Origin of the sequence: Actinomyces succiniciruminis (assembly GCF_900002405.1) — a bacterium.
GTDB lineage: Bacteria > Actinomycetota > Actinomycetes > Actinomycetales > Actinomycetaceae > Actinomyces > Actinomyces succiniciruminis.
On the sequence record NZ_LK995482.1, the window covers coordinates 1 to 52,561 of the forward strand.

Sequence of the window (52,561 nt, forward strand, 5' to 3'; positions counted from 1 at the left end):
ATGTCCTGAGGCAGAACTGTCACCGATGTCCTGAGACATCACAATGCGCCCAGCACCCGCAAACCTCCAAAACTCGTGTACTTGAGGCGAAAGCGTGTTTCAGACGGCCGTCCGTCAGCGCTGCACACGGGCGCCGCCCCCGGCGGCGAGGCGCAGAACCTCGGCCTTGGTGGCCATGCTCGTATCGCCGGGCGTGGTCATCGCCAGGGCGCCGTGAGCCGCGCCGTACTCGACGGCGGTGGCCAGGTCGCCGGTGTCGATGAGCCCGTAGATCAGCCCGGAGGCGAAGGAGTCGCCGCCGCCAACGCGGTCGAGGATCTCCAGCCCCGGCCGCTGGGTGGAGCGCACGAAACCGTCCTGCCGCGACCAGGCGATCGCCGACCAGTCGTTGACCGTGGCGGTACGCACCTGGCGCAGGGTAGTGGCGGCGACCTTGAAGTTGTCGAAGTCGGCAGTGACCCGCTCGATCATGCGCTCGAAGGCGGTGGTGTCCAGCTTGGACAGGTTGGCGTCCACGCCCTCCACCTCGTAACCGAGGGAGGCGGTGAAGTCCTCCTCGTTACCGATCATGACGTCCACCAGGCGCGCCAGGCGCCGATTAACCTCCTGGGCCCGCTCAATGCCACCGATCCCCTTCCACAGGGAGGGCCGGTAGTTCAGGTCGTAGGAGACGATCGTGCCGTGGCGGCGGGCGGCACTCATGGCGGCCTGGGCGACCTCGGCCGCTGACTCGGACAGAGCGGCGAAAATGCCGCCGGTGTGCAGCCAGCGCACCCCGAGGGTGCCGAACAGATACTCGAAGTCGACGTCGTCGGCCCGCAGTTGGGCGATGGCGGTGTTCCCGCGGTCGGACACGCCGACGGCGCCCCGCACCCCGAAGCCGCGCTCGGTGAAGTTCAACCCGTTGCGGACGGTACGGCCGATGCCGTCGTACGGCGCCCAGGTGATCATGGGGTCGACGCCGCCGGCCAGAATCATGCCCTCGATCAGGTGGCCGACCTCGTTGTCCGCGAGCGCGGTGACCACGCCGGCACGCAGGCCGAAGCAGCGGGACAGACCGCGGGCGACGTTGTATTCGCCGCCGCCCTCCCACGCCTCGAAGCGTCTGGCGGTGCGTACTCGCCCCTCGCCCGGGTCCAGGCGCAGCATCACCTCACCCAGGGAGACGACGTCGTAGCGGCACTCCTCGGCGGGGCGCAGGGTCACCGGCCCGGTGGCAGTGGTTTCGCTGACGGTGCTCATCGGCCGCACTCCTTCGCGATGGCAATGGCCTGGGCGGACAGGCGGGTGATCTGCTTCCAGTCGCCCGCGGCGACCAGGTCCTTCTTCACCATCCAGGAGCCGCCGCAGGCGCGGATCACGTCGACAGACAGGTAGTCGGCCAGGTTGTCGGCGTTGACGCCGCCGGTGGGCACGAAGCCCAAGCCGGGGAACGCGGCGGAAAGCGCCTTGATTGCGGGCACGCCGCCGTTGACCGAGGCCGGGAAGAACTTGACGGTGTCGATGCCGAGCTCGAGGGCGGCCATGATCCAGGAGGCGTCCGAGCAGGCGGGCAGCGAGAGGACACCGGCGTCCTGGGTGGCGCGCACGACGTCGGCGCTGAATCCTGGCGACACGATGTACTTCGCGCCGGCGGCGACGGCGGCTTCGACCTGCGCGGTGTTGATGACGGTTCCGGCACCGACAGTGAGGCCCTCGACCTCCTGCATGGCGCGGATGGCGTCGGCACCCGCGGCGGTGCGGAAGGTTACCTCCGCCGTGGTGATGCCACCGGCGACCAGCGCCTTGCCGACGTTCACGCCGTCCTCGGCGGAATCGACGACGACGACCGGCACTACCGGGTTGGCGGCCAGCAGCGCGGCGAGCGACGACTGTGCGGCGGTATCGTCTCGGGCGGGTGTTTCAATCGTTCCTGTCATTACATTTACCTCTCTGCACCCGCTGATCCGTAGGCGCGTGGTTGCGATTGGTTCCGGCACGGAACTTATGCCGGTTTCAGAATGCTACTCATGCCACCAGATCGACCGACCTCGGCATGTAACTTCGACCGACCTCGGAAGTTATTCCGACCGACCTCGAGGGTTGGAGGCGGGGCGGGACTTGAGTTTGGCGGTGGCCTCATACAGGCCGTTGATGTAGGTGGCTCCCAGGGCGCGGTCGTACAGCGGGTAGCCGGGGCGGCCGGTCTCGCCCCAGATCATGCGGCCGTGGTCGGGGCGCACGTAGACGTCGGGGCAGGTGTCGTAGATGGCCTCGACGATGGCGGCCATGTCCAGGCTGCCGTCGGCGGACAGGTGCTGCGCCTCTTGGAAGTGCTTGGGGCCCAGGTGCTTGACATTGCGCACGTGGGCGGCGGCGATGCTGCCGCGCCCACCGAATTCGCGGAAGATCGCGGGCACGTCGTTGTCCGGGTTGGAGCCGAGGGACCCGGAGCACACGCACAGGGAGTTGGCCGGGGAGTCGACCAGGCCCACGATGGCGTCCAGATCGTCCCGGTTCTTGCACACGCGCGGCAGGCCGAACAGGTCCCAGGCGGGGTCATCGGGGTGGACCGCCAGGCGGATGCCGACCCTTTCACAGGTGGGGATGACGCCCTGAAGGAAGTAGCGGTAGTGCTCGCGCATTCGGGCGTGGTCGATGCCCTCGTACAGGGCGAGCACCTCCTCCAGCCGGCCCAGCCGCTCGGGCTCCCAGCCGGGCAGGGTCAGCCCGCCGGAGGCGCGCTCGGTCATGGCGACGATCTCGCGCGGTCCCATGCCCTCGACGTCGGCGTGGTTGTAGTACAGGCAGGTGGAGCCGTCCTCGTTGCGGTGGTACAACTCGGTGCGCAACCAGTCGAACACCGGCATGAAGTTGTAAATGACCACCTTGATGCCGAACGCCGCCAGGTTCTCCAAGGTCTGGCAGTAGTTGGCGATGTAGGCGTCACGGCTGGGCAGTCCCAGCTTGATGTCCTCGTGGACATTGACGGACTCGATCACCTCACACTCGAGGCCCTGGGCATGTACCCGATCCACCAGGGCGCCGATGTCCTCCCGGCTCCAGACCTCGCCCGCGGCGTACTGGTCCAACACCCCCATGATGCCGGTCATGCCGGGTATCTGGCGCACATGCTCCAGGGGGATCGGGTCGTAGGCCTCCCCATACCAGCGGAAGGTCATCTTCATGGCAGCATCTCCTCCTCGATGGTGGTGCGCACGGCGCCGGGGCCGGCGAGTAGTCGCGCCAGCAGTGTCTCGATCTTGACGGCCAGCGGGGTGGTGTACAGGTCCAGGGCGAACAGGGTCGGGTCGGACAGGATGGGTCGCAGTGCGGCGTGGATGGCCGCGGCGTCGGAGCTCCCGCCCAGGGACAGACCGGCCACGTGGGCGTGCAGCTCCTCATAGCGCGGATCGGAGGACGGCGTGAAGGGCGCACCGTCGTCGGCAATGCCCGTCAGATAGCGGCACCACAGGGCGATCACCAGCGGGATGGCCGTCAGGCCGCCCAGGTCCAGGCCGCGTTCGCGGTAGCGCAGCAGGGTCTGTCCGAAGCGGATCGGCAGCTTCTGCGAGGTGTCCATGGCGATGCGGGCCGGGTCGTCGGGCAGGTAGGGGTTGGTGAAGCGGGTTCCCAGGACCTCGGTGAGGAAATCCGCGGGGGCTACGACGCCGGGATCGGAGACCACCGGCAGGCCCTCGTCCCAGCCCAGGCGGCTGACCAGCGCTTCCAGGGCCGGGTCGCGCATCTCCGCATCAATCGTGGGCATCCGCAGTAGGCAGCCGGCGACGGCGAGAGCCGTGTGCAGCGGGTTGAGGCAGGTGGTGACCTTCATGTTCTCGAACTTGTCGCACACCTCGCGTGCGACCACGTGGGCGCCGGCCTGTTCGAAGGGCGGGCGGGCGGCGGCGAAGGCGTCCTCAATGATCAGGTACTCGGTGGGTTCGGCGTTGACGAAGCCGGCCATCGCGGTGCGTCCACGGGTGGCCAGCGCCATGTCGGTGAAGCCGAGCCGGGCCAGGTCGTCACTGACGGCCGGGCTGGGTCGCGGGGTGATCTTGTCGATGACGGTGATGGGGAAGGCGACGCGGGTCGGGTCGGCCAGCCAGGCGAGGAAACTCTCCGCCGCGGAGCCGGCCTGCACCCAGCCGCGGGCGATGACGGTGATCGCCTCTCGCAGCCGGTCGCCGTTGTGGCTGAAGTTGTCGCAGCTCATCAGGGTGATGGGGGCGCCGCCCGCCTCGTAGCGGGTCAGCAGAAGGGCCGCGAGCACCGCCATGGCGTGGGGCTGGTAACCGTGGGGATCGGTGGCGACGGCGTCGGCGAGCTCCGGCAGGAGTCGGCCGGCGCCGTCGTGAACGGCGTAGCCCTTCTCGGTGATGGTCAGGGAGACAAGCGTGACCTCTGGATCGGCGGCGAGTGCGAACAGACGGGCGAGGTCGCCCTCGCGGCGGGTGACCAGGGCCTCGCACACCCCGGCGATGGCGCGCAGATCGCGGCCGCCGTCGGGATTGAGGATGACCGAGAGGGTGAGTAGGTCGTGGGTACCGAGCCGGGCGTTGAAGCCGGCCGGGTCGGTGGTGACGACGGCGGTAATGGGCCAGTGGTGTCCGGCGGCGATGAGGTCGTCGGCGATGCGTGCCAGGAAGACGCGGAAGATATTGCCGGCACCCAGGTGGAGCCAGCGCGGATGGCGTCTCCCCGCGGCCTGCATGGCGGCGACGTCGAAGCCGGGCGTGACGACACCCGCGTCCCGGAACGCGTCCCGATCCTGCAGACCCTCTATGGTCAGTTTCATGGGCGGATCGGCTCCTTTGCTGCGGACGCTGCTGAATGCAGATTCTCTCCCGGACGGCAGCGACATCCCCAGTTGCCACGAGTTGCCAAAGACCACCCGACCGCCGTGGAGCCCTCCGGAGCCTGGGAGGCGTGCTACCGCCCCTCTGCTACGAGCTTTTGTGCTCTGCTGTGCACCTATTTGCCACACACCAGGGTGCAAAAGCTCGAAACAGATGACAAAAGCTCGCAGTAGGCGCTGGAGCAGGAAGTGCCTTCAGGCACGGACGCCGTCGGCCGCACCTTCACCCTCTGCTTCAAGTGGCAACAAACGGCAACTCGTAGGCGGATCAGGGACTAAGTTGTGGGATGGCAATGTAGTTCACCACACACGCCCCCGCAGAATCCACGCTCCACGACGGCGCGGTGGAGCAGGCCTCTGCGGGCGACAGACAAGGGAGCCCGCATGCTGTCCGTACGCAATTCCGCCTCGCGCACAGTCGTGTCCCTCGACGGGGTGTGGCGCTTCCAGCTCGACCCGGAGGACCGCGGTCAGGCCGAGCGTTGGTTCGCCACACCCCTGCCCGCACCGCGCCCCATGCCGGTGCCCGCCTCCTACAACGACATCACCATCGCCCCCGAGGTCCACGACCACGTGGGTCCTGCATGGTACGAGCGCGAGGCCGTCGCCCCGCACAATCTGGGCGAGGACCGACTGGTTCTACGTTTCGGCTCCGTGACCCATGAGGCGCGTGTGTGGGTCGACGGCGTCGAGGTTGCCCAGCACACGGGCGGTTACCTTCCTTTCGAGGCCGACATCACCGACCATGTGACGGCTGGGCGCGACTTCCGCATCACCGTGCGCGTGGACAATCGACTGTCCTGGCAGTCCATCCCCGTGGGCTTCCTCGCGGAGGACGCCCAGGGACGCACCGTGCAGCGTTACTTCCACGACTTCTTCAACTACGCGGGCATCCACCGCTCGGTCGTGCTCTATACCCGGCCGCGGATCGCCGTCACCGACGTCACCATCGTCACCGACTACGCCACCGGCCCCGAGGGCACCGCCGGACGCGTCACCTACACCGTTGAGGCGGAGGGCGCCGAGCACGTCCACGTCGTCGTCAAGGATGCCGCCGGTGCGGAGGTCGCCCATGCCGAAGGCGCCGCCGGGACGCTCACCATCGACAACGTAAACCTATGGCAGCCCGGTTCCGGCTACCTGTACACGCTGGAGGTGCACGCCCGCGGCTCCGCGGACGGCGGCGCGGGTGAGGACGTCTACCCGCAGCGCTTCGGCGTGCGCACCGTGACGGTGCGCGACTCGCAGTTCCTCATCAACGGGGAGCCGTTCTACTTCCGCGGCTACGGCCGTCACGAGGACAACCTGGTCCGAGGCAAGGGACACGATCCTGCGCTCATGGTCCATGACTTCGAGCTGATGGAGTGGCAGGGCGCGAACTCCTTCCGCACCTCCCACTACCCCTACGCCGAGGAGGTCATGGACTACGCCGATGAACGCGGCTTCGTGGTGATCGACGAAACGGCGGCGGTCGGACTTAACACGGCCATCATCGGCGGCTTCTTCGGGGGCGATCCGATTCCCTTGTTCAGCGAGGACCACGTGAACGCACATACGCAGGCGGCTCACGCCGACCACATCCGCGAGTTGATCGCCCGAGACAAGAATCACCCGTGCGTAGTGCTGTGGTCGCTGGCCAACGAGCCGGAGAGCAACACCGAGGCCTCATTGCGATACTTCGAGCCTCTTGCCGCCGCGGCCCGGGAAGCGGACCCGACCCGACCGGTCGGCTATGTCAATGTGATGATGGGACAGCCCGCCCAGGAGCGGGTGGTTGACCTGTTCGACGTGGTCATGCTCAACCGTTACTACGGCTGGTACGTGAACAACGGCGACCTGCCGGCCGCCGAGGCGGGACTGCGAGCGGAGATCGACGCCTGGATCGAGCGGGCACCGGGCAAGCCGATCCTGTTCACCGAGTATGGGGCCGACACGCTGTCCGGTATGCGGGATCTGCTGCGCCGCCCGTGGTCCGAGGAGTTTCAGGTGGACCTGCTGGCCATGTACCACCGCGTCTTCGACGCCTACCCGCAGATCGTGGGTGAGCAGATGTGGAATTTCGCCGACTTCCAGACCGGGACCGGCACCACCCGAGTCGGCGGCAACAAGAAGGGCATGTTCACCCGGTCGCGCGAACCCAAGCAGAATGCCTTCGTGGTGCGAGACCGTTGGCTGGGCAAGCGGCGCAGCCACGAGTGTTGACCCGCTCACTCGCTTCGGACGCCCGGCCGCGACAATGCAGCACCGCCCGCCACTCGGAAAGGAGCACGCTTGCCAACCACAGTCTCGGACGACGACACCACCGCCTTAGCCGACGTCGACAATGCCTCGACGCGTCCACAGGGCGCAGAGGAGCGCGGGCGCGACAAGCCCATCACGATCTACGACATCGCCGCCGCGGCCGGGGTGGCGCCATCGACCGTGTCCCGCGCGCTGACCCGCCCCGGCCGGGTGTCCGCCGAGACCGCCGACCGCATCCACGCCGTCGCCGAACAGTTGGGCTACAAGCGCACTCGGCCCCGCCGTCCCGCCGACTCCGCGGAGGAAACCTATGTGATCGCGCTGGCGATCGCCGACGTCGGCAACCCCTTCTTCAGCCGGGTCATGATCGGCCTGCAGGAGTCGGCACGCGCCAACGGGTACACGGTGCTGCTGGTCGATTCCCGGGAGAACGCCGCCGAGGAGAGGGCCGCCATCGGGAAGGTACTGCACCTGATCGACGGGATCGTCCTGGCCTCCTCCCGCATGAGCAACTCGGCGATCCAACAGTTCAACCGGGCCGTGCCCGTGGTGTCGCTGAACCGGCAGGTTCCCGGCGTCACCTCGATCCTGTCGGACTCCGTACAGGGGATGCGCGCCGTCGTCGAGCACCTGGCCGCCCACGGGCATAGCGAGCTGACCTACCTGGCGGGGCCGCCGGACTCATGGTCCAACGGCACTCGCTGGGAGGGGCTGACCCGCGCCTGTCATGCCCTCGGCCTGCGCCCGCGCCGGATCGGGCCCTTCTCCCCCACCATCGGCGGTGGACTGCACGCCTTGGAGACGTGGGGCCGCCACCCGACCAGTGCCGTTGTCGGCTACAACGACCTCCTGGCGATCGGCTTCATGAAGGCGGCGGTCGCTCGCGGCCTGCGTGTGCCCGAGGATGTATCGATCATCGGCGTGGACAACGTGGACCTGTCCGCCCTGACCAACCCGGGGCTCACCTCCTTGGCGGCCGGGTCGCGGCGGCTGGGCATGCGGGCGGCGACGGCGATCGTCGGGCACCTGCGCCACCGGTCCCAGCCGCAGCCGGCGGTCACCATGCTGGAGATGTCCCTGCAGGAGAGGGAGAGCGTCGGACCGGCGCCCGTGGCGCCACCCGTCCTGCCGCCCGTCACCTGAGCCCGGCCTCCCCCACCCGATGACGGCGCCCCGCGCGGGGCAGTCCGCAATCGGCATCGTCGTCGGCCGCCATGCCCCAGTATCAGCACCAGTTACCAAGGAGCCCGTCGTGTCCGCCCCAGTCCAGCCACTGACCCTTAGCCCCGACCGGCTGCTGCCCGTCGACCCGGCCACCCGCGCGGTGGCCCGCGAACTCCTGGCGGAGGTGGCCGACGCGCCGATCATCTCCCCGCACGGGCACGTCCCACCCGAGTGGCTGGCCCAGGACGTCTCCTTCGCCGACCCCACCAGCCTGTTGCTCACTCCGGACCACTACACCAACCGTTTACTGCACTCCTTGGGCGGGGTGGAACTGGAGCAACTGGGTGTCCCGGTGGGCAGCGAATTGAGCCCGAAGAGGTCACGGGCGGCATTCCGGCTGCTGTGCGAGCACTGGCACCTGCTGGCCGGTACCCCGGTACAGACCTGGTTCACCGAGGTCTTTCACGACGTGTTCGGAGTGCGGGTTCGACCGTCGGCCGCCACCGCGGACGCGATCTACGACCAGATCGACGCCGCCCTGCGCACGGAGCCGTTCACGGCGCGGGCACTGTACGAGCGTTTCAACATCGCGGTGCTGGCGACGACGGACGATCCGTGCTCGGACTTGGCCGCCCACCGCGCCCTGGCCGCCGACCCGGATTGGAACGGCCGGGTGATCCCGACGTTCCGCCCCGACGCCTATCTGGAGCCGGCCCGGCCCGGCTGGCGGGAGTTGACCGAGGCGCTGGGACAGGCGGCCGACCAGGAGGTTTCCACCTATGCCGGGCACGTCGAGGCGATGCGGCGCCGACGGGTCTTCTTCAAGGCCTGTGGCGCGGTCTCCTCGGATCACTCGCATGCGGATGCGGGCACACAGCGGCTGGAGGACGCGGAGGCGGAGGTGCTGTACGCGCGCGCCCTGGCGGGACGGATCGACTCCGCCGACGCCGCCCGGCTGCGTCGCCACATGGTGAACGACCAGGCGCGGCTGGCGGTGGACGACGGGTTGGTGATGACGCTGCACCCGGCCGTGTACCGCAATCACGACTCCGGGGCACTGTCCCGGTACGGTGCGGACGTGGGCGGGGACATTCCCACCTCGGTGGAGTTCACGCGTGCCCTACAGCCGCTGTTGGACGCCTACGGCAACGCCGACGGCTTCCACCTGATCCCCTTCACCATGGACGAGACGGTCTACTCCCGCGAACTGGCGCCGCTGGCAGGCTGGTACCGAGCCGTGTACGTGGGGGTGCCGTGGTGGTTCATCGACGAGCCGGATGCGATCACGCGCTTCCGGGAGACGACGACGGGTTCGGCGACCTTCTACAAGACCTCCGGCTTCATCGACGACACCCGGGCCTTCTGCTCGATTCCGGCGCGCCACGGCATTGCCCGCCGCTGCGACGCGGGCTTCCTCGCGCGACTGGTGGTCGAGCACCGGCTGGGTATGGATGAGGCGGTGGCCGTGGCCCGCGATCTGGTGGACGCGATCCCCCGCCGCGCCTTCAAACTGGACTGAGGCGTGCCGGTGCCGAATCGGCGGCGCGCTACCGCTGCGGGGGAGCAACCCGACGCGATCATCCGGCCGCCACACCTCCCGGCAGCTCCAGCCTCACCGTCTCCTCGCCGTCGGCCCGCACGCACGTCCCGCCGGCCTCCAGCCGCCACGGCCCGCGAGCACCGTCGGCCCGCGCGGTGATCACGCCGTCCCGGCAGGCGACTCGGAAGGCGACCGCCGCATACCCGTCGTGCGCAGGCACCACCACCTCGCGCTCGTCGCCGTCGGTCAGGCCGAAGCAGCGCAGGGTGAGGTCGGCGGCCCAGTCGTCCTCCGGCCGTTCCACCCGTCCCGTCACGGGCAGTACGCTCCCCTGCCGCACGTACAGCGGCAGGGTGTCCAGGCCGTAGCGCTCGCGCACCCACCGCGGCCCAGCCACCGTCGTCCCATCCCACCAGGAGGTCCAGGTGCCTTCGGGCAGGTAGACCTCCACCTCGCCGTCGGCGTCCATCACGGGCGCCACCAGTAGGGCCTCCCCGAGCATGTACTGGGTGTCGACGTCCCGGGCCCCGGGGTCGTCGGGGAATTCCAGGAACATGGGCCGCATCATCGGCACCCCCGTGGCGTGCGCCTGCGCCGCCAACCGGTACAGGTAGGGCATGAGCGACAGCCGCAGGCGGATGAACCGGCGGGCCACCTCGACCGCCTCGTCGTCGAAGGCCCAGGGCACGCGCACCGAGTTCGAGCCGTGCAGCCGGGCATGGGAGGACAGCAGTCCGAAGGCCAGCCAGCGCTTGAACACGCCCGGGTCCGGGGTGCCCTCGAAACCGCCGATGTCGTGGCTCCAATAGGCGAAGCCGGAGGCGCACAGGGACAGACCGCCGCGCAGCGTCTCCCCCATGGAGGCGTAGGTGGACTCGTTGTCGCCGCCCCAGTGCACGGGGAACTGCTGTCCACCCGCCGTGGCCGAGCGGGCGAACAGGACCGGATCCCCCTGGCCGCGCTGCTCGCGCAGCAGCTCGAAGACGGTGCGGTTGTACAACTGTGTGTAGTAGTTGTGCATCTTCTCCGGGTCGGAGCCGTCATGCCAGGCGATGCCCCGTACCGGGATCCGCTCCCCGAAGTCGGTTTTGAAGCAGTCCACACCCATGTCCAGCAGCACCTGGAGTTTCTCCCGGTACCAGGCGACGGCCTCCGGGTTGGTGAAGTCGACCAGGGCCATGCCCGCCTGCCACAGATCGGTCTGCCACACATCACCGTCGGTGGTGCGCACCAGGTAGCCGCGCGCGGCACCCTCATCGAACAATGCCGAGCGCTGGGCGATATAAGGGTTGATCCACACGCATACGCGCAGGCCGCGGGCCTTGATGCGCTCCAGCATGCCGGCCGGGTCGGGGAAGGTCGCGGGGTCCCACACGAAGTCGCACCAGTGAAAGCCACGCATCCAGAAGGTGTCGAAGTGGAACACGCTCAGCGGCAGGCCCCGCTGCTCCATGCCGTCAATGAATGACATGACGGTCTGTTCGTCGTAGTCGGTGGTGAAAGAGGTGGTCAGCCACAGTCCGAAGGACCAGGTGGGCACCATCGGGGCACGGCCGGTCAGCGCCGTGTACCGCCGCAGCACGTCCTTCGGGGTGGGCCCATCGATCACGTAGTAGGTCAGGCGCTCGCCCTCCACCGAGAACTGGACGCGGGTGGTGATCTCGCTGCCAACCTCGAATGACACCCCGCCGGCCTCGGCGACGAATACCCCGTAGCCGGCGCTGGTGAGGTAGAAGGGGATGTTCTTGTAGGCCTGCTCGGAGGCGGTGCCGCCGTCCTCGTTCCAGATGTCCACGCTCTGGCCGTTTTTGGTGAAGGCGCCGAAGCGCTCCCCCAGCCCGTAGACCCGCTCCCCCGGGCGCAGGGAGAGCTGTTCGCGCATGTAGGCGGTCCCGTCCGGCCCGACGACGTGGGCGACGGCGCGCGGCAGGCTCGCCGTGAGCGGGCGTCCGGCGGAGCTGAAGGCAGCCGTCCAGTCCTCCCCCTCCCGCAGGGTCACGGCCAGCGCGCCGGCCCGCAGGGTGACGCCGCCCGCCGCCTGCTCGACCTCGCCCCGATAGTCCTCCGTCGTAGCTACCGCGAAATGCGGCCCGCGGTCACGCACGCCCCGGTGGTTGACCAGCTCCACCTTGATGACGCCGTCGGCGACGGCGGTGAAGGTAACCGAGAGCAGGCCCACATTGAGCGTATCGCCGCGGGAGGAGACGGGCCGAACGGGCGCGTAGGCATGAACAGTGCTGGTGGCACTGCCGGTGCCGTCGACGCTATCGACGTCCACGGACAGATCCAGCAGCCCGCGGGCCTTTTCCACTGTGTAACCGGAACGGTCGAGCCAATAGCCGTTGGAGAACTTCATGGCGGGTTCCTTTACTTGACCGCGCCGGCGGTGACGCCGCGGGTCAGGGTGCGCTGGAAGAAGAGGAAGAACAGGAAGGTCGGAACAAGCGAGACGAGGGCGCCGGCGTTGAGTGTGGGCACATCGAGCATGCGGTCCCCCTGCAGGCTGGACAGGGCGATCGGCACGGTCTGGTTGTCATTGCTGGTGAGCATCACCAGGGGAATGAAGAACTCGTTCCAGGTCCAAATGAAGAAGAAGATCGCGAGCACGCTCATGGTGGGGCGGACGATCGGGTAGACCACCCGCCACAGGATCTGCCAGCGGCTGGCGCCGTCGAGCTCGGCCGCCTCCAGCAGAGCGCGTGGGAAGGTGCCCAGCACGGAGGAGAGCAGGTAGGTGCCGAAGGCCGACTGGATGACGGTGAAGATGATGACGATCGACCACGGGTTGTCCGTGAGCCCGGTCTTCTGCGCCATGGTGAACAGGGGGTAGATCAGCCCCTCCTGCGGCAGCATGTTGGCGATCATGAACACGGCCACGATCCAGGCGCGTCCCCGTACCCGGCCCACGCCGATGGCGTAGGCGTTCAGCAGGGAAAGCAGCGTACCGGCCACGGCTACCAGCGCCGAGGTCCAGATGGAGTTCCACAGCTTGACGGGGAAGTTGACCCGTTGCCAGAAGTAGGCCAGACCGTCGGTGTAGATCTGCTTCGGCAGGGACAGCGGACTGCCGCCGGAGTAGTCGGCCGGAGATTTGAAGGCGTTGATGACCATCAGCAGGAACGGGGCCACCATGAGCAGCGCGAACAGGCCGACGACGGCGAGCACGATCCAGCGCCCGGCGCCCCGATGGAAGCGGTCCTTCCTGCGAGTGGCCGTGCCCGGTTTCGGCGCCGGGGCGCGTTTGGTTGCGCCCGCCGCACGAGTGGCCACAGATGCTGAGCTGAGGACGGTGTCGGACATGTCAGCGTCCCTCCTCCTCGCGGCGAGCACTGCGGTTCTGGAAGACCTGGATGACGCCGGCGATGACGATGATGACGATTGTGAGCACGGTTGAGATGGCGGCGCCGTAGCCGACCTTCGACTTGTCGAAGAAGTTCAGGTAGGAGTAGTAGCTCGGCACCAGGGTGGAGCTCTCCGGACCGCCACGGGTGAGCACGTATATGGGCGCGAACACCTTCAGCGCCGCGATGGTGCAGGTGAGCACGATCACGAAGGTCTCCGGCCGGATCTGCGGCACGGTGATGGCGCGGAAGCGCGCGAACCAGCCCGCGCCGTCGAGCTCGGCCGCCTCGTACAACTCCGGGTCCACCCGCTGCAGGGCGGACATGAAGATGACGGTCGGGTAGCCGATCTGGATCCAGATGAGCACGAACATGACCGAGCCCAACGCCGTCGAGGTGGAACCCAGCCAGTTGGGCGGGTCGGTGACACCCAGGCCGCGCAGAATCGTGTTGACCGCCCCCGTCTGGGAGTTGAGGATCCAGTTCCACACGATGCCGGCCACGGAGATCGGCAGGATCTGCGGCAGGTAGTACATGGCGCGCAGCGTCGCGGCGGTACGAGAGCCGAAGTGCTTGCCTATGTAGTCGAACAGGACGGCAGCCAGCACCAGCCCGATGAGCGTCGGGATGATGACCATGGCCACGATCATCGACAACGAGTTGCGGAAGGACGCCCAGAACTTCGCGTCATCCAGCAGCTGGGCATAATTGTCCAGCCCGATGAACCGCATCGGCGACATGCCGCCCTTCCAGCTGTTGAGCGAGTACCAGACGTTGAGAGCCAGCGGCACCAGAATGATGATGGTGAAGCAGACCGCTCCCGGAATGAGGTAGGGCAGGTAGGCCAGACTCCGCGATCTGCGGCGCGAGGGCCGTTCGGTTCGGACGCGCACGGTCAGCCCTCAATGCCCATATCGGCCTTGCCCTCGTCATATGCGGAGCGCAGGTCGGCAAGGACCTCGTCACCGGTCTTGGAACCGTTGATGAGGGACTGCATGGCGGAGACGATCTGGTCGTAGAAGCCCGCCACCGGCCAGTCCGGGTAGAAGGCCAGGCCGTCCTGCTCGTTGACCTGAGCGAAGTTCTCGGTCATGGTGCGGGTCTTCTCGTCCTCAATGGCGGAGGGGTCGCCACTCACCGGCAGCCCGCCCTTCTCGCCGAGGATCGCCTGGACCTCATCGGACAGGGTGATGTCGATGAAGTCGTAGGCGAGTTCCTTGTTCTTGGCGTTGGTCGGCACCACCCACAGGTTCCCGGAGGAGCCCGGGAACAGTTCCGTGCCCGGGAAGAGGAACTGGTCCCAGTTCTTGTCGGCCATGTCCCCGACGATCCGCCCGAACCACCAGGAGCCGGAGACGAACATGGGATAGCTGCCGTTGATGAATGCGGTGCCGGCGTCCTCGGCGGTCAGGCCGGCGGAGTCGGCGGCGACGTACCCCTTGTCGATCCATTCCACGAGCTTGTCGGTTCCGGCCTTGATCGGGTCGGCGGTCCAGTCGACGTCGCCTTCGAAGAGCTGGTAGGCGTTGACGAAGGAGCGGTCGGCGTGGGCGAGAACCAGCTGGTACCAGAGCTGCCCCATGGGGTACTCCGAGCCGGCCTCGGCCAGCGGGATCTGCCCGGCGGCGACGAAGGCGTCACATACGGCCTCGAACTCCTCCAGGGTGGTCGGCACACTGAGCCCCTGGGCGTCGAACATGTCCTGGTTGTAGTAGACGAACACGTACTCGCCGTAGTTGGGGACCCCGTACCAGTCGCCGTCTCCCATGAGCCCGTCCTCGGTGTAGCGGGCCGTGGTCTGCAACGAGGCCGCGAGCTTGGCGTCCCAGCCACGTTCGGTCGCCTGCTCGGTCAGCGGCTCAATGAGTCCCTGGGAGGCGAGCTGTCCGGAGGTTGAGTTGCCCTTGTTGTACTCCATGATGTCCGGGACGTCGTCTCCGGTCAGCACGATCTTGGCGTTCTTCTGCAGCTGCTCGAAGGTCTGGTCCTCGATCTTGACGGTGACCTCGGGGTGCTGCTCCTTGAAGATCTCGATCGCACGGGCCCAGGCCTGTCCCATGGCGGAGTCGTCGGACTCGTAGTCCCAGATGGTGAAGGTGTCCGATCCCCCTCCGGATGACCCGGAGGAGCCGCAAGCGGACAGTGTCGGGCCGAGCAGGCCGGTGGCGGCCGCGGCGGCCAGGAGGGCGTTGAAGTTCCTGCGCTTCATCATGATGTTTCCTCTTCATTGAGTGCGGGCACTCCGCTGGGGAGTGGCGATGGGGCCCGACGCCGGTGGGCGCCGGGAGATTGTGGGTTTCAGCGGGCTGTATTCAGCTGCTGCTCTTCTCGCGCGGATGGCTGCCTTCCAGGTCGGCTCCCGGGGCGGGGCCGAGGCTCTCGCCCTCGACCACCGAGCAGGTCACCAGCTGGTGGCAGTCGGCCGGGTCGAGGCGCTCGTCGAGGATGGCCAGCAGGGCGCGGGCGGCGAAGGCGCCCATGCGCTCGCCGGGCGCATGCGTCGTCGTCAGGACGGGAGTTGTCATGGCACCGAGCGTCGGGGAGGAGACCGCGCCGACCACGGAGATATCCCGGGGAACCCTTAGTCCTTGCGCCTGCAGTCCGGCGAGCAGTCCGAGGGAGGCCATGTCATTCATGACCACCACCCCGGTGGGAGGTTCCTCCAGTGCGGCCAGTTCGCGGGCAAGCGCCTGACCCGCCTGGGGACTGGCGTCGCAGTGGAAGGCGAGCGGCTCCAACGCACGGTTATTCATCGCCCGCAGGTATCCCTGTCTTCCCCTTACCGCCGGCCCATAGCCCGTCTCCGCCTGGGATGCAGGACGTCCAATGAAGGCGATGCGGCGGTGACCGAGGCGATACAGCTCGCCGACGGCGTCGTCGACGGTGCGCTCGAAGTCGATATCTACGTATGCCAGGCCCGTAGGATCGGCGGTGCGTCCAACCATGACGAATGGCAGCCGGGCACGTTTGAGTGCGGCGACTCGCGGATCGTCCACCTCCACTTCGACGAGCAGCACGCCGTCGGCCTTGCCCTGCCGCACCAGCGCCACCAACTCCGCGCCCGCCTCAGCCTCCTCCAACGGCCAGACGGCAAGGCTGTAGCCGTGGCGGGCGGCCTCGTGCTGAGCGCCACGGACGATCTCGAAGACCGTCTCACCCATCGCGGTGTCGAAGCGCGGAAAGGTCATGGCCAAGGTGTGGGAACGGTGGCTGGCGAGCCCGCGCGCCATGGCGTTCGGCTGGTAGTTGAGTTCCTCCATTGCAGCACGGACGCGCCGGGCGGTCTCCGGAGCCACCGGACGCGCACCTGAAAGGGTGTAGGAGACGGTTGACACGGCAACGTTGGCCCGTCGGGCAACATCCTGCATGGTCGCCATGTCTGTCTCCTCGATCCGATCGGCGTATCCGCGTCCCGGCGCTGTCCTTGCCACGCACAGGCAGCACCGGAAGCACCCGGCCACTGCCCGACCTACGCTCGCGAACCACTACGCGCGTCGGATCTCGTTGACATTCCAACGTTCGAAGCGTTTCGTCGAAGCGCTTCGAATAGTGTGCAACGTCCCCTCGGCCGGGGTCAACGCGACGGCGAAAAGATCGAAATTTCGATGTCTGGCACTTCACCCCTGCGGCGGTCCCGGGAACACCACCTCGCCCGCGAGATCGGCTATTCACGCCCCAGCGTCTCGCGGCTACTCAATCGCGCCCGTGAACAGGGGATCGTGCAAGTCACCATCTCCCACCCGCTCGAACACATCTTGTCGGTGGAGAAGCGCCTGCGCGAGAGACTGCCACTCAAGGCGGTCCGGGTCGCCGAAGTCAACGGAACCGATGTGATCGGCGCCGTCGGACAAGCCGCCGCCGAGCTGCTGGTCGACTCGGTCGCGAACGGGCAGGTTGTCGCCGTCGGCAACGGACGCTCCATACAGGCCGCCGCCCAGCGCATCCCGCAAATACCGCGAGTGGACTGCACAATCGTTCAGCTACTCGGTTCGATTCCAGGCGGCCTGCCCTCCTGGGGCCGCGACGCGCCGACCATCTGCACCCGCATTGCCAGCCAGCTTGGCGCCAAGGTGTCCCGCATGCCGGTTCCATTGATCGTGGACGATCCCTCGCTGTTGCTGCCGCTCATGCGCGAGGAGAAGGTAGCCACCACGCTGGCTTTGGCTGCGCGCGCCGACGTGGCGCTCGTCGGCGTGGCCGGGGTGGAGGCGAAGGGCGCGGGTAACATCCTGGCCGAGTACCTCACGCCGAACGTACGTGAGGCCATTCGTGCGGGTGGCGCAGTGGGACACATCCTCGATCACCATTACGACGCCTATGGCAATCCCGTTCCCACGCCGCTGACCCCGCGCACACTGGCGCTGCCCCTGGATGAGTTGCGGCGCATCCCACTGGTCATCGGGGCGGCCGGCGGTGAGGACAAGGTGGAGGCGATTGTCGGAGCAGTGCGCGGCGGCATCCTGAGCGCGCTGGCCACCGACTACCAGACCGCCCTGTCAATCCTCGACATGCTCTGAACCGGAGGCCACCCGCGTACCGGGCCGGGAGGGATCAGAGCAAGTATGCGGTTGGGCGTTGCCGGGACTGAGTCATCTCACATCGCAAGCCATCGGTGCCAGCGCATGTTCACCGATCACCGCACTAATCCGTATCCACCTGTGGAACCGCTGCGCGCTTACGGTGGTAGAGCAGGTAGGCACCTACGCGGGCGCGCAGGCTCGGGCGCACCTCGTGCGGCCAGCGACGGGCGACGTAGGAGATGGCGTCGTCCACTTCGAGCCGCTGCGTGGAATTGCCGACGCGTACCCATAGTTCGGTGCCACCATTGCCCTTCGGGCCCTTGAGGTACACGGGGACGGGCGAGGGCGGCACCGTCACCCGGCACACCTCGCCGGCCCCGTCGGTGGCCGGGGCGAAGTCCAGGCGCGGCAGCGCCGCGGCGTTTGTACCCAGCCGCACTCGCCACAGGCTGCGTAGGAACAGCTCGAAGCGGTCGGCGTCGGGCTGGCGCAGAGTGGCGTAGTCCGGGGCCAGGCCGATCAGGCGCCCGTCGTCGTCGCCGCCCAGCAGCAGGGTGCCTCCCCGGGAGTTGAGGAAGGCGGCCACGGTCTTGGCCACCACCGTTTCCATGGCATCGTCGCGCTTGCCGGTGTGCATGTTCACGCGGGCGGAGGACTTCAGCTCCAGCCGTTCCGACTCACCCCGCCGGGCCACCTCGGCGATCGGGTCCAGCGGCGGCTCATGCTGGATGCGGGTTATTACCAGCGCGGTTATTCCCACGACGATTACCGCGACTACGACGGCCGAGGCCAGCATCCGCGGCGCCCACAGATAGTCCTCGTTGAACAGCCAGGCACCACCGGCGAACCCTGCCCACAGGCCGATCAGGGCAGTGAGGGTGGCCGTGGAGTTAGAGATCTGGGCTCGACGCCGTACCAGGTGAGAGGCGAAGCGACCGGCCAGATAGGCGACCAGCAGCGCCACCGGCTGAATGAGGACGGCGAACAGTAGCACCGGGCTGCGCGGTGCCGGCGGGAGGGCGGTGGCGTTAAGCGGCAGGACGCTAAGCAGGCCTGTGAAAGCGAAGGGCATAGTGCCTCAGCGTAGGCGCAGTGTGTCAAGCAGCGGGCTTGCAGGCGCAGGGCGAGCACAGTGATCAAAGGACTCCACACCAGGATTCCGACGCCCTGGAGCGTCTTGCCGAGGATCTCCCCGGACAGTCCAGCGGAGTACATGTCAGCGGCATCGAAGAGGTTCACTCCGGCACCCCGTGCGATATCGATTTGCCGACGAGCCCCGTCGAGGCGGACCCTGCCGACGTTGCGGGCGAACCCGGTTCTGCCGAAGCCCATGGTGCCCGGGGTAATCGTCGAGACCCGCAGGCCACTCTGTCCCACTGCCTGTATTACATGACATATACGGCACACCTCATCCGCGGGGGCGGAAGAGAAATCACAACCTCCCTTCCATCGTTTGTCTAGTCGCGATACATTTACCCCGATGCAGGACCTCATGTGCGTGCCGCCCGAAGGGCACCCGCCCCGGACACACACGCACCGATGTGCAGCAGCACGTCTTGATAGCCCGCCCCGCCAGCGGGGATGATGCGTTCAGCGACTCCGGCGGACACACCACTGGCCGGACGAACACCAAGCACAGCGCCCGTCGCACAGACAACCGACAAAGGAGTTAGTCAATGACCACCGAGCCCCTCGCGCTCACCGACCTCGACCTCAAGGCCATCAACGTCGCCAAGGCGCTGGCCGCCGACGCCGTGGAGGCGGCGGGATCCGGTCACCCCGGCACTGCGATCTCGTTGGCGCCCGTGGCTCACCTGCTCTACCAGCACGAGCTGCGCCACGACCCCGCCGACCCGAACTGGCTCGGCCGCGACCGCTTCGTCCTGTCTGCCGGGCATGCCTCCCTGCTGCAGTACTGCCAGCTGTTCCTGACCGGCTACGACATCCCGGTGGAGGGCTTCACCCACTTCCGCTCCTCCGCCGGCCTGCCCGGACACCCCGAGTACGGGCACACCCCCGGCATCGAGACCACCACCGGTCCGCTGGGCGCGGGCTTCTCCAACGCCGTCGGCCTGGCCATGGCAGCCCGCCGCGAGCACGGCCTGTTCGAGCCCGATGCCGCCGACGGCGCCTCCCTGTTCGACCACTTCGTCTACACGATCATGGGCGACGGGTGCATGCAGGAGGGCGTCGCCTCCGAGGCCGCCTCCCTGGCCGGCACCCTGCAGCTGGGCAACCTGATCGCCATCTACGACGACAACGACATCTCCATCGAGGGCGACACCGACATCTCCTTCACCGAGGACCCCTCTGCCCGTTTCGAGGCCTACGGCTGGCAGGTGCTCGACGTCGACTGGAAGGCCGGCGGCACCTACCACGAGGACCTGCAGGCCCTGCACGAGGCGCTGGTGACCGCCCGCGCCGAGACCAAGCGGCCCACCATGATCCGCCTGCACACGATCATCGCCTGGCCCTCCCCCACCAAGCAGGGGTCGGAGTCCTCCCACGGCGCCAAGCTCGGCGCCGAGGAGCTGGCCGGGCTGAAGACCGCCCTGGCCCTGGACCCGCAGGCGACCTTCCAGCTGCCCGACGACGTCATCGCCTTCACCCGCTCGCACGCCGCCGAGCGCGCCGCGGCCGCCCGCGCCGACTGGGACGCCCGCCTGAACACCTGGCAGCAGAACTCCCCCGAGCAGGCCGCCCTGTTGGAGCGCCTGCGCGCCGGCAAGCTGGATGAGGGCCTGGAGGCCGCACTGCCGGTGTGGGAGGTCGGGGACGCCCTGGCCACCCGCGCCGCTTCCGGCAAGACGCTGACGGCCCTGGCGCCGGTCGCCCCGGAGCTGTGGGGCGGCTCGGCCGACCTGGCCGGCTCGAACAACACCACCATGGCCGGTGAGCCCTCCTTCCTGCCCACCGACCTGGCCCAGGCCGACGGCGACGGACCCTACGGGCGCACGCTGCACTTCGGCATCCGCGAGCACGCCATGGGCGGGATCCTCAACGGCATCGCCCTGGACCGCCTGACCCGCCCGTACGGCGGCACCTTCATGGTGTTCTCCGACTACATGCGTCCCGCCGTGCGCCTGGCGGCGCTGATGGGCCTGGGCTCCATCTTCGTCTGGACGCACGACTCCATCGGCGTGGGCGAGGACGGCCCCACCCACCAGCCGATCGAGCACCTGGCCGCGCTGCGCGCCATCCCCGGACTCGCCGTCGTCCGTCCCGCCGACGCCAATGAGACGGCAGCCGCCTGGGCGGAGATCCTGCGCCGCCCGGAGGGCCCGGCCGGAATCGTGCTGTCTCGGCAGAACCTGACCGTGCACGCCGACGCCGAGACCGCCCGCGCCGGCGTCGGCCGTGGCGCCTACGTGCTGGCCGAGGCCACCGACGCCGCCGGCGCCGAGGTCGCCCCCGCGGCGATCCTGATCGCCACCGGCTCCGAGGTGGGCGTGGCCATGGACGCCCGCGAGGTGCTGCAGGCCGAGGGCACGCCCACCCGCGTGGTCTCGGCACCCTGCCTGGAGTGGTTCGCCCAGCAGGACGAGGCCTACCGGGCCTCGGTGCTGCCCGAGGCGGGCGTGCGGGTCTCGGTGGAGGCGGGCATTGCCATGGGTTGGCGTGAGGTGGTCGGCGCAGACGGTGAGATCGTCTCCCTGGACCACTTCGGCGCCTCTGCGCCCGGCGCGCAGCTGTTCGAGGAATACGGCTTCACCGGCGAGGCGGTGGCGGCGCGGGTACGCGACGCCCTCGCTCGCGCCTGACGAACCACTCCCTCACTTCGCTGAGGCGCGGGCGGACCACCTTTGCCGGCGGTTCGCCCGCGCCTGACGAACGTCCGCCATGGCGTGGGTGAGCCACCTGCCTCAGCCGGTGCGCTCGCCCACGCCCGTTCGGCATGTCTACCCACCCGGTCTCGACGCTCCCGCTCAAGACGCACCGGGCCGCATTCCACGACCCCCGGCGATGTTCCACGACCTTGGTGTACGTTGCACGACCCCGGGGTGGTCGTGGAAAGCACACCGAGGTCGTGCAGTGCGGCCCGAGGTCGTGAAATGCGACCCCCGACCGCGGAACGCGCCGGGCACCGCCGGTGTGCCCGCACCTAGGTCGTGTTGTGTAAGTCGTTTGTGCCGGCGGGGCGGTGCTGGCGATGTGGATGGTGGTCTGATAGCGGATGGCGAGTTCGTCGTATCTGGTGGCTACGGGGCTCCAGTTTGAGCGGGCTGTGTGCGCTCGTCGAGGGGGCGAGTGGGTCTTGCACCGCCCCGGTTGGACCGCCAACGCCCCGGTTGGACCGCCACCGCCCCGGTTGGACCGCCAACGCCCCGGTTGGACCGCCAACGCCCCGTTGGACCGCTGTAACCGGCGGCTACGGCGGTCCAACGGGGGAACAGGGGTCCAACTGACAGGCTCAACAGCCACACACCGCCACCCAACCGCGCACCGCCACCCAAGCACTTACACAACAGGACCTAGTAGCAGGCGAGCGGCCCCGACGGGCCCTCGATCACCCGGATGGGGGTGCCGAAGACGGCGGTGAGCACGTCGTCACGCATGATGTCCGCCGGCGGGCCGAAGCGGAATACGCCGCCGTCCTTCAGGGCGCAGATGCGGTCGGCGTAGCGGGCCGCGAAGTTGATGTCATGCAGCACGATCAGCACGGTGCGGCCGAACTCCTTCGCGGCGCGCTCCAGGTGGTTCATCATCTCCACGCTGTGGGCGATGTCGAGGTTGTTCAGGGGCTCGTCCAGCAGCACATAGTCGGTCTCCTGACACAGCACCATGGCCACATAGGCGCGCTGCCGCTGCCCGCCGGAGAGTTCGTCCAGATGGCGGCGCTCCAAGTCGCCCAGACCGAAGAAGTCGATGTAGCGGGAGATGATGCGCTCGTCGTCGGCAGTGAGCCGCCCGTGGGAGTAGGGGAAGCGCCCGAAGCCCACCAGCTGACGCACGGTGAGCCGGGTGATGAAGTGGTTCTCCTGCCGCAGGATGGACAGCACCCGGGCCAGGTCCGCCGACTTGGTGGAGGACACATCCAGCCCGGCCACACGCACGGCACCCTCGTCAATCCCCAGCAGCCGCCCCACCATGGTCAACAGCGTGGACTTGCCGGCGCCGTTAGGACCGATGAAGGCGGTGATCCCGCCGGCGGGCAGCTCCAGGCTGACCGGCCCGATGGAAACCTCGGAGTTGTAGACCTTCCGCACCCGGTCCAGCTCAATCACAGGCGCCCCTTTCTGAGCACGACGACGAGGAACACCGAGCCGCCCACCAGCTCGATGATGATGGAGACGACGCCCTGGGCGTAGAACACGTGCCGCATGACGAAGTAGGCGCCCGTGAGCACGAGCAGTCCCAGGCTGGCGGCCATGGGGAACAGGTAGCGGTGGTCGTAGGTGCCCGACAGCTGGTAGGACAGGGTCGCCACCAGGAAGCCGAGGAAGGTCATGGGGCCGACCAGCGCCGTCGAGGTGGCCATGAGCACCGAGACCAGCACCAGCACGCCGATTGTGGCGCGGGTGTGGTGCAGCCCCAGAGTGGTGGCGGCGTCCCGCCCCAGGGCGAGCACATCGAGCCGGCGCGAGTACGCCAGCAGGGCGGCACTCGTCACCACCGCCAGGGGGATGGCGATCGGGTAGTAGTCGGGGTCGGCATTGGCGATGGAGCCGAACAGTCGGGCGGAGAGCAGGTCGAACTCGCTGGGCGTGAGCAGGCGCTGCATGAAGGTGGTCAGGCTCCCCAGGGCCGAGCCGATCACGACGCCGATCAGCAGCATCGAGTACAGGTTGCGCGCGCCGCCGGTCAGCAGCCAGGAGTACAGCAGTAGGGACAGCCCCACCATGAGCGCCAGCCGCAGGGCGAACATGGGCGCGGTGCGGGTGGCGGTCAGGCCGGTGGCCCCGAAGAAGAAGATGGTGGCGGTCTGGATGGCCCGGTACAGGGACTCGAATCCCATGAGCGACGGCGTGATGATGCGGTTGCCGGTTGCGGTCTGGAAGGCGACGGTGGCCATGGCCTGGCATACGGCCACCACGATCATGGCGACTACGGCGTCCAGGCGCCGCTGGGCGATGAGCCAGAAGCCGCGGCTGCCCGGTTCCATCGGGTTCTTCCACACCAGCAGGCCGACGGCGAAGCAGACCGCCAGGCCCGTGACCGCCAGGTAGGTCAGCCACCAGCGACGGCGGGCGGAGGAGTTCGGGAAGGCGCCGGAGCGGCGGACGACGGCGGGGCTGCGCGTGGCCACGTCGGCGTCCGTGGGGGCACCCGGCGTCGTACCCGTGTCGGCGCTGGGCGTCGTTGCGTCGGTATCGAGACGGCCAGTTGGGGGTGCGGCCGAGGCATTGTGGCTCATGCTCATCCCTTCCCGGTCTGGCGGATGATCAGGGCGATGAACACCGCGGCCCCCACCAGGCCGAGTATCACGGCCACCGGGATCTCGAAGGGGGCGATGATGGTACGAGCGAGCAGGTCGCAGGCGGTGATCAAGCCGATCCCCACCAGGCACACCCAGGGCAGGTTGGAGCGCAGGTCGTCCCCACGGCGCATGGACACCAGGTTTGGGACGATCAACCCCAGGAAGGGCAGCGAGCCGACCACCACGGTGACGGTGCCGGTGGCCACGGCCACCAGAGCGGTGCCGATCAGCACCGTGCGCCGGTAGTCGACGCCGATGTTCGTGGCGACGTCCTCCCCCAGGCCGACGGCGGTCAGGTGGTCGGCGTAGTAGAAGATCGCGGCCACGACCGCTACCACGATCCACAACACCTCGTACTGGCCCCGGTACACCGACGTGAAGCTGCCCTGGAACCACACGCCCAGGGATTGCAGCATGTCGGTGCGCAGCGCGAAGAAGGTGGACACCGCGCTGACCACCGCCCCCAGCATCATGCCGATGATCGGCACCAGCAGGGAGGAACGGAGGGAGACCCGGCGCAACAGCAGAAAGAACACCATGGTGCCGATGAATGAGGCGGTGACGGCGCCGGCCATTCGCCCCAACACGCTGGCTCGGGGGAAGACCACCATCACCGTCAACAGGCCCAGGCCGGCCCATTCGGTGGTGCCGGTGGTGGTCGGCTCCACGAAGCGGTTCTGGGTGATCAGCTGCATGACCAGGCCGGACATGCTCATGGCGGCCCCGGCCAAAACCAGCGCGAGCGTGCGGGGGACGCGGACGTTGCGGAACATCTCCCAGCCGTCCGCGTGGGACAGAATCGAGTACTGGCCGGTGGCCAGGCTCAGCGCCAGCAGGGCCAGCACCGCCAGCAGCCCGACCGCGAGCCCCCGGCTGACCAGGGGCTCGCGGGTGCGGGCAGCAGCGTCAGCAGCGCGACCAGCTGGTGCTTCTGACCTAGAGAGCTGCCGGGTGCTCAGTTCTGTGCACCTTCGAAGGCGTCAGCGATCGAGTTGAGGATCTCGGTGTAGGTGATGATCGACTCGTTGGTGTAGGTGTCATCCGGGGCGTAGACGATCTGCTCGGAGGTCACCGCCGTGACGTTCTGCAGCGCGGCGTTGCCCGCGATCACATCCGCGGCGGGCGTGTAGTCCGGCTCGTCCGCGGTGATGGCGGCGTCGCGGTCCATGACGAGGATCCAGTCCGGGTTGGACTCGGCGATCTGCTCCACAGAGACGTCGTCGCCCTGGTGGTCATCGGTGGATCCCTCTACCTCGAGGGCGGGCTCCAGGCCGAGCAGGTCGAACAGCGGCCCCCAGGTGCGTCCGGTGGTGGGCCCGGAGTAGCCGATCTCTCCGCCGGAGACGATCACGGCCATGACCGTGGAGGAGCCGTCGTAGGCATTCTTGGCGCGCTCCAGGGCGTCCTCGAAGTCGGCGATGAGCTGATCGGCCTCGGCCTCCTTGCCGAACACCTGCCCCAGGGCGGTCACCTGGCGCTCGAGTTCGGCGTCGAAGGACTCGCCGTCGCGGGGCTCGAGGTCTAGCAGGGCGGCATCGGGGGTCAGCTCGGCGATCGAGTCGTACTGGTCGGAGAAGCGCTGGCCGACGATCACCAGGTCGGGTTCGGCCGCCGCCAGGGCCTCCAGGTCGGGCTCACGGTGGTTGCCGATGTCGGCGACGTCGTCGCCGTCATAGGCGGTGATGGACGACGGGACGAGCTGTTTGGGGGCGGCGACCAGCGGCACGCCCCAGTCGGCCAGCACCTCGAAGGTGCGGTTGTCGGTGGAGGCCGCCCGCTGGACGGGCAGGGACACCTCGACGCTGCCGTGGTTGTCCTCGATGGTGACCGAGGATGCCTGGGACACGGAGGCAGAGGCGGTGTCTGAGGCCGCGGAGGTGGACGCGGAATCGGTGCTGCCGGAGCAGCCGGCGAGGGCGAGGCTCACGGTCGCCGACAGGGCCAGGAGCGCAGGGAGCTTACGAGACATGTCTTCCTTCGGGATGGTAGGGCTCGCGCGGCACGGTCCACGCGAGAGGCACAGGCTTCCGCCGACCACTAAACTTAGGTCAGGTTCACCTATGTATGGCTAACCTATGTCGCCGTGGAGGCGAACGGCAAGCCCTATCTCGCCCCGAGGCCGCTCGAAGCAACCGCCGAGGTCGGTAGAAGTTACATACCGAAATCGGTAGAAGTTACACGCCGAGGTCGGTTGATATGGCGGCGCGCCGGTTCATGATGCCGTGGCCGAGGCGCCGGCACTCGCGGTCGCGTTCGCCGACGCCGTTGCGACGCTCCGGCTCGCCTCGACGGCGGCGACGATGTCGGGCACGTGGTTCTCGCAGCACCACGGCAGTGACAGTGGGGAGGCCGCCGCCAGGCTCATGGCGGCGACCTCATCGCTGACGAACAGGGCGGTGCCGTTGGCGACGGCCGGAATTTCGGCCAACTGGGGGTCCGCCTTGACGGCGTCCACGGCGTCGTCGCCATCCACCTGAGCCCACAACAGATCGGCTTCCAACTCCCCGGCCTCGCTAAGCGGGTAGTTCGCGGCGACCGCTCCCGCGGCTCCCTCCGCCGCCTGGGCTGCGGGGGCGAGGGTCAATCCCAGTTGCCGCAGCACCTGGGACCGCGTATCGACCTCGGTGTACACGGTGATGGAGGGACCGCTCGCATCTAGCGCGACCGCCGCGTAGGTGGCGCCGGACAGGGCCGGATTCAGGGTACGGGCGGTGGTCAGCACATCGGTGGTGGTGTTGACCAGGGCCTCGGCCGCGGCGGAACGCCCCAGCGCCCTGCCGACGGCGACGGTCACCGCCTCCCAGGAGGCCTCGTAGGCGGAGGCGTCGGCCGGGTAGGCCAGGGTCGGGGCGACGGCGGACAGGCGCGCGTATTCGTCCTCACTCATGCCCGAGTGCACGCCGAGGATCAGGTCGGGCTCAAGCGCGCCGACCGCGTCGACGTCGACGTCGTGCGCCGCGGCGTACAGGGTGGGCGCGGCGGCGGTGTCCCAGCCGGCCCCCAGCGCTTCGAGACCTGCGGTGGTCCAGGGGTAGGCCTCCTCGCCGTCGGCACCCGCAGTGACGGCGGGCATACCCAGGGGGACCACGCCGAGGGAGATGACCACATCGGCGTCGACGGTGGAGATGGCCACGATGCGAGTCGGCTCGGCCGCGATCGTGGTGGAGCCGTAGGTGTGGGCGATGGTTATGGGGAAGGATTCGGTGGCGCCCTGTGAGGCGTTGCCCGCGGCGGCAGAAGGGCCCGCCGTGCTGCTGCCGTCGGACGCACAGGCCGCCAGCAGTACGGCGGCGCCCGTGGCGGCGGCCCCGGCCAGGAGGGTGCGACGGCTCAGTCGGCGGGCGTGGGTGGAGTCGGCCAAAGACGGTCATCCCTTCGGTCGCGGCCCCGGCGCCGGGCGTCCGGGGCTCGGTCTAGGGCATTTTCCTATGCCGCCCACCTACCCGGCAAGGCACCGAGGCGACCGCCATTGCCCTCGGCGCGCCGAGATCGGGGACTACTCCGCGCAAGTGGGCCCGCGCGCACCGCAGCGGGCCGACCTCGGGTTACGGGCAGGTCCCGGGGCACGGGGCCGTGCCGACCTACGGCCAGGTCCCGAGCTACAACCAGGTGCTGGCAGCCGGCCCGCCCATGCCGCCCGCCCAACCCACGGCGTCCGCGCAGGCGCAGCCCTCCGCGCACGGATACGGCGTCGGCGGGTACGACCGACGGCGTCCTGAAGCGGCCCGAATTCATGTCGGGGGCTCCCGGTAGCCTGCCGCCATGGCCACCATGAAGACAGCGAAGGCACACACCGCCTACGTGTGCACCGAGTGCGGCTGGTCCAGCCCCAAGTGGCTCGGTCAGTGTCGCGAGTGCCGCGCCTGGGGCACGTTGGAGGAGTTCGTAGAGTCGGCCGCGGGCGGAATCGGCTCCCCCGGGCGCGTCCCCATGGCGGCCGCGCCGATTCGCCCCGCCGTCGCCGCGCGCCCCATCGCGGAAGTCAGCGCGGAGGAGGCCCGCGCCCGCCCCACCGGGGTGGGCGAGCTGGACCGGGTTCTGGGCGGCGGCGTCGTGCCAGGGGCCGTGGTGCTGCTGGCAGGAGAGCCCGGCGTCGGCAAGTCCACGCTGCTGCTGGATGTCGCCGCGAAGGCGGCCGCGGCCTCCCGTGAGCGCGGGCAGGGGCCGGTGCTGTATGTGACCGGGGAGGAGTCGGCCAGCCAGGTGCGGCTGCGCGCAGAGCGCATCGACGCCATCGACCCGGCGCTGCTGCTCGCCGCCGAGACCGAGCTGGGCGCGCTCCTCGGGCACGTGCAGGCCACCGCGCCGTCGCTGCTGATTGTGGACTCGATCCAGACCATCGCCTCCGCTCAGGTCGAGGGCGGCGCGGGCGGCATCACCCAGGTGCGGGCGGTGACGAGTGCCCTCATCCAGGTGGCCAAGGAGCGGGCCATCCCGGTGCTGCTGGTGGGGCACGTGACCAAGGACGGCGGTATTGCGGGGCCGCGTGTGCTGGAGCACCTGGTGGACGTCGTCTGCCAGTTCGAGGGAGACCGGCATGCGCGGCTGCGGCTGCTGCGGGCGGTGAAGAACCGCTATGGCCCCACCGATGAGGTCGGCTGTTTCGACCTGGGCGAGCGCGGCATTGTCGGCCTGGCCGACCCCTCGGGTCTGTTCCTGTCGGCGGCGCGCAGCGAGGTGCCCGGCACCTGCGCCACGGTGACGCTGGAGGGGCGCCGCCCCATGCCGGTGGAGATTCAGGCGCTGGTGGCCGGGACCGCCGCCGGCTCACCGCGGCGCACCACCTCCGGGGTGGACCACTCCCGGGTGGCGATGGCACTGGCGGTGCTGGCTGCCCGGCTGCGAGTGGACACCTCCACCACCGACGTGTATGTATCCACGGTGGGCGGGGCGCGGGCGGTGGAGCCGGCCACGGACCTGGCGGTGGCGATCGCCGTCGTCTCCGCCGCACAGAACCTGCCCACTCCCCCCGGCCTGGTGGCCTTCGGGGAGGTCGGCCTGACCGGGGAGGTGCGGGCGACGGTGGGTGTGCAGCGACGCCTGGCGGAGGCTGCGCGCCTCGGCTTCGACCGGGCCATCGTGCCGTTGGCCGGCTCTAAGGAGCTGCGCGGCGTCGACGGCATGCGCGTGCTGCCGGTTACGCACCTGAGCGAAGCCATCGGCGCCGCCCTGCCCCGCGGCTGAGCCCCGGCAACTCCGGCACGTACAGACCACCCGCCAAACGCGGGCGGGCGAGTAAGGCGCGACCTGTTTCACGGCGGCCGGCCGCCCCGGGCGGTTAGCATGATGCGGCATCGGTCCGAGGCCCACGCCAGTCGGCGCGCTCGGACCACCCCCAGGAGAGACCCATGACCGAAACCCCCGTCAACCTGCTGCGCGAGACCCTCGCACTCGTCGCCCCCGGCACCGTTCTGCGCGACGGTCTGGAGCGCATTCTGCGCGGGCGCACCGGGGCGATCATCGTGCTCGGCTTCGACGAGACGGTGGAGGCGATCTCCTCGGGCGGCTTTCGGCTCGACGTCGAGTTGACCGCGGCGCGACTGCGGGAGCTGGCCAAAATGGACGGGGCCGTGATCGTGGATCGGGCCAACAACCGCATCCGGCGCGCCAACGTGCAGCTGTTGCCCAACGCCTCCATCGAAACCGCCGAGGCCGGCATGCGTCACCGCACCGCCGAGCGCGTGGCGCGGCAGACCGGGCACCCGGTGATCTCGGTGAGCCAGTCCATGCGGATCATCTCCCTGTACGTGGACGGGCGCCGACACGTGATCGAGCCGAGCGAGGCGATTCTGGCGCGCGCCAACCAGGCGCTGGCCACGCTGGAGCGCTACAAGGCGCGCCTGGACAAGATCTCCGGTGGCCTGGACGCCCTGGAGATCGAGGACCTGGTGACGGTACGCGACGTCACCGCCGTGCTGCAGCTGTTGGAGATGGTCAGTCGCATCGCCTCCGACATCGACGGCTACGTGGTCGAGCTGGGCACCGATGGGCGGCTGCTCGCCCTGCAGGTGGAGGAGCTGACCCGCGGGCTCATGGCCGAGCGCGACTTCCTGCTGACCGACTACCTGCCGCAGGGACTGGACACGGCCACGGTGGACGCGCGCCTGAAGTGGGTGGGCTCCCCCGCCCTGCTGGACCTGGCCATGGTGGCCCGCGCAATGGGCCTCGGCGGCGCAGACGGCCAAGACCTGGACGCGTCGGTCTCACCGCGTGGGTTGCGGATCCTGTCGAAGATCCCGCGGCTGCCGCTGGTGACGGCGCGCGCGGTGGTGGACAACTGGGGCTCCTTGCAGGCGGTGCTCGCGGCAACGGTGGAGGAGCTGGAGGCCGTCGACGGCGTCGGCGCGCGCCAGGCCCGTACCCTGCGCGACGGTCTGTCGCGCCTGGCGGAGGTGTCCATCGCCGACCGCTACGCGTGAGGGCGCCGGAGTATTGTCACCGGCCCGCGCCCGGCGGCATGGCTGGTGCCCGGTGGCCGATCTGACGGCCTGTGCCGGAGGCCGGCTTGACGCCGGCTGTCCGGCAAGGCGAAGTCATTCGACCACGAAGACGCGGTCCTCGGTCAGGTCGGTGCCATTCAACTGAACGCGAACCCGATAGGTGCCAGCGGTGGCCACGTCCCCCGCGTTGGCGCTCTGTGCGGATGCGCTGGGCTCCGGGGAGGCGCTCTCCTCCACCTCACCGGTCTCGGGGCCATCTGCCGTTGCAGACGCCGAGGCGGCTCCGGCCGCGCACGCCGACGAGGCCACGTTGCCGTCCCAGGTGATGGTGGCGGACGCCGCGGTGCCGGCGGCGACCAGCAGGCGCCGGCTGGTCGGGTTGGCCGGGCAGGCGGTGGAGGTCCAGATCGTCTGCTCGCCGGAGGTGATGACGGCGCCGAGCGACTGCGCGCCAACGTCGATCAGGCAGGCCTCGGTGCCGATGTTGTTCACGGTCACGTTCAGCCTCAAGCCGGCGCCTGCGGCGACCGTGTCGGGTGAGGTGAAGGTGACGTCCAGGTCCGCGGCGGTGCAGTCCACCGGGTTGGCGTAGGTGGTGGCGGTGTGCGCGGCGGCCTGGTCGTCTTGCGCGCGGACGGTGTTGCGCGCCCAGACGGCTGCCGACAAGACACCGCCAGAAATCCCCGCCAGCAGAGCCACGGCGAGCAGCAGCACCACGAGTCGACGCAGCCAGTAACGCGGCCGCTGGGGCCGCACCGGATGACGTTGGGGGGCCGGCCGCCGGTTCTGCGGACGCCGATCTTGCGTACGCCGGTTGCCGGCGGTCGACCGTGCCGCCGAGCGAGCGGTCTGGCCGCGGCCGGTACGCGCGGTGCGGGCCGGCCGCCGTCCCGGGCGGCCATCCTGAGTGGTGACGGTGCGCTGCGCACGCGCCTGGCCGCGAGGGGCCTGCCGAGCTCTGGAGTGCGCCGACGACGTCGAGCGGGATGCGCCGCCGTCTGAAGCGCCGGAGCGAGAGGCACCGCCACGCGCGGAGGCGGAACGGGGGCCACCGGAGCGCGCCGACGACGCCCGGCCTCCCACGTTGCGACCACGCCCGCCGCCGCGGGAGCCGTCCCCCGAGTTCCGTCTCTGCGCCATGGGGCCGACTGTACCGGCGCCGCGGCCCCGCCCCGGTCAGCGCCCCGCCCGGCAGACTGCACCAGGCGGTTCAGTCGTCCAGCTCCAGGAGCATGCGGGTGTTGCCCAGGGTGTTGGGCTTGGCGCGGGCCAGGTCGAGGAACTCGGCGACGCCGTCGTCGTGGCTGCGCAGCATCTCCACGAAGATGTCGGTGCCCACGGGGGTGCCCTGAATCTCCTTGAACCCGTGGGCGGCGAAGAAGTCGACCTCGAAGGTCAGGCAGAACACTCGCCGCAGCCCCAGGGTGCGGGCGCGGTCCAGCAGGTTATTCAAGATGGCGTGGCCGACGCCGTGGTGCAGGTGGTCGCGGCGTACCGCCAGCGTGCGCACCTCCGCGATGTCATCCCACATGACATGAAGGGCACCGCAGCCGATCAGCCCCGACTCGGTAGCGCCGTCGAGTCGGCCGGTGCCCTCCGCGACGGTGAACTCCTGGATGTCCTCGAAGTAGTTGATCAGGTCCTTGCCGATCAGGATGCGCCGCTCCGCATAGGGGCGCACCAGCTCGGCGATGGCGCGCGCGTCGGCGGGGCGGGCGGGGCGCAGCACAGTGCGCCAGGCCGCGTCCCGGAAGCGGTCGGGCAGCCGGGCGGCAGCGTCGGACGCGGCCACGGGTACCGCCGACGATGCCGTCGGGGCGGCAGAGGCCGCCGCATCCGCCGCGGTGGGTGCACTCGTTTCGGCTCCCGCGCTGGTTGCGGGCGCCACGGCGCCCGAATCAGCGCTGTCGGTGCTGGGCGTATTGCGCATGCGGCCCATGTTCGCGCTTCTCCTTCCGTGCGGCCAGTGCCAGCACCGCGCGGGCGGTCGCGTCGTCGACCACCAGGTCGGTGGCCACGCGGGCCCGCAGCGCCGCCAGCAGGGCGCGCGTCTTGCCGACCCCCGCCACCACACACAGTCTGCGAGGAATCCGCGACAGCTGCGCGGGCGTAGGACCGGTGGCGCGCACATTGAGGGCGACGTCACGCCAGGTGCCGTCCTGACGCAGCATGACGGTACACACGTCACCGACGACGCCGTCGCGCAGCAGCAGGGCGCGGTCCTGCTCGCTCAGGTGCCCGCCGCTGTAGACCTGGCTGGGCAGCGCCGCACTCGGATCCAGTGAGCCGACGCCGAAAACCGCCAGGCTCGCCCGGTCCGCGAGCGCCAGCACGCGCCGCACGGAGCGCTCCGACCACATGGCCTCCCGGGTGGCGGCGTGGTCGAAGAACGCGGGAACCGGGAAGGCGACGGTGCGCGCGCCGAGTCGCTCGGCGAAGTCGGCCAGTACCTCCCCCACATTCGGGCCGTCGCCCTCGGGTGCGGTGGCCCCGTTGAGCTGAACCACGGTCAGTCCCGGCACGCGGCGTCGCGGCAGGGCGGCGGAGACCTCCGACATGGTGGTGCCCCAGGCCGCACCCATCACCCCGTTCTCGGGGGCGAGGGCCGCCAGCTCCTCGGCGGCCACGGCGGCGACCTGCTCCAGCCGGTGAATCTCGGTGGTGCCCTCGCGCACGGGCACGATCCGGGCGGAGACGTTGAAGGTGTCCCGCAGTGCCGCCTCCAGGGTGCCGGCACCGCCGGGCGCGGTCAGGGTGATGCGGACAATGCCGTCGGCGCGTGCCCGCGTCAGCAGGCGGGACACGGTGGAGCGTGACACGCCCAGGTGGCGGGCGATCACGTCCATGGTCTCCCCTTGGACGTAGTACATCGAGGCGGCCTCATAGCAGCGCTCGAGTGAGACCGTGCTGCCGGCCCCCTCCGTCATGCATCCCCCTGTCACCCACTGGCCTGCACGTTCGTGCGCCATGAGCGACCATTATCGCATGCACCGGCGGCTGCCCTTGGCACCTGGCACCGGTTTGGCCCCCGTAAGTCGGTTTGGATCGCCCCGGTAGCACACTGCGGCGCTCCAAACCGAAGGCAGGGGTCCGAACAGAGGATGGCGGTCCAAACGGGTTGGACGCGGTATCCGCGGGGTCAGCGCGCCCGGTCGGCGCGCTCCGGCTTGGGCTCGATGCCGGCCAGCCGGGACAGGCCGTAGGCGGCGTGCAGCACCCAGATCGGGTGGACCGTCTTGACGCCGCTGGACTGCTCGATCTGCCAACGGCAGGTCTCGGTGTCGCACACCGCCAGGTTCGGGTTCACCTCACGCACGATGTCGAACAGGGGTCCGCCGACCGCCTGGGCGACGTCGTACTTCTCCTTCTTCAACCCGTAGGTGCCTGCGATGCCGCAGCAGGCCCGACCGGACTCGACCACGTGGAAGCCCGGCACCAGTTCCATGAGCTCGATCGCGGGCATCCCCATGTTCTGTCCCTTGAGCTGGCAGGGGGCGTGATAGGCGACCGTGGCGTCGATGCGGCGGAAGTGGTGCGGCAACTCACCGGCGTCGTCCAGGTCGCGCAGGAACTCCGACAGCTCCACGGTCCGCGGGGACACGTCGGCGAGTACCTCGGCGTCCACGCCCATGATCTCGTGGGCCTCGTGCTTGAGCATGCCGGCGCAGGAGCCGGAGGAGGAAACGATCGTCAGGTCCTTGCCGGCCGCCGCCAGCTGCTCGCACAACTTGACCACGTTGGCCGACGCCTGCCCGTACAGGCCGTTGGACTGGGCGGCCAGGCCGCAGCAGCCCTGCTTGGGCACGATCACCTCATAGCCGATGTGCTCAAGCACCTCGATGGCGCGCTTGGAGGTCTCCACCTCGAAGTAGCCACCGGCGCAGCCGTGGAAGAACACGATCGGCCCGCGCGAGCCGGCGGGCACCAGCGTGCGGGCCCGCTTGGTGCGACGGCGCAGCCAGCCGGCCAGCGACTGCGGCTGTGCGTGCGGCATGGGCGCGTCGCGGTGCACCCCGACCGTCTTCTCCATGACCACGCGGATGGGCTTGTTGGCCAGTGCGGCGTTGGCCAGCGGCGCGATCGGGGTCATCACCTTGCCCATCAGGGTGGTCTGGGTGATCAGCCGGTCGCGCACGGGCACAGCGTTGTTCTGCGCGCGCATGACGGCGCGGGCCTGGTTGTTCAGCTCGGCGATCTTCACGCCCTGCGGGCACACCCGCGTGCAGGTGCCGCAGGAGGAGCAGTAGTCGATGGAGTGGTCCACGCTCTCCCCGTTGCGGTAGCGCTCCGCCTGCGGGCCGACGAACTTCGGGCCGGGGAACAGGTCGGTGACCTCCATGACCGGGCACATCGTCTCGCAGATGGTGCACTTGACGCAGCAGTCAAGGCTGGCTCGAGCCAGCGAGTGGGCGGCGGTTTCGACGGCGGCGGCGCCGCTCTTGACCCGCGCCCCGCCCTTGCCGGGCAGCGGCAGGTCCCAGCGCTGAGCCAGGGTGTCGACGTCGAACATCAGTCCTGCTCCTTCGTTACGTTCAAGCTGTCGTTGTTTGCGTCCGGGGCCGCGTCGTGGCCGAGCTCGGCCATCACCGCGGCGGCCGCCGCCTCGGCCGAGCCGAGCGCAATGCCCTCCCCGGACTTCTCACTCCAGCGCACCGCGCCGGCCAGCACCCCGCCGGCGGCATGGACACCGGCCAGTACGGGGGTGCCATCGGGGCCGAGCGGCCGCATCTGCGCATCGACCGCCACGCCCACGCGGAACAGTCCCTGGGGCGCGCCCCAGTAGTCGTGGTGGATCAGGCGGCGCAGGTTCTCCTGCCCATCCGCGCTGACCCCGGCCAGCGGCAGGCCCAACACCGTGTCGGTGACCTGCCCGTGGGAGTCCATGGTCAGGGCCCCGGACTCGAAGCCGCCGGCGGCCAGGATGAAGGCGTCGGCACGGTGCTCGCGGGGTCGGCCCGCGGCCGCACTGGTGACGGATACCAGTCGGCCGCCCTCGATGCGGCTGTCGACGACGCGTGCCCCCATGACCACGCGCACGCGCTCGGCGGAGGCGAGCCGGTCCAGCCAGTGCTCCAGCCGCAGCCCGGGTACCGACGGCGGAACCAGGGGAATCTCGCCGACGGGCGCACCGAGGCGGTCGGCGAGTTCCCGGAAGACGCCGGGGCGGTTCAGCCCGAGCACGGCGGGCAGCAGCACGGTCTCGCCGTCGCGCACCTTGCCGTCCAGCAGGCGGGCGAGCCGGTCGATCCCGTCCGGGTGGTCCAGGGCACGGGCATGCCCGACCGCGTTGGTGTCACTCTCGCCCGCGCGGGCCTCGAAGTCGACGGTGATGGCGCGCGCCTGCACGCGTCCGCCGCCGGGCAGTTCGGCGCGGCCCAGGTTCCCGGCCACCATGTCGGCGGTGAAGTCCTTGAGCCGGGCCAGACCGACCACCAAGTAGCGGCCGCCGTCGTGCAGCACGGACGCCTGCATGGAGGGCTGCACCAGCAGGGTGGGGCGCACGGCCCCCAGCGCCGTGGGCAGCCACAGGTTCGCGGGTCCCTCGCCGCTGTTCGCGGCGGAGCCGCCCGGCCCCGTGCCGGCGCCCTCCGCGGCGCCGTCCGGGCGCGCAGTCAGCAGGTCGGGGCCGACCAGGTCCGCGAAGCGATCCACGCCGGCAGCAGTGGCGTCCCGGCCGATCACCCGATAGGGGTGCCCCTCCGGCAGCAGGTCGGCTGCGGCAATGGCGGCGTAGGGGTGGGTGATGGCGCGGCGTGCGGCTCGCTCCGACTCGCCTCCGGCTCCCGGACCGGCCGGTCCGGCCGCGCCGCCGAGCCGTCCGAGCACGTCGATGGTTCCGGGCGACAGGGCCAGCCCGCCCATACCCTTGGTGACCAGGGTGACGCCGGCTCCGGCCCGGCGCAGCCGCAGGGCGGCCGCGTAGCCGGCAATCCCGGCGCCGATGACGACGACGTCGCTGTTCATGCACGTACCTCCTGCTTGGCTGCGGCGGTGGCGCGGGTCGCGCCGGCGAGGGCCGCGGCCTCGGCGTCGAGCCGGGGAGCTGCGGCCAGGGCGGCCAGGGCCTCCGCCAGTTCGTCGGGCCGCTGCTCGCCGTCCTCGGCGTTCTCAATCGGGGTGGCCGCGGCGGCGGGGGCCGCGGCGGTGGGCAGGTCCTCGACGTCGAGCGTGCCCTGCAGCATCCAGAAGTCCAGGGCCGCCTCGCGGACCTGCTCGCCGTGCAGGATGGACCACAGCCCGATCCAGCGGTGACGTAGGAAGGTGCGCAGCAGTTCGGTCGCCTCGGCGGCATCGGTACGCCCCTGGCACACGTGTACGCCGGCCACGCGGGCGGCGCAGAAGCCGCCCTGGCACGGGCCCATGCCGATGCGCAACTGGCGGCGCAGGTCGTCGAAGGAGGCGTCGGGCTGCTCGTCCATCAGGTCGGTGAGCATCTTGCGGGTGACCAGTTCGCACTCGCAGATGATCTGGCCCTCCAGCCGATCCTGCTCCCGGGCCGCCAGCCGGTGGGTGATGCGGTAGTTGTGGCCGGACTCGGAGCCGGGGACGGACTCGGTGTCCGTGGTGCACGGCCGCTCCACGCCCAACTCGGCGCAGACTGCGTCGACCGTGTTCTTGGCCATCAGCCGGTAGGTGGTCAGCTTGCCGCCGGCCACGGTGATCAGCCCGGCCAGGCCCTCGGCCTCGCTGTGCCGCAGCACGGTCATGCCGCGGCTCATGTGGCGGGTATCGGTGCCGGATACGCGCTTGTCGCGCACCAGTGGCCGGGCGCCGGCCCAGGCGTGCACCAACCGTGTCTGCCGGAACCCGGGGATGAGGACCTCGCCGGCGTCGAGCATCTGGGCGACCTCTTCACGGGGAATCGGGATGTGATCGGGGTCGGGGATGCGACTGTCGGTGGTGCCGATGATGGACACCGTGTGGTCGGGGACGAGGATGTCGCCGTCGGCGGGGTAGACGCAGCGATTGATGACGTGGTTGACCAGCCGGTGGTTGACGGCGATCATGATGCCCGCGCCGGCCACGATCTCCACCGCCTCGGAGCCGGCCATGGCGGCCAAGCGCCCGCCCCAGGGGCCGGCGGCGTTGACGACCATGGCACAGGAGATGGTCAGGTCCTCGCCGGTCTTGAGCCCATGGGCCCGTACGGCGACGACGCGGCGGTCTTCCCCCTCGCCCTCGACCACCAGGTCGGTGACCTCGTGGTAGGTGAGGATCTCGGCACCGTGAGCTCGGGCCGAGCGGGCGGCGCCCCACACCATCTGCCAGCCGTCCACGGCGGCGTCGTTGACGGCGAAGGCTCGCTTGATGCCGGGGTTCAGGCGCGGCTCCAGCCGCAGCGCCTCGGACAGGCTCAACTCCTCGCAGGCGACGCCGGTCTCCTGCGCGCCGATGAGGAAGCGGTCGGAGAATTCCAGGTCGTCCTCGGGGGTGACGACGAACATGCCGCCGGTGCGCTCGACGGCGTCGGCGTGGATGCGGGAGACGATGGCGTTCTCCTCGGCGCACTCGCGGGCGGAGCCGGGGTCGGATACGACGTAGCGGCCGCCGGAGTGCAGCAGCCCATGGAAGCGGCCGGAGGTGCCCTGTGCCAGGTCGGCGCGCTCCAGCAGCACGACGCTCAGGCCACGCATGGCGGCGTCGCGGGCGACCCCGACGCCGGTGGCGCCGCCGCCGACGACGACCACGTCGGCAGTCATGGCTCTCACTTTTTAGGACCTCCTCGTCCAGCTCGGCGGGGCGGCCACGCCGGGCCACCCGAACTGTTTGTCGTTTTCATGACTACACGGCGTCGGGAGCTCGTGCACGCCGAATGCGCAAACGTTCACCGCGCGACACGGCGGCGCGCACCTATTTCCCGTAACAATCAGACAAACCCGCTTTTTTCTTTGCAAATCCGCCGACTTCGCAACTGAGTTTCACCTCACCAACCTTCCGTTCCGGCGGTGCGAAGCTCCGAATCGGGGTCCGCCGTCGAGTACTTTCTAGGGTGTTCGGGCACAGCAACGACTCCGCCCGATCCTTCGTGGAACGCGGGCGGCGGCAGGCCGCTCGCCCTACACATCGAGCACGCTGTCGTGCAGAAAGTGAGCAGGCCATGAGTCTCGCCCAGATCTTCCTATCGGAGTTCTTCGGGACGTTCATCCTCATCCTCTTTGGTGCCGGCGTCTGCGCCGCCGTCAATCTCCCCAAGTCCAAGGCGCAGGGATCCGGCTGGATCGTCATCGCCTTCGGATGGGGCCTGGCGGTCTTCATGGGCGTCTACGCCGCCTACGCCACCGGCGGTCACCTGAACCCGGCGGTCACCATCGGCCTGGCCGTAGCCGGCAAGGACCTGGCGGCGGGTGTCCCTGCCACCGCCGCCAACATCTGCATCTACATCCTCGCCCAGATGCTGGGCGCCATCGTCGGCGCTGTCGCCGCCTGGCTGGCCTACAAGAAGCACTTCGACGAGCAGGCCCCCGGCGAGGTCAAGCTCAGCTGCTTCTCCACCGGCCCCGGCATCCGCTCCTACGGCTGGAACGTCGTCACCGAGGCCATCGGCACCTTCGCCCTGGTCTCCTGGGTGATCTACAACGGCAAGTCCCCCTCCGAGCTCGGCCCGCTGGCGGTGGCTTTCGTGATCGTCGCCATCGGCCTGTCGCTGGGTGGCCCCACCGGCTACGCCATCAACCCCGCCCGTGACCTGGGTCCGCGCATCGCCTACGCGTTCCTGCCGATCCCGGGCAAGGGCTCCGCGGACTGGGCCTACTCCTGGGTGCCGGTGGTCGGCCCGCTCATCGGCGGCGTCGTCGCCGGTCTGCTGATCCCGAACATGGCCGGGCTGTTCTGACACTCGCCCGCAATCACAATGAAGTGAACTGAAAGGACTCGTTCATGACCGAAGCAACCGAGGCCGAGAAGTACGTCCTGGCGATCGACCAGGGCACCACCTCCTCCCGCGCGATCGTCTTCAATCACTCCGGCCAGGTCGTCTCCATCGGCCAGCAGGAATTCACCCAGATCTTCCCCAACCCCGGCTGGGTCGAGCACGACCCGGTGGAGATCTGGGAGTCGGTGCGCGCCGTCGTCGCCGAGGCCCTGCAGAAGGCGGAGATCAACCGCCACTCGCTGGCCGCCGTCGGCATCACCAACCAGCGCGAGACCACCATCGTGTGGGACAAGAACACCGGTGAGCCGATCTACAACGCCATCGTCTGGCAGGACACCCGCACCGCGTCGATCGCCCGCGAGATCGCCGCCGGCGACCCGCTCGGCACCGAGCGCTACCGGCAGATCACCGGCGAGAACATCTCCACCTACCCCTCGGCCACCAAGGTGAAGTGGATCCTGGACAACGTGCCCGGGGCCCGAGAGAAGGCCGAGGCCGGCGACCTGCTGTTCGGCACCCCCGACACCTGGGTCGTGTGGAACCTGACCGGCGGCGTCAACGGCGGCGTCCACGTCACCGACGTCACCAACGCCTCCCGCACGCTGCTGATGGACGTGCGCACGCTGAAGTGGCGCGAGGACATCTGCGCCGACTTCGGCATCCCGATGTCCATGCTGCCCGAGATCCGCTCCTCCTCCGAGATCTACGGCTACGGCCGCAAGAACGGCCTGCTGATCGACACCCCGATCTCCGGCATTCTCGGCGACCAGCAGGCGGCCACCTTCGGGCAGGCCTGCTTCGAGGTCGGCACCGCGAAGAACACCTACGGCACCGGCTGCTTCATGCTGATGAACACCGGTGAGGAGCCCGTCTTCTCGAAGAACGGCCTGCTGACCACGGTGCTGTATCAGCTCGGCGACGCCAAGCCGGTGTACGCGCTGGAGGGGTCCATCGCGGTGGCGGGCTCGCTGGTGCAGTGGCTGCGCGACAACCTCGGCATGATCGAGAAGTCGAGCGACATCCAGGCGCTGGCGCAGACCGTGGAGGACAACGGCGGGGTGTACTTCGTGCCCGCCTTCTCCGGCCTGTTCGCTCCCTACTGGCGCGACGACGCCCGCGGCGTGATCGTGGGTCTGACCCGCTACGCCACCAAGGGACACATCGCCCGCGCCGTGGAGGAGTCCACCGCCTTCCAGTCCGCCGAGCTGCTCGACGCGATCAACGCCGACGCCGGGGTTCCGCTCAAGGAGCTCAAGGTCGACGGCGGCATGACCAACGACGACCTGGTCATGCAGTTCCAGGCCGACCTGTGCGGCGTCGACGTCATCCAGCCCGTGGTGGCCGAGACCACCGCGCTGGGCGCGGCCTACGCCGCCGGCATCGCGGTGGGCTTCTGGAACGGCACCGAGGACGTCGTGGCCAACTGGCAGGAGGGCAAGCGCTGGACGCCGTCCATGGACGCCGCCGAGCGCGACCGCACCTACCGGCTGTGGAAGAAGGCCGTCACCCGCACCTTCGACTGGGTTGACGACGACGTGAAGTGAGCGCCGGCGTCGGGGCCGCGTGAGTCCCAAGCCGGCTGACGCGACCTCAACCCGAGCGCCCGCACACCGAAATCTGCTGGGGCCCGGCACCGTGATGGTGCCGGGCCCCAGTGCCTACCCGGCAAACCCGGCCCCTTGCGGGCGGTGCCGCATCAGGTTCCCCAATCAGGTTTCCCAAGCCTCATGTGACGAGAGCGAATTGATGTGATAATTCAATAGTGGCCGTCGTCGCACGGCCTCGTCACGATCCCAACCGACTTCGACACCGTCGTCGCCCACCCCGCCCGGAACAGCTCATGACACTTACAGCATCCCTGCTCGCCACGGCCTTCACGCCCTCGACGACCGCCGTCGGCGGCAATGTCTTCCTCACCGCGATCATCGGCCTCCTGCCACTGATCGCGTTCTTCGTGCTCATGGGCGCCTTCAAGGTCGCCACCCACTGGTGCGCGATCATCTCCCTGGCGCTTTCCGCCGTGATCGCCGTCGCCGCCTTCCACATGCCGGTGGGGATGACGGCGCTGTCGGCCACGCAGGGCCTGGCCATGGGCTTCGTGCCGATCATCTACATCATCATCGCCGCCGTCTGGCTGTACAACCTCACCGAGACCTCCGGCCGCAGCCAGGACCTGAAGGCCGTGTTCAACGCCATCGGCAAGGGCGACCAGCGCGCCCAGGCCCTGATCGTGGCCTTCTGCTTCTGCGGCCTGCTGGAGGGGCTGGCCGGTTTCGGCGCGCCCGTGGCGATCACCGCCGCCATGCTGGTGACCCTGGGGGTGCCCAAGCTCAAGGCCGCGATCACCACCATCGTGGGCAACGGCATCTACGTCGGCTTCGGTGCCATGTCCATCCCGGCAACCACCGCCGGGAACCTGGGCGGCGAGGACCCGGTGTCCGTCGCCCAGAACATGGGTCACCTGACCTCGCTCATCTGCGTGCTGGTGCCCTTCCTGCTGCTGTTCATCCTCGACGGCGCCCGCGGGGTGCGGCAGTTGTGGCCGCTGGCGCTGGTGGCCGGCATCGCGGCCGGCATCGGCCATTTCGTCACCCCCAGCCTCTCCTACGAACTGACCTCGGTGGTGGGCGCACTGCTCGCCTTCGCCGCCTGCTACCTGTTCCTGCTGGCCTGGACGCCGCGTACACCCGATGAGTACCACTCGGAGATCGACGGCGCCGACAAGCCCGACCGCGAGCGCGTCATCCTGGCGCTGCTGCCCTACGTGCTCGTGGTGGTCATCATCGCCATCACCAAGCTGTGGAAGCTCGGCGTGGATCTGTCCGCCGTCCTGTCCGGCACCGATATCAAGATCCCCTGGCCGGGCGTGTACGGCAACCTGCTCACCGCCGACGGCGAGGCCTCCAGTTCCGCGGTCTACAACCTGCAGACGCTGTCCAACCCGGGCACCTGGATCCTGCTCACTGCGGTGATCGTGTGCATCGTCTACGGCACCCGTTCCTCGGGCGGACGCTTCCAGACCTCCATCGGCGCCATGTTCGCGGTGCTGCCGCGCACGATCTACACGCTGCGCATGTCCATCCTGACCATCGCCTCCGTGATGGCCCTGGCCTACGTCATGAACTTCTCCGGCCAGACCACGGCCGTGGGCGCCGCCCTGGCCACCACCGGCGCGGCCTTCGCCTTCCTGTCCCCCGTGCTGGGCTGGGTCGGCACGGCGGTGGCGGGCTCGGCCACCAGCGCCGGCGCGCTGTTCGCCAACCTGCAGGCCACCGCCGCCGCACAGGCCCACCTGGACCCGCGCATTCTGCTGGCCGCCAACACCATTGGCGGCGGCCTGGGCAAGATCGTCTCCCCGCAGAACCTGGCGGTGGTCACCACGGCCGTGGACGCCCCCGGCACCGACGCGGAGATCCTCAAGAAGGCCGCCCCCTACTCCATCGGGCTGCTGCTGGTGTTGTGCTGCCTGGTACTGGCCGCCTCCCAGGGCTGGCTGGGCGCCTACATGCCTGCGTGACGATCACCGCGGGCACTGGGTGATGCCGCGACTACCACGCCCGACTTGCTGTCGCCGATCTACCCCGACCTGCACCAATACGTTCCCCAGGACTGCACCTTCGTCACCGTCCCGGAGTCCGACGCGAACCAGATTCTCGACACCGAGAACGCCGACCTCGAGGGAGGGTCGGAGCGGTTCACCGTGGATGAGCTAGCACTGTCCACCGAGTGCAACCTCGTCGTCATGGTCGGCACCGGGCACTACTCCTGACGGCGTAACACCAGGTTCAAGGGGGCAAGGCTCGTAGGGTGGCAATTCCCGTAGGGGTCCCTTAAGCGGCGGGGCGACGGTTCGTACCTTCCGGTGGACGGTTCGTACCCTCCGGTGACGGTTCGGCACTCCAGGGTACGAACCGTCACCGAAGGGTACGAAGCGCTGACGCCAAGTGCCGAAGCGTCGTCGGAAATGCCGAAGCGTCGGCGCCAGGCGGCCAACCGCAAACAGCCGCACACCCCGGGCACCACCCAGACCCCACACCCGCACCCTCGAACCGGAAGAGTCAGCCAACGACATCGTCGGCCGCACACGGCAACAGGTGAGGAAAACCGAAGACCGGACTTGCGGAATGTGATCCAAAACGTGTCCGCTGCGGCACCCGCGCGGCCACTCGCCAGTCCGAACCGCGCCCACTTTTCCGCGAGATTTCAGGCCTCGCCCAGGGAGCTTGAAGGTGCTCGCGCCGACCGGTGGAGACGGCCCCGACGCCGTCCTAACCTGGTCACGGTTACGCCAATGCATTTCGTGGAGGAAAGGACCTCACACCGTGCGCGTCGCACTATTCGCCACGTGTCTGGCAGACACGATGTTCCCTCAGGCCGCACAGGCCACCGTCAGTATTCTCGAGCGCCTCGGCCACGAGGTGGTCTTCCCCCAGGGGCAGGCCTGCTGCGGCCAGATGCATGCCAACACCGGTTACTTCAAGCAGGCCGCCTCCATCGTGGAGAACCACGTCAAGACCTTCGAGCCGGTCCTGGACGGGGAGTGGGACGCCGTCGTCGTGCCCTCCGGGTCCTGCGCGGGCGCCGCCCGGCACGAACAGCGGCTCGTGGCCGAGCACGTGGGCGACGCCGCCCTGGTCAAGCGCGTGGATGCGCTGAGCAAGTACACCTACGACATCTCCGAGTTCCTCGTCGACGTACTCGGCCTGGAGGACGTGGGCGCCTACTTCCCGCACACGGTCACCTACCACCCCACCTGCCACTCCATGCGGGTGGCGCACGTCGGCGACCGCCCCTACCGGCTGCTGCGGGCCGTCGAGGGCCTGACCCTCATCGAGCTTCCCGATGAGAAGGTGTGCTGCGGCTTCGGCGGCACCTTCTCCATCAAGAACTCCGACACCTCCACCGCCATGGTCGCGGACAAGGCCGCCAACGTCATGTCCACCGGCGCCGAGGTGCTGTGCACCGGCGACTACTCCTGCCTCATGAACATCGGCGGGGCCCTGTCCCGCGTCAACTCCGGCGTGCGCGTAATGCACCTGGCGGAGATTCTCGCCTCCACCAAGGAAGCCCCGTTCGAGGGCCACGTCTCCTTCCAGCCCAGCAAGGATCAGGTGCGACTGTAATGACCCAGACATTTCTAGGCATGCCCGCCTCCGCCCCCGACGAGCAGCCCCACACCGGTGGCTGGCGCACCAATGTCGCGGTCCCGCAGGACACGCTGCGCTGGGGCCACACCTTCCCCGAGGGCGCCCACAAGACCCTCGCCAACACCCAGATGCGCCGCAACCTGGGCCACGCCACCCGCACTATCCGCAACAAGCGGCAAATGCGCGTGGACGAGATGCCCGACTGGGAGGACCTGCGCAACGCGGCGGAGGCCGTCAAGTTCGAGGTCGCCTCCCGCCTACCGGAACTGTTGGAGCAGTTCGAGGCCAATGTGACCGCCAACGGCGGCATCGTCCACTGGGCCCGCGACGCCGCCGAGGCCAACCGGATCGTCGCCGACATCATCAAGTCCAAGGGCGTGGACGACGTCGTCAAGATCAAGTCGATGGCCACCCAGGAGACCAACCTCAACGAGTACCTGGCGGACGAGGGCATCACCGCGCACGAGACCGACCTGGCCGAGATGATCGTCCAGCTCGCCGACGACATGCCCTCCCACATCGTGGTTCCGGCCATCCACCGCAACCGCTCCGAGGTGCGCGGCATCTTCCTGGACCGCATGGGCGACGCCCCCGAGAACCTCTCGGACAACCCGCAGGAGCTGACCGCGGCCGCCCGTGCACACCTGCGCCGCAAGTTCCTGCACGCCAAGGTGGCCGTCTCCGGCACCAACATGGGCGTGGCCGAGACCGGCACCGTCTCCATCTTCGAGTCCGAGGGCAACGGCCGCATGTGCCTGACCCTGCCGGACACGCTGATCACGCTGATGGGCATTGAGAAACTGGTCCCCCGCTTCCAGGACGTGGAGATCTTCACCCAGCTGCTGCCCCGCTCCGCGACCGGCGAGCGCATGAACCCCTACACCTCCATGTGGACGGGCGTCACTCCCGGCGACGGCCCGCAAGAGTTCCACCTGATCCTCATGGACAACGGCCGTACCAAGGTGCTCACCGACCCGATCGGTCGGCAGGCCCTGGCCTGCATCCGCTGCGGCTCGTGCATGAACATCTGCCCCGTCTACCAGCACACCGGCGGGCACGCCTACGGATCGGTCTACCCCGGTCCGATCGGCTCGATCCTCACCCCCCAGCTCACGCAGGGGCTCGACGACGACGATCCGGTCCACACCCTGCCCTTCGCCTCCTCCCTGTGCGGGGCCTGCGGGGAGGTGTGCCCGGTCAAGATCGACATCCCCACCATCCTGATTCACCTGCGGGCCCGCAGCGTGGACGTCAAGCGCCGCCTGGTACCGGATATGTGGGACGTGGCCATGAACGCCACCGCCCCGATCATGTCCAACGGCAAGGCCTGGCTGGCGGCCACCGAGGGGGTCAAGGCCACCCGGTTGATCGGGCACGACGGGCGCATCGGTGCCCTGCCCTTCCCCGCCTCCCTGTGGACGCGCTCGCGCGACCTGCCGATCGCCCCCAAGGAGTCGTTGCGGCACTGGTGGAAGCGCACCCACCCCGACGGCGTCACCCCGGCCCGCCCGGCCACCGACGCCGTTGACGCCGCCCAGCCCGCCGCCACCGAGGAGAACCGCTGATGGATGCCAAGACCGCCATTCTCGCCCGCGCCCGTGAGGCCATCTCCCGCTCTCAGCAGGGCCGCCCGGTGCGTGAGATCCCGCGTGATTACATTCGTGTCGGCGCCGACGCCCCCGGCTCGGAGCCGGTGGTGGCGGACATGGTCGAGAAGCTCGAGGACTACTCCGCGACGGTGGTACGGGCCCCGAAGGATGCCGCCATCCTGGACGGCATTGACGAGCTGCTCGGAGAGGCGAGGACCGTCGTCGTCCCCGCCGGGCTGCCCGCCGCGTACAAGGAGGCGGCCGCCCGCAACGGACGCAAAGTGGTGGAGGACTCCCGCGAGCAGCAGATCCCCACGCTCGAACTCAACGAGATCGACGCCGTCGTCACTTGCTCCCGGGTGGGCGTGTCTCTGTCCGGGACGATCTGCCTGGACGGAGAACCCGATCAGGGCCGGCGCGCCATCACCCTCGTGCCGGACAAGCACGTGATCGTGCTGGAGCGCGAGATGATCATGCCGACCGTGCCGCAGGCCGTCGACGTGCTCGGCCGGCACCCCACCCGCCCGATGACCTGGATCGCCGGCCCCTCGGCGACCTCCGACATTGAGCTGGTGCGCGTCAACGGCGTGCACGGCCCGCGCAACCTGGGCGTGGTCATCGCCCACTGAGGTCCGACGCGCACCGTGCGGGCTACGGTCGAGTCATGGCATCCCCCATTTCTCCGGAGTCCCGACCTCCCGGCTCGGCCCGGTCGCGCCGGGAGGCGCTCATCCGCTACCTGCGTGAGCGCGGGGAAACGGAGGTGGCCGCCCTGCCGGAGCGGTTCGGCGTGTCCGTGGAGACCATCCGCCGCGACCTGCGTCAGCTGGAGGAGAGCGGTCGCATCATCCGCTCCTACGGCCGGGTCACGGCCGCCGAGTCCGCCGCCTACGAGACCACGCAGGCGTTCCGCTCCAGCCACAACGTCGCCGAGAAGGACCGCATCGCCCGGGCTGCCGCCGCGTGCCTGGGCGACGCGGAGACGGTCTTCCTCGACGAGGGCAACCAGCCGCTACTGGTGGGGCGCGTCCTGCCCGCCGACCGTCCGCTCACCGTGGTGACCACCTCCCTGCCAACGGCGATCGAGTTGGCCGAGCGGCCGCGCTACACCGTGATCGCCGTCGGCGGCCGGGTGCGGCCGAAAACCCTGGGCGCCGTCGATCACTGGGCCACCACCATGCTGGAGCGTATGGAGCCGGACCTCGCTTTCATCGGCGCCAACGGGGTGACCGACGACGGCTGGCTGACCACCCCGGACCCGGCGGTCGCCGCGGTCAAGGAGACGGCGCTCGCCGTTGCCCGCCGCGCGATATTCGTCGGCAACCACACCAAGTTCGGGCATTCCACCTTCGTGCGCTTCGGCCATGTGCGGTCCCTGGAGCGCATCATCACCGGCCGGGAGCTGCGCTCCACGACGGCGCGCAGGCTCGGCGGCCTGGGCCCACAGGTCGAGCGGGTCTGAGTGCGCGACGCGGGCGGGCCCGCCGGCCGGGCCCGGCCGTACCCAAGCGCGCAGCCGGCGGACCGGGTGCCGAAGCGGTCACGCCTCCGGCCCTAACCGGTCACCAACCACCCCAACCGGTCACCTGCGACCGCACCATTCCAAGGCCGATGGCGGTCGATATCGGTCGCCCGCGGGCGGTCAACCGGTCAGCAAGACGGTCACTCGGGGACCGCAGACTGGGTTCACCGGCGAAGGACGCCGGCCCTGACCAGCGACCAAAGGTGATCGAGCAACGATGCCCAGCTCCAACAGGTTCATAGCAGCCATACAGAAAACCGGATTCCCCACCAACCTCGCCACGGGGTTCTTGGCGGTCATCATCTTCGTGATCGGCGACGGCATTGAGGCCGTCTGGATCACCAACTACCTGTCCAGTGAGGCCGTGGGTTTCACCGTCTCCCAGGCGTCGATGATCGTCACCTCCTATGGGGTGGTCGTGGCCATCGCGGCCTTCCTCTCCGGCGCCCTGTGCGACGCGATCGGCTGCCGCCGGGTGATGCTGATCGGCCTGGTGTCATTCCTGGTGTTCGACGCACTGTTCATCGCCGTCGGGCTTCCCAGCCACAACCTACCGCTGCTGCTGCTGTTCTATGGGTTCCGCGGCTTCGGCTACCCCATGTTCGCCTACGGGTTCCTCACCTGGACCATGATGGTGACCCCACCCGCGCGCCAGTCTTCGGTCTCGGGCTGGTTCTGGTTCGCCTTCAGCCTGGGCATGCAGCTGCTCGGCTCCTACCTGTCCAGCCTGCTGCTGCCGCACATCGGCCACATCGCCACCCTGTGGCTCGGCTGGGTGCTGGCGGCGGTCGGCGGCACTATCGGCATGCTGTTCCTGCGGCTGCACCCCTCCTCGGCGCAGACCCGCGGCAAGTCGGTGGCCGAGTCCGTCGGCTCCGCCGTCTCCGTGCTGTGGCGCTACCCGAAGGTCTCCATAGGTGGCATCGTGAAGGTCATCAACCTGTCCGGCCAGTACGGCATGCAGGCCTACTACGTGGTCTATCTGCACAAGGTCTACGGCATGCCCGAGTCCCAGGCGATCCTGGAGTTCTCCATCTTCGGCTTCGTGGCCATCCTCGGCGACGTCTTCTGGGGCGTGATCGGCGACAAGCTCGGCTGGCGCAACACCCTGCAGTGGTTCGCCACCCCGATTACGGCCGCGGCGCTGGCGTACATCTACCTGATCCCGATTGTCGCCGGACCGAACTTCTTCCTCATCGCCCTGGGCACCTCCGCCGTCGGCATCGGGCTCAGCGCACACGTGCCCACCACGCCGCTGATCACCGCCCACGCCCACGGCGAGACCGGCAACGCGCTGGCGATCCTGAACCTGGGCGCAGGCCTGGGCGCCTTCGTGGGCCCGGCCATCGTCACCCTGCTGATGGGCGACGAGACCACCGCCTCCGGCTACCTGTGGGTGGCCATGGCGCTGGCCGGCATCTACGTCATCTCCTTCTTCCTGTGCTTCGCCCTGAAGCTGCCCGGCAACGCTCGCATCCTCGAAACCTTCAGTGATGAGGACGCCGACGAGCAAGACGAGCAAAAGGAGGCGGTCACCGCCTGATCCCACACCAGCGAGGCCGGCGTCACCCACGCGGGGCGCACACGGCACCCCGGCCCGACGCCGCCCGCAAACCCCACCCACTTCCACACCGCTGAACCCGACTCAAGACAAGGATGTCAACACCATGACCACCACGCTCGCCGCCTCTCCGCTCGCCCCCAGCTACGACCGCTCCGCCATTACCACCGGCATCGTCCACATGGGTGTGGGCGGCTTCCACCGCGCCCACCAGGCCATGTACCTCGACCGGCTCATGCGCGAGGGCAAGGCCCGGGACTGGGGCATCTGCGGAGTGGGCCTGCTGCCCCAGGACGCCCGCATGCGCGACGCCCTGACGAGGCAGGACTTCCTGTACAGCCTGACTCTCAAGCACCCCGACGGTCACCACGAGCCCGCGATCATCGGCTCCATCTGCGACTACCGCTTCGCCCCCGAGGACCGCGCCGGTGTGCTGGAGGTGATGACGGCCCCCACCACGCGCATCGTCTCCCTGACCGTCACCGAGGGCGGCTACAACATCGACGACGCCACCGGCGCCTTCCGGGCCGACACGCCCGGCGCCGCCCACGATGCCACCAACCCCCACGAGCCGGAGACCTCCTTCGGCTACATCGTGGAGGCCCTGCGGCTGCGCCGCGAGGCCGGCACCGCCCCCTTCACCGTGATGAGCTGTGACAACCTGCCCGGCAACGGGAAGATCGCTCGCACGGCCGTCGTCTCTCAGGCGCGTCTGTCCGACCCGGAACTGGCCGACTGGATCGACACCAACGTCGCCTTCCCCAACTGCATGGTCGACCGCATCACCCCGCAGACCACCCCCGCCGACATTGAGGAGGTGCGCGCCGAACTGGATGTGGAGGACGCGTGGCCGGTGGTGGCCGAGCCCTTCACCCAGTGGGTGCTGGAGGACGACTTCCCGGCCGGACGCCCGCCCTATGAGGAGGTCGGGGTGCAGATGGTCGACGACGTCGTCCCCTATGAGCTGATGAAGCTGCGGCTGCTGAACGCCTCCCACCAGGGCCTGGCGCACTGGGGCCGGCTGCTGGGCATGGAGTACGCGCACACGGCCGCCGCCGACCCCGACATCGCCGCCTGGGTGCGTGCCTTCCTGGAGCGCGAGGCGCGGCCGCGGCTGCTGCCGGTGCCGGGCATCGACTTGGACGAGTACATCGACACGCTCTTCGAGCGCTTCACCAATGAGGCGATCGCGGACACGCTGCTGCGGCTGGCGCAGTTCGGCCCCTCCGGCATGCCGAAGTTCGTGCTGCCGACCGTGCGCGACAACCTCGCCGCGGGCGGGCCGATCCGCCTGGGCGCGGCCATGTGCGCCGCCTGGTCGCTGGGGGTGCTCGGCACCGACGAGAACGGTGAGGCGATCCCGGTGGCCGACGACCTGCGGCCCTTCGCCGAGAGGCAGGAGGCGGGCGACGAGCTCGGCTTCATCGGCAACCGGGAGATCTTCGGCGACCTGGCCGACGACGAGCGCTTCCGCACCGCCTACATCGAGGAGCTGGCGGCGCTCAAGCACGAGGGTGCCCGCGCCCGCATGCGCGCCCTGCTCGTCTGAGCCCTCACCGGCCCCCTCCCCTCACCAACCCCCTTCACCGAGATCGGTTGAAGTTACGTGCCGAGGTCGGTCGAGCCGGCTAGCGAGGCCGGTACAAGCCACACACCGAGACCAGTAGTAATGACGGGCCCGACGACTTCCGTCGCCGGGCCCGTCGGGTGTGTCGAATTCAGGCAGCCGCCCTCGGTCAGGCGGCCGTCGCCTTCGCCTTGTCCTTCAGTATGCCCATCCAGACGGCCCGGCAGGATAGCCTTGGGTTCCGTGAGCACCCGCGTGATCCTGCTTGCCGGTCCGTCCGGCTCCGGTAAGACCTCCCTGCTACGTCGGTGCGGCGCACACCGCCTCAAACTGGACGACTTCTATCGCGACGGCGATGAGCCAGGCATGCCCCTGCTGGACGGCACGTTCTCGGGCGCCGACGGCGTCAGTCGGGCCGAGGCCATGAGCGCCATAGACTGGGACAACCCGGCCTCCTGGGACGCCGACCGGGCCATGACGGCGATTCTGGAACTGTGCGCCACGGGCTCGACGACTGTGCCCGTGTACTCGATCCGGGACAACGCCACCGTCGACTACACCACCCTCGACGTGGACGCCCTGCCGGCATACGTCGCGGAGGGCGTGTTCGCCGCGGAGCTCGTGGACCGTTGCCGGGAGGCCGGCGTGCTCGCCGACGCGCTCGTGCTGCGGCGCCCGCGCCTGCAGACCTGGTGGTTCCGGCTGCGCCGGGACCTGGCCGAGCATCGCAAGCCCATTCATGTGCTGCTGCGCCGCGGACTGCGACTGGCGCGGGAGGAACCCGCCAAGATCGCCGGCTGGGTGGCGAAGGGGTGCCGTCCGGTCGATCGCGCCGAATGCGAGGCCATCATCACTGAATACCTCAGCGCCGACGTCCAGCAGTCCCGGGCCGACGACGCCGCCTGAGCCCCGTGTCCGACAGGCATCTCCCCCGGCCGCCCCGCGCGAAACCGATCCGACCGCGGGACCTTGAGTCCGCCGGCGCCGTCGTCCTGCGTGCGGGAGGGTACGTTGACCTAGCCCGGATAAGCGGCGTCGACATCTCCGGGGTGGATCTGCGCGGGTTGGAACTGGTTGAGTGCGTCCTGGAGGATGTGCGGGCGGATCGTGCCCATCTTGAGGAGTTCCGCCTGGCGGAGTCGCGCGTGGACAGGCTGACGGCCTCCGAGCTGCACGCGCAGCGGTCGGTGTGGAGAGAGGTCTCCTGGGAGTCGTCACGGGTCGGAGCCTGCGAATGCCACGATGCGCAGTGGCGCAGCGTGCTGGTCGAGGACTGCCACATCGGCTTCCTGGGGCTGGGGCGGGCCAATCTGCTGGATGTGCGCCTACGCGGTTGCACGGTGGACACGCTCGACCTGACCGCCGCCACGCTCAACCGAGTGGCTTTTGACGACTGCCGCGTCGGTGAATTGCGGATCCGGGAGTGCCGACTCAAAGACGTGGACCTGCGGGGACTTCAACTCGAGCAGATCGACGACGCCGCGGGCCTGCGAGGAGCGTGGGCGGGCGCCGATCAACTCGTGGAGCTAGCGCCCGCACTCGCCGTACATGCGGGCCTAAGAATCGTCTAGCGCCCGGCTCCCGCGCCTTTCTAACTCTCTCCCCATTCCTCCGCTTCGCCGAGACCGGCGCTGGTGACGTTCCCCGACCGGCGGGAGGTACGCCCCGGGGTCTACAGTCGGCCACTCAGCCCGGCCGCGGATTCCGCCGACCACACCGCCCCGGGTTTTCCACAGGCACCACAGGCCAGGTAGCAACAACAACAAGGGTCACGGTACGGTTGCGCAGCGTCAGCACACCGC

The 52,561-nt window shown here is 69.2% G+C and carries 40 protein-coding genes; 19 read left to right on the top strand and 21 right to left on the bottom strand.

Annotation, left to right across the window (positions count from 1 at the left end; translation table 11 throughout):
* Positions 1-114: 114 nt before the first annotated feature.
* From BN1056_RS04315 to BN1056_RS04330, 4 genes are all read right to left on the bottom strand, one after another.
* On the bottom strand, positions 115-1,242 hold the full coding sequence (locus tag BN1056_RS04315) for a sugar kinase (RefSeq protein ID WP_073329868.1): 1,128 nt from the start codon (positions 1,240-1,242) through the stop codon (positions 115-117).
* Complete coding sequence (gene eda, locus BN1056_RS04320) at positions 1,239-1,919, bottom strand: bifunctional 4-hydroxy-2-oxoglutarate aldolase/2-dehydro-3-deoxy-phosphogluconate aldolase (RefSeq protein ID WP_210579358.1); 681 nt, start codon at positions 1,917-1,919, stop codon at positions 1,239-1,241. The genes BN1056_RS04315 and eda overlap by 4 nt, the downstream gene beginning before the upstream one ends.
* 141 nt (positions 1,920-2,060) lie before the next feature.
* The gene (gene uxuA, locus BN1056_RS04325; RefSeq protein WP_210579359.1) at positions 2,061-3,167 is read right to left on the bottom strand and encodes a mannonate dehydratase; all 1,107 of its coding nucleotides are present in this window, start codon (positions 3,165-3,167) and stop codon (positions 2,061-2,063) included.
* Positions 3,164-4,777 carry a mannitol dehydrogenase family protein gene (locus BN1056_RS04330; RefSeq protein ID WP_210579361.1) on the bottom strand — a complete coding sequence of 538 codons (1,614 nt, stop codon included), beginning with the start codon at positions 4,775-4,777 and terminating at the stop codon, positions 3,164-3,166. Before BN1056_RS04330 ends, uxuA begins: the two co-directional genes overlap by 4 nt.
* A gap of 444 nt (positions 4,778-5,221) precedes the next feature.
* Between BN1056_RS04330 and uidA the strand changes: the two genes are divergently transcribed.
* The 3 genes from uidA to uxaC all read left to right on the top strand — a co-directional run bounded on the left by uidA (position 5,222) and on the right by uxaC (position 9,761).
* Positions 5,222-7,039 carry a beta-glucuronidase gene (gene uidA / locus BN1056_RS04335; RefSeq protein WP_210579363.1) on the top strand — a complete coding sequence of 606 codons (1,818 nt, stop codon included), beginning with the start codon at positions 5,222-5,224 and terminating at the stop codon, positions 7,037-7,039.
* Between the two features lie 69 nt (positions 7,040-7,108).
* On the top strand, positions 7,109-8,221 hold the full coding sequence (locus BN1056_RS04340; RefSeq protein WP_210579364.1) for a LacI family DNA-binding transcriptional regulator: 1,113 nt from the start codon (positions 7,109-7,111) through the stop codon (positions 8,219-8,221).
* A gap of 109 nt (positions 8,222-8,330) precedes the next feature.
* A complete protein-coding gene (gene uxaC, locus BN1056_RS04345; RefSeq protein ID WP_244671497.1) occupies positions 8,331-9,761 on the top strand; it encodes a glucuronate isomerase in 1,431 nt (476 codons plus the stop codon).
* 58 nt (positions 9,762-9,819) lie between these two features.
* Here uxaC and yicI read toward each other — a convergent pair whose 3' ends face one another.
* The 5 genes from yicI to BN1056_RS04370 form a co-directional block, all read right to left on the bottom strand.
* Positions 9,820-12,138, bottom strand: coding sequence for an alpha-xylosidase (gene yicI, locus BN1056_RS04350; RefSeq protein WP_210579366.1), 2,319 nt, complete (start codon positions 12,136-12,138; stop codon positions 9,820-9,822).
* An 11-nt stretch (positions 12,139-12,149) separates the two neighbouring features.
* Positions 12,150-13,082 (bottom strand): carbohydrate ABC transporter permease, encoded by a 933-nt coding sequence (locus tag BN1056_RS04355; protein WP_210579367.1) that lies wholly within the window; start codon positions 13,080-13,082, stop codon positions 12,150-12,152.
* Position 13,083: 1 nt separating this feature from the next.
* Positions 13,084-14,016: a carbohydrate ABC transporter permease gene (locus BN1056_RS04360; protein ID WP_244671498.1), complete on the bottom strand. Its 933-nt coding sequence runs from the start codon at positions 14,014-14,016 to the stop codon at positions 13,084-13,086.
* A 2-nt stretch (positions 14,017-14,018) separates the two neighbouring features.
* Positions 14,019-15,335 carry an ABC transporter substrate-binding protein gene (locus tag BN1056_RS04365; protein ID WP_210579369.1) on the bottom strand — a complete coding sequence of 439 codons (1,317 nt, stop codon included), beginning with the start codon at positions 15,333-15,335 and terminating at the stop codon, positions 14,019-14,021.
* 100 nt (positions 15,336-15,435) lie between these two features.
* Positions 15,436-16,500, bottom strand: a complete 1,065-nt coding sequence (locus tag BN1056_RS04370; protein ID WP_210579371.1) for a LacI family DNA-binding transcriptional regulator — start codon at positions 16,498-16,500, stop codon at positions 15,436-15,438.
* 228 nt (positions 16,501-16,728) lie between these two features.
* Here BN1056_RS04370 and BN1056_RS04375 point away from each other — a divergent pair, with 228 nt between their 5' ends.
* Positions 16,729-17,640: a sugar-binding transcriptional regulator gene (locus tag BN1056_RS04375; protein ID WP_210579374.1), complete on the top strand. Its 912-nt coding sequence runs from the start codon at positions 16,729-16,731 to the stop codon at positions 17,638-17,640.
* Positions 17,641-17,764: 124 nt separating this feature from the next.
* Here the strand turns inward: BN1056_RS04375 and BN1056_RS04380 are convergent, their stop codons facing one another.
* On the bottom strand, positions 17,765-18,715 hold the full coding sequence (locus tag BN1056_RS04380) for an AlbA family DNA-binding domain-containing protein (protein ID WP_210579376.1): 951 nt from the start codon (positions 18,713-18,715) through the stop codon (positions 17,765-17,767).
* A 604-nt stretch (positions 18,716-19,319) separates the two neighbouring features.
* On the opposite strand from BN1056_RS04380, the gene tkt reads away from it, so the two are divergent.
* On the top strand, positions 19,320-21,404 hold the full coding sequence (tkt, locus tag BN1056_RS04385) for a transketolase (protein WP_210579377.1): 2,085 nt from the start codon (positions 19,320-19,322) through the stop codon (positions 21,402-21,404).
* Between the two features lie 711 nt (positions 21,405-22,115).
* Here the strand turns inward: tkt and BN1056_RS04390 are convergent.
* The 5 genes from BN1056_RS04390 to BN1056_RS04410 form a co-directional block, all read right to left on the bottom strand.
* Entirely contained in the window at positions 22,116-22,868 is a 753-nt protein-coding gene (locus BN1056_RS04390; RefSeq protein ID WP_210579380.1) for an iron ABC transporter ATP-binding protein, read from the bottom strand.
* Positions 22,865-23,998: an iron chelate uptake ABC transporter family permease subunit gene (locus BN1056_RS04395; RefSeq protein WP_210579382.1), complete on the bottom strand. Its 1,134-nt coding sequence runs from the start codon at positions 23,996-23,998 to the stop codon at positions 22,865-22,867. The genes BN1056_RS04390 and BN1056_RS04395 overlap by 4 nt, the downstream gene beginning before the upstream one ends.
* Before the next feature lie 2 nt (positions 23,999-24,000).
* Complete coding sequence (locus tag BN1056_RS04400; RefSeq protein ID WP_210579419.1) at positions 24,001-25,020, bottom strand: ABC transporter permease; 1,020 nt, start codon at positions 25,018-25,020, stop codon at positions 24,001-24,003.
* Positions 25,017-26,030, bottom strand: a complete 1,014-nt coding sequence (locus BN1056_RS04405) for a siderophore ABC transporter substrate-binding protein (protein ID WP_210579385.1) — start codon at positions 26,028-26,030, stop codon at positions 25,017-25,019. Before BN1056_RS04405 ends, BN1056_RS04400 begins: the two co-directional genes overlap by 4 nt.
* Before the next feature lie 243 nt (positions 26,031-26,273).
* The gene (locus BN1056_RS04410) at positions 26,274-27,422 is read right to left on the bottom strand and encodes an ABC transporter substrate-binding protein (protein ID WP_210579388.1); all 1,149 of its coding nucleotides are present in this window, start codon (positions 27,420-27,422) and stop codon (positions 26,274-26,276) included.
* A gap of 401 nt (positions 27,423-27,823) precedes the next feature.
* On the opposite strand from BN1056_RS04410, the gene radA reads away from it, so the two are divergent.
* Positions 27,824-29,245, top strand: coding sequence for a DNA repair protein RadA (gene radA / locus BN1056_RS04415; protein ID WP_210579391.1), 1,422 nt, complete (start codon positions 27,824-27,826; stop codon positions 29,243-29,245).
* A gap of 164 nt (positions 29,246-29,409) precedes the next feature.
* Positions 29,410-30,480: a DNA integrity scanning diadenylate cyclase DisA gene (gene disA / locus BN1056_RS04420; protein ID WP_210579392.1), complete on the top strand. Its 1,071-nt coding sequence runs from the start codon at positions 29,410-29,412 to the stop codon at positions 30,478-30,480.
* 114 nt (positions 30,481-30,594) lie between these two features.
* Here the strand turns inward: disA and BN1056_RS04425 are convergent, their stop codons facing one another.
* The 6 genes from BN1056_RS04425 to glpA form a co-directional block, all read right to left on the bottom strand.
* The gene (locus BN1056_RS04425; protein ID WP_210579393.1) at positions 30,595-31,257 is read right to left on the bottom strand and encodes a hypothetical protein; all 663 of its coding nucleotides are present in this window, start codon (positions 31,255-31,257) and stop codon (positions 30,595-30,597) included.
* Between the two features lie 454 nt (positions 31,258-31,711).
* A complete protein-coding gene (locus BN1056_RS04430; RefSeq protein WP_244671499.1) occupies positions 31,712-32,431 on the bottom strand; it encodes an amino-acid N-acetyltransferase in 720 nt (239 codons plus the stop codon).
* On the bottom strand, positions 32,400-33,428 hold the full coding sequence (locus BN1056_RS04435) for a sugar-binding transcriptional regulator (RefSeq protein WP_244671500.1): 1,029 nt from the start codon (positions 33,426-33,428) through the stop codon (positions 32,400-32,402). Before BN1056_RS04435 ends, BN1056_RS04430 begins: the two co-directional genes overlap by 32 nt.
* 212 nt (positions 33,429-33,640) lie before the next feature.
* Entirely contained in the window at positions 33,641-35,011 is a 1,371-nt protein-coding gene (locus tag BN1056_RS04440; RefSeq protein ID WP_210579395.1) for an anaerobic glycerol-3-phosphate dehydrogenase subunit C, read from the bottom strand.
* Entirely contained in the window at positions 35,011-36,465 is a 1,455-nt protein-coding gene (glpB, locus tag BN1056_RS04445; protein WP_210579396.1) for a glycerol-3-phosphate dehydrogenase subunit GlpB, read from the bottom strand. Before glpB ends, BN1056_RS04440 begins: the two co-directional genes overlap by 1 nt.
* Complete coding sequence (gene glpA / locus BN1056_RS04450; RefSeq protein WP_210579399.1) at positions 36,462-38,210, bottom strand: anaerobic glycerol-3-phosphate dehydrogenase subunit GlpA; 1,749 nt, start codon at positions 38,208-38,210, stop codon at positions 36,462-36,464. The genes glpB and glpA overlap by 4 nt, the downstream gene beginning before the upstream one ends.
* A 389-nt stretch (positions 38,211-38,599) precedes the next feature.
* Here glpA and BN1056_RS04455 point away from each other — a divergent pair, with 389 nt between their 5' ends.
* The 12 genes from BN1056_RS04455 (at position 38,600) to BN1056_RS04510 (ending at position 52,330) form a co-directional block, all read left to right on the top strand.
* Positions 38,600-39,334 carry an MIP/aquaporin family protein gene (locus BN1056_RS04455; RefSeq protein WP_210579401.1) on the top strand — a complete coding sequence of 245 codons (735 nt, stop codon included), beginning with the start codon at positions 38,600-38,602 and terminating at the stop codon, positions 39,332-39,334.
* Positions 39,335-39,378: 44 nt separating this feature from the next.
* Complete coding sequence (glpK, locus tag BN1056_RS04460; RefSeq protein ID WP_210579403.1) at positions 39,379-40,917, top strand: glycerol kinase GlpK; 1,539 nt, start codon at positions 39,379-39,381, stop codon at positions 40,915-40,917.
* Positions 40,918-41,213: 296 nt separating this feature from the next.
* A complete protein-coding gene (locus BN1056_RS04465; protein ID WP_210579405.1) occupies positions 41,214-42,890 on the top strand; it encodes an L-lactate permease in 1,677 nt (558 codons plus the stop codon).
* 45 nt (positions 42,891-42,935) lie between these two features.
* Positions 42,936-43,142, top strand: coding sequence for a hypothetical protein (locus BN1056_RS04470; protein WP_210579408.1), 207 nt, complete (start codon positions 42,936-42,938; stop codon positions 43,140-43,142).
* Between the two features lie 553 nt (positions 43,143-43,695).
* Positions 43,696-44,496, top strand: coding sequence for a (Fe-S)-binding protein (locus BN1056_RS04475; protein ID WP_210579410.1), 801 nt, complete (start codon positions 43,696-43,698; stop codon positions 44,494-44,496).
* Positions 44,496-46,085, top strand: a complete 1,590-nt coding sequence (locus BN1056_RS04480) for a LutB/LldF family L-lactate oxidation iron-sulfur protein (RefSeq protein ID WP_210579412.1) — start codon at positions 44,496-44,498, stop codon at positions 46,083-46,085. Before BN1056_RS04475 ends, BN1056_RS04480 begins: the two co-directional genes overlap by 1 nt.
* Positions 46,085-46,738 carry a LutC/YkgG family protein gene (locus BN1056_RS04485; protein WP_210579414.1) on the top strand — a complete coding sequence of 218 codons (654 nt, stop codon included), beginning with the start codon at positions 46,085-46,087 and terminating at the stop codon, positions 46,736-46,738. The genes BN1056_RS04480 and BN1056_RS04485 overlap by 1 nt, the downstream gene beginning before the upstream one ends.
* Before the next feature lie 35 nt (positions 46,739-46,773).
* On the top strand, positions 46,774-47,571 hold the full coding sequence (locus BN1056_RS04490; RefSeq protein WP_210579415.1) for a DeoR/GlpR family DNA-binding transcription regulator: 798 nt from the start codon (positions 46,774-46,776) through the stop codon (positions 47,569-47,571).
* A 277-nt stretch (positions 47,572-47,848) separates the two neighbouring features.
* Entirely contained in the window at positions 47,849-49,174 is a 1,326-nt protein-coding gene (locus BN1056_RS04495; RefSeq protein WP_210579416.1) for an RbtT/DalT/CsbX family MFS transporter, read from the top strand.
* Positions 49,175-49,298: 124 nt separating this feature from the next.
* Positions 49,299-50,741, top strand: coding sequence for a mannitol dehydrogenase family protein (locus BN1056_RS04500; RefSeq protein ID WP_210579417.1), 1,443 nt, complete (start codon positions 49,299-49,301; stop codon positions 50,739-50,741).
* Between the two features lie 261 nt (positions 50,742-51,002).
* On the top strand, positions 51,003-51,665 hold the full coding sequence (locus BN1056_RS04505) for an ATP-binding protein (protein ID WP_210579418.1): 663 nt from the start codon (positions 51,003-51,005) through the stop codon (positions 51,663-51,665).
* Between the two features lie 158 nt (positions 51,666-51,823).
* Entirely contained in the window at positions 51,824-52,330 is a 507-nt protein-coding gene (locus tag BN1056_RS04510) for a pentapeptide repeat-containing protein (protein WP_244671501.1), read from the top strand.
* Positions 52,331-52,561 lie beyond the last annotated feature (231 nt).

Bases quoted from the DNA above. Each gene is read 5' to 3' on its own strand.
- BN1056_RS04500 (WP_210579417.1), top strand. From the start codon at position 49,299: ATGACCACCACGCTCGCCGCCTCTCCGCTCGCCCCCAGCTACGACCGC.
- disA (WP_210579392.1), top strand. From the start codon at position 29,410: ATGACCGAAACCCCCGTCAACCTGCTGCGCGAGACCCTCGCACTCGTC.
- BN1056_RS04395 (WP_210579382.1), bottom strand. From the start codon at position 23,998: ATGAGCCACAATGCCTCGGCCGCACCCCCAACTGGCCGTCTCGATACC.
- BN1056_RS04370 (WP_210579371.1), bottom strand. From the start codon at position 16,500: ATGGCGACCATGCAGGATGTTGCCCGACGGGCCAACGTTGCCGTGTCA.
- BN1056_RS04495 (WP_210579416.1), top strand. From the start codon at position 47,849: ATGCCCAGCTCCAACAGGTTCATAGCAGCCATACAGAAAACCGGATTC.
- BN1056_RS04440 (WP_210579395.1), bottom strand. From the start codon at position 35,011: ATGTTCGACGTCGACACCCTGGCTCAGCGCTGGGACCTGCCGCTGCCC.
- uxuA (WP_210579359.1), bottom strand. From the start codon at position 3,167: ATGAAGATGACCTTCCGCTGGTATGGGGAGGCCTACGACCCGATCCCC.
- BN1056_RS04480 (WP_210579412.1), top strand. From the start codon at position 44,496: ATGACCCAGACATTTCTAGGCATGCCCGCCTCCGCCCCCGACGAGCAG.
- BN1056_RS04365 (WP_210579369.1), bottom strand. From the start codon at position 15,335: ATGATGAAGCGCAGGAACTTCAACGCCCTCCTGGCCGCCGCGGCCGCC.
- BN1056_RS04485 (WP_210579414.1), top strand. From the start codon at position 46,085: ATGGATGCCAAGACCGCCATTCTCGCCCGCGCCCGTGAGGCCATCTCC.
- BN1056_RS04435 (WP_244671500.1), bottom strand. From the start codon at position 33,428: ATGACGGAGGGGGCCGGCAGCACGGTCTCACTCGAGCGCTGCTATGAG.
- tkt (WP_210579377.1), top strand. From the start codon at position 19,320: ATGACCACCGAGCCCCTCGCGCTCACCGACCTCGACCTCAAGGCCATC.
- BN1056_RS04375 (WP_210579374.1), top strand. From the start codon at position 16,729: ATGTCTGGCACTTCACCCCTGCGGCGGTCCCGGGAACACCACCTCGCC.
- eda (WP_210579358.1), bottom strand. From the start codon at position 1,919: ATGACAGGAACGATTGAAACACCCGCCCGAGACGATACCGCCGCACAG.
- BN1056_RS04405 (WP_210579385.1), bottom strand. From the start codon at position 26,030: ATGTCTCGTAAGCTCCCTGCGCTCCTGGCCCTGTCGGCGACCGTGAGC.
- BN1056_RS04315 (WP_073329868.1), bottom strand. From the start codon at position 1,242: ATGAGCACCGTCAGCGAAACCACTGCCACCGGGCCGGTGACCCTGCGC.
- BN1056_RS04465 (WP_210579405.1), top strand. From the start codon at position 41,214: ATGACACTTACAGCATCCCTGCTCGCCACGGCCTTCACGCCCTCGACG.
- glpB (WP_210579396.1), bottom strand. From the start codon at position 36,465: ATGAACAGCGACGTCGTCGTCATCGGCGCCGGGATTGCCGGCTACGCG.
- BN1056_RS04330 (WP_210579361.1), bottom strand. From the start codon at position 4,777: ATGAAACTGACCATAGAGGGTCTGCAGGATCGGGACGCGTTCCGGGAC.
- BN1056_RS04430 (WP_244671499.1), bottom strand. From the start codon at position 32,431: ATGCGCAATACGCCCAGCACCGACAGCGCTGATTCGGGCGCCGTGGCG.
- BN1056_RS04355 (WP_210579367.1), bottom strand. From the start codon at position 13,082: ATGTCCGACACCGTCCTCAGCTCAGCATCTGTGGCCACTCGTGCGGCG.
- BN1056_RS04380 (WP_210579376.1), bottom strand. From the start codon at position 18,715: ATGCCCTTCGCTTTCACAGGCCTGCTTAGCGTCCTGCCGCTTAACGCC.
- BN1056_RS04490 (WP_210579415.1), top strand. From the start codon at position 46,774: ATGGCATCCCCCATTTCTCCGGAGTCCCGACCTCCCGGCTCGGCCCGG.
- yicI (WP_210579366.1), bottom strand. From the start codon at position 12,138: ATGAAGTTCTCCAACGGCTATTGGCTCGACCGTTCCGGTTACACAGTG.
- uidA (WP_210579363.1), top strand. From the start codon at position 5,222: ATGCTGTCCGTACGCAATTCCGCCTCGCGCACAGTCGTGTCCCTCGAC.
- radA (WP_210579391.1), top strand. From the start codon at position 27,824: ATGGCCACCATGAAGACAGCGAAGGCACACACCGCCTACGTGTGCACC.
- BN1056_RS04455 (WP_210579401.1), top strand. From the start codon at position 38,600: ATGAGTCTCGCCCAGATCTTCCTATCGGAGTTCTTCGGGACGTTCATC.
- glpK (WP_210579403.1), top strand. From the start codon at position 39,379: ATGACCGAAGCAACCGAGGCCGAGAAGTACGTCCTGGCGATCGACCAG.